Here is a 56,020-nt window from a genome sequence, read left to right as displayed (position 1 = left end):
GCAATGCCGACGAACAAGGCAATCCACGGCGAGACGCCGAATCGCGTCGTCAAATAGGCCGTCGCGTAGGCGCCGACGCCGACGAACGCCGCCTGGCCGAAGCTCGTCATGCCGCCTACGCCTGTGAGCAATACGAGCCCCAGCGCGACGATCGAATACAGGCCGATGTAGTTGAGCAGCGTGATCCAGTACTCCGGCACGTGCAGCGGATGCGGCAACACGGGCAGCGCGAACAGGACGACGAGAAAGCACCAAAACGGCTTGGTGCGGGAGAGTCGATGCTTCATCGTAAAAACTGACTCCGGTTTTAAACCCGCGCTTGAAGGCGGTGTGCCGAAACCCCGGCGCGAGGGCCGGTGCTAGGGGGGTGCCCGCTCATTGCTCCTCCTCCTCGACGTGTCCCGTGGCCAAACTGCGCCAAAGCAGCACGGGAATGATGAGCGTGAAGACGATCACTTCCTTGTAAGCGCTCGCCCAGAACGACGAATACGACTCGAGCAACCCCACCAACAGCGAGCCCGCGGCTGCGAGCGGGTAACTGACGAGTCCGCCGATGATCGCGCCGACGAAGCCCTTCAAGCCGATCAAAAAGCCGGAGTCGTAATAGATGGTCGTCAGCGGTGCGACGAGGATGCCGGACAGCGCCCCGAGCCCCGCCGCCAAGGTGAACGCGAGCCGGCCCGCCTGCGCCGTGCCGATGCCCACCAGCCGCGCGCCCAGGCGGTTCACCGACGTCGCCCGCAATGCCTTGCCGGAAATCGAGCGGTCGAAGTAGAAATAGAGCGCCGCGATCAACACGAGCGCGGTCGCTATCACCCATATGCTTTGACCCGAAATCGACACGCCGCCGAGGCTCAACGATGCGTCCGAAAACGGCGTCGTGCGTGAGCCTTCCGCGCCGAACATCAAGAGTCCAAGACCCACCATGGCGAAATGCACGGCGACGGCGACGATCAACAGCAATAGCGTCGTGGCTTCAGCGATCGGCTCGAACGCCAACCGGTAGACGAATGGCCCGATCGGCACGACGATCGCGAGCGTCAAGGCGAGTTGCGCGGCCATCGGCAGGCTCTCGCCGTAGAAGTGCCGAGCAATCGCATAGACGGCAATTGGGCCGAGCAGATAACGGCTCGCGAGCCCCGCCATCAGCCGCGGCGCGTGCCGGCGGCGCTCCGGATGCCGCACGAGCCCCGCGGCCTCGACGAGGAAGCACGCGGCGCCCAGCACCGGCAGCAAAATGGCGGTGGGCGGAAACTTCTGGGCTTGCAACATCGCAAGCGTCAATGCACCGTATGAAACGAACTCCCCTTGCGGGATAAAGATGACGCGCGTGACGGAGAACACCAACACGAGCGCCAGTGCGAGCAGCGCGTAGACGGCGCCGGTGGTGATCCCGTCTTGCGCGAGAATCGCCGCAATCGATAAATCCATGCTGTTCGAGCCCCGTACTACGATCTGACGAACCGGCCAAAGAGAAAGCGAACCGCCGGACCGCGCGAGCGACCCCGCGCGCGGCCCGAGCGGCGAAGCCGAGCGTTATTCGCCAAGCAGCTTCCACTTGCCGTCGGTGATCTGCACCATCACGCGCCCGCGTTGATCGAGGCCATTGTGGTTGGCCGCCGACGTGTTCATGATCCCGTGCGAAATCGGCAGCTCCTTGATGTTCTCGAGCGCATCGCGCAATGCCGCGCGAAACGCCTCGGTACCGGGTTGAGCCTTCTTCAACGCCTCGGGAATCGCCCGCTGCAACATCTGCCCGGCGTCCCACGCGTGGCCTCCGAACGTAGCGACCGTGCCTGCGCCATAGGCCTTCTCATAGGCTTGCTTATAGGCCAGCGCGGATCGCTTGACGGGGTTGCTGTCCGGCAACTGATCGGCAACGAGAATCGGGCCCGCCGGCAGGATCTCGCCCTCGCAATCCTTGCCGCACACTCGCAGGAAGTCGTTGTTGGCCACCCCATGCGTCTGATAAATCTTCCCCTTGTAACCGCGCTCCTTGAGCTCCTTGGCGGGCAGCGCGGCCGGCGTACCCGAACCCGCGATCAGCACGGCATCGGGATTCGCGCTCATCAATTTGAGCACCTGCCCCGTGACCGACGCGTCGGTCCGGTTGAATTTCTCGCTGGCGACGACTTTCAGGTGATCACCGGTCGCGGCCTTGGCGAACTCCCCATTCCAGCTCTCGCCATAGGCATCGGCAAACCCGATGAAACCGACCGTTTTCACGCCGTGCTTGGACATGTAATCGGCAATTGCATTGGCCATCAGGCTATCGTTCTGCGGCGTCTTGAAAGCCCATTTGCGCTTCTCGTCCATCGGTTCGACGATCTTGGCCGATGCGGCCAGAGAAATCATCGGCGTTTTGCCGGCCGAGACAGGATCGAGCATCGCCAGCGAGTTCGGCGTCACCGAGGAACCGAGGATTACGTCGACGTGATCTTCGTCAATCAGCTTATGCACGTCCTGCACGGCTTTGCCCGTATCGGTGCCGTCGTCGAGCACGATGTATTGCACGCTCTTGCCGCCGATCTCCTTGGGCAATAGCGCCACCGTATTCTTCTCGGGAATGCCGAGCGATGCGGCAGGCCCCGTCGTCGACAGCACGACCCCGATCTTCACCTGCGCGAAGGCCGCCGTCACGGCGCACATCATTGCAACCGCTACACCGCCATGTACCCATTGCTTCATCGTCATTTAGTGATCTCCAGAGGCGTTACGCGAGAAAGCGCGTTGTCGTGGCCGACGCTGCGGCCGGCTGAAAGTAATTATTCTCGAAAATGGATTCGCGAGGCGTGCAGACGCACACCGATCGGCTGAAAGCGATCGCGTTCGTTCGGATGAAACGGTGAAATGAAAATGCTGCGAATAATCGCGCACGCGCAAAGCCGCGGTAAAAGCGCGACGCGCCGGTGCACGCGCCAAATCCAGCGCCCGCGCAACGACGCGCCTGCCGGACCGGAACTGCGATGAGGCAAACGAACCAATCGGTCTGAATGAATATGAATCGGCACGAATCGAACGCGCAAATAAAAAGCGCTGTTGGATTCCCTCCAACAGCGCTTTCGTCCGGGCACTGAGTGCCTCGATTGTCTCCTCGTTCTCCACCTGCAAATTCGGTGCATCAGAACTGAGACGAAGATTAAACAACCCCGTCTCCTGCGACAACCTAGCACTTTCCCTAGTGGTGCATAGCAGCACGCAATTCGCGCATTCATGCATCGGCACATATCGCGCGTGAGTCGCCCCGGGGCACGCATCTAAGCGGAATCGGCCCAGGGCGGGCTCGGGTGCGCACGCCGCCCCCTCGGCGTCCGCGCGCGAGCCCCATGGCGCGGCGCAGCGCAACTGCCCCGCGGGAGCCGTCATCCCCCGCGTAGCGGCCGCACGCGCGCGACGATTTCGCCGACGATGCCGCGCCTGAACGTGAGCACGCAAGCAATGAAGACGATGCCGATGACGATCGTCGTCGAATCTCCGAGCGAGTTGAACCACGCGACGTGCGTCAACGCCGCGAGCGCGCCGCCGATGTCCCCCAAGCGATCTTCGAGCGTGACGACGAGCGCAGCGCCGAGCAGCGGGCCGAACAGCGTGCCCATGCCGCCCACGAGCGTCATCAGGATCACGAGGCCCGACATCGTCCAATAAGCGTCGCCAAGCGTCTCGAAGCCCAGCACGAGCACCTTCAACGATCCGGCCAACCCGGCGATCCCGGCCGACAACACGAAGCCGAGCAGCTTGAAGCGATCGGTGTCGTAGCCGAGCGAGACGGCGCGCGGCTCGTTCTCGCGAATCGCCGTCAGCACCTGGCCGAACGGCGAATGGACGATGCGCACGATCAGCATGAAGGCGAGCACCACGGCGACGAGCAACACGTAATACAGCACCAGATCCGACGATAGGCTCAAGAGGCCAAACAACTTGCCGCGCGGCACGCCTTGAAGGCCGTCCTCACCGCCCGTGAAGGGCGCCTGCAGATAGACGAAATAGACGAGCTGCGCGAGCGCGAGCGTGACCATCGCGAAGTAGATGCCTTGCCGCCGAATCGCGAAGAAACCGACGACGAGGCCGAGCAAGGTCGCCGCGGCCGTGCCGGCAAGCACGCCGAGCTCGGGCGTGAGCCCCATCGACTCGATCGTGTAGCCGGTGAGATAGCCCGCCGTGGCGAGAAACATTGCATGGCCGAACGAGAGCAGCCCCGTGTAGCCGATCAACAAGTTGAACGCGGCGGCGAACAGCGCGAAGCACAGCACCTTCATCACGAACACGGGATAGGCGCCGAGCCACGGGGCTGCGACGAGCCCCACGAGCAAGAGGGCGTAAAGCGCTTTTCTTTGCATTACCGCTCCTTGCCGAAAAGACCCGCGGGACGCACGAGCAACACGATCGCCATGATGACGAAGACGACGGTCGCCGATGCTTGCGGATAGAACACGCGCGTGAAGCCTTCCACGACGCCGAGCATGAGGCCCGTGAGGATCGAGCCCATGATCGAGCCCATGCCGCCAATCACGACCACCGCGAACACGGTGATGATCATCGACTGGCCCATGAGCGGCGAGACCTGGATGACCGGCGCGGCCAACACGCCCGCAAAGGCGGCCAAGGCAACACCGAAGCCGTAGGTCAGCGTGATCATGAGCGGCACGTTCACGCCGAATGCCTCCACGATCTTCGGATTCTCCGTGCCTGCGCGCAAGTAGGCTCCGAGCCGTGTCTTCTCGATCACGAACCAAGTGGCGAAGCAGACGACGAGCGAGGCGACGACCACCCACGCCCGGTAGTTCGGCAGATACATGAAGCCGAGGTTGGTTGCGCCCGCAAGCAGATCGGGCACGTCGTACGGCTGGCCCGACGACCCGTAGATCGAACGGAACACGCCCTCGATGACGAGCGTGAGACCGAAGGTCAACAGCAGGCCATATAGATGATCGAGCCGATAGAGCCAGCGCAGCATCGATCGTTCGATCACCATGCCGAACAGGCCCACCACGAGCGGCGCGAGCACGAGCATCGCCCAGTAGGGCACGCCCAAATAGTTCAAGCCCATCCATGCGAGCATGGCGCCAAGCATGAACAACGCGCCGTGCGCGAAGTTGATCACGTTGAGCATGCCGAAGATCACCGCCAGGCCCAGGCTCAGGATCGCGTAGAACGATCCGTTCACGAGCCCGAGCAAGAGCTGGCTCAGCATGGCCTGCAACGGAATGCCGAAGATATCCATTGAACCTGCCGTCGAAAAGAGAAAGACGCGCGCGGGGTAGCCGCGCGCGCCGCTACTGCGTACCGCGCGAGTCCTAGCTCAAGCCTGTTACTTCCACAGATCGCACTGCGTGTCCTGCTTGGACGTGAACGCTTGATCGCCGGGGATCGTCGCCTTGAGCGTGTAGTAATCCCACGGCTTCTTCGATTCGGCCGGGCTCTTCACTTGGAACAGGTACATGTCGTGGATCATGCTGCCGTCCGCGCGCACGTAGCCCTTCGCGTAGAAGTCGTCGACCTTCTGCTTGTGCAGTTGCGCCATGACCTTGTCCGTATCGGTCGAGCCCACCGCCTTGACTGCGTTCAGATAATCCATCGTCGCCGAGTAGTCGGCCGCTTGCAGGCTCGAGGGCATCTTGCCGGTCTTCTTGTAGTACTTCTCGGCCCATGCGCGCGACTTCGCGTTTTGATCCCAGTACCAGCTGTCCGTGAGCAACAAGCCCTGCGCCGTCGGCAAGCCGACGCTGTGCACGTCGTCGATGAACATCAGCAGCGCGGCGATCTTCATCGATTTCGAAATGCCGAATTCCTTAGCTGCCTTCAACGAATTGACGGTGTCGCCGCCCGCATTGGCAAGACCCAGCACTTGCGCCTTCGACGATTGCGCCTGCAACAGGAACGAGGAGAAGTCCGACGCGGAGAGCGGGTGCAGCGCACGGCCGAGCACCTTGCCGCCGTTTTCTTCGACGACCTTCGTCGTATTGGCGTCGAGCGACTTGCCGAAGGCGTAGTCGGCCGTGAGGAAGTACCACGTCTTCAAGCCCTGCTTCACGATCGCCGTGCCCGTGCCCTTGGCCAGCGCCGTCGTGTCGTACGCGTAGTGAATCGTGTACGGCGTGCACTGCTTGTTGGTCAAGGCATCGGTGCCCGCGCCGATCGAGATGTACGGCCGCTTCTTCTCCTTGATGACGTCGTTCATCGCCAGGCCCGTCGCCGAGTTCGTGCCGCCGATGAGCAAATCGAGGCCCTCGGTGTCGATCCATTTGCGTGCGGTCGAAGCAGCGATGTCGGCCTTGTTCTGGTGATCTTGCTTCAACAACCGGATCGGCAGTCCGTTGACCTTGCCGCCGAAATCGTCGATCGCCATTTGAATGGCGGTCGCCCCGCCGTTGCCGTCGATATCGGCATAAAGACCCGACAGGTCGGTGATGAAGCCGATCGTGACTTGATTCTCGGCGGCTGCGGCCTGCTGCGCCGCCATCGCGGCGGCAAGGGCGGTTGCGGTGATGGCGAGAGTGCGAACAGCGCTTGCGAGCAACTTGGTCCTCATTGGTATCTCCTTCTTCGCTTATGGTTGTGCGTGCAACTGTTTTCCCAGCATGCGGTACGCCGAAGCGGCCCGCACAGCATATGCTTCGCGCTTCACACGCCCAGCAGATCGTGCAGCACCGGCATCTTGCTTTCTAATTCGCTTGCGACGAAATGCTCGACGATGCGGCCGTGCTCCATGACATAGAAGCGATCGGCCAGCGGCGCCGCAAAGCGGAAATTTTGTTCGACCATGACGATCGTGTAGCCGCGCGACTTCAATGCGAGGATCATGCGCGCCAGCGCTTGCACGATCACCGGCGCGAGACCTTCGGAGATCTCGTCGAGCAGCAGCAAGTTCGCTCCCGTGCGCAAGATGCGCGCCACGGCCAGCATCTGTTGTTCGCCGCCCGAAAGCCGCGTGCCCTGACTCATGCGGCGCTCTTTCAGGTTCGGGAACATCTCGTAGATCTCGTCGATCGACATGGCGTTGCCGCTTGCCCCCACCATCGGCGGCAGCAGCAGGTTCTCTTCGCACGACAGGCTAGAGAAGATCGCGCGCTCTTCTGGGCAATAGCCGACGCCGCAATGCGCAATCTTATGGGTGGGAAGTTGAATCGTCTCGCGCTCGCCGATCAGCACCGATCCCGTGCGCCGGCCCGTGAGGCCCATGATCGCGCGCAGCGTCGTCGTGCGTCCCGCGCCATTGCGGCCGAGCAAGGTCACGACTTCGCCTCGGCCCACCCTCAAATCGACGCCGTGCAGGATGTGCGATTCGCCGTACCATGCCTGCAAGCCGGTGATGGTCAATGCGGCCGGGCCGTCCGCGACCGCATGCTCTGCGCCGCTCGCTTCGATGTTTTCGCGCTCGGCGTGGTTCATCCGTGGGCTCCGGTCAACGCCGCATCCGCACTGCCCATATAGGCCTGCATCACGAGCGCGTTCTTCGATACTTCGGCGTAGCTGCCTTCGGCCAGCACTTCGCCGCGTTGCAGGACGGTGATCGTATCGGAGATGCCCGCGATCACGTTCATGTTGTGCTCGACCATCAGGATCGTGCGGCCCGCCGATACCTTCTTGATCAGCGCGGTCACGCGGTCGACGTCTTCGTGGCCCATGCCTTGAGTCGGCTCGTCGAGCAGCATCAGCTCGGGCTCCATCGCCAACGTCGTCGCAATTTCCAGCGCGCGCTTGCGGCCGTACGACAGCTCGACCGTGCGCGTATCGGCGAAATCGGTCAAGCCCACTTGCTCGAGCAATGCGCGCGCACGATCGTCGAGCCGATTGAGCGTGCGTTCGCTGCGCCAGAAGTGATAAGCCGTGCCGAGCGAGCGCTGCAAGCCGATGCGCACGTTCTGCAAGACGGTCAAGTGAGGAAAGACGGCCGAGATCTGAAACGAGCGGATGATGCCGCGCCGCGCGATTTGTGCGGGACGCTCGCGCGTGATGTCGACGTTGTTGAAGACGATCTGCCCGGCGCTCGGCTCGAGAAACTTCGTCAACAGATTGAAGCAAGTCGTCTTGCCCGCGCCGTTGGGCCCGATCAACGCATGGATCGAGCCGCGACGCACTCGCAGGTTCACACCGTTCACGGCCGTGAAGCCCTTGAACTCTTTGGTCAGCCCGCGCGTTTCTAAAATCGTGTCGCCGAGAATCATGTCCCCTTCCATGCGAAGTCAGGCAAAACACTGCATCGGCACGCGCCTGGTTTAGCGCGTTGCATCGTAGTGCCTTGGCCGATGCGCCCCACGGTTATCGGAGCGCACGCCGGTTTTGGCATGGTGCATCATTGCGGAGAGGTCGGCCCCGCCCCATGCGGCATCGCGCATTGTCTCCCCATTGATGCAGCGCAATCATTGGGATTTGCACTAGTGCTTAATTGTCTCGTCAAGCAACGCCAAGGCGCGCGTGTTGCTCAACATGTGCATCGTTTGTGCTTCGCATTGATCCACGCGCTCGTCACATCGCTGTCACGATCGGGGAGGCAGCGTTCGCGCGTGCCAACCGCGCCCGCTCGCGACGATCGGCGCGGATCATGTCGCTCCCGCGCTCGGCAATCATCAGCGTGGGCGAATTCGTGTTGCCCGAGGTGATCGTCGGCATGACCGACGCGTCGACCACCCGCAAGCCCGCCACGCCCAGCACGCGCAACCGCGTATCGACCACGGCGCCGGGATCGTTGCTCGTACCCATGCGGCATGTTCCCACCGGATGAAAAATCGTCGTGCCGATGTCGCCGGCCGCGCGCGCCAACTCTTCCTCTGTTTGATACTGCGGCCCGGGCAGAATCTCTTCCGGGAAATAGCGCGCGAGCGCGCTCGCTTGCACGATCCGGCGCGTGAGCCTCAGCGCGTTGGCGGCGACATGGCGATCGTAGTCGGTAGACAGGTAATTGGGCGCGATCGCCGGCGCAGCAAACGGGTCGGCCGATGCGATGTGAATGCTGCCGCGCGAAGTCGGCCGTAAATGACAAGCCGATGCCGTGAAGGCGTTGAAGCGATGCAATGGCTCGCCGAAGCGATCGAGCGACAGCGGCTGCACGTGATATTCGATGTCGGGCCGCGTGATCGACGCATCGTTCTCGGCCGACTTGGCGAACGCGCCCAATTGCGACGGCGACATCGACATCGGCCCGCTGCGCCACAACGCGTACTGCATCGCGATCAGCATCTTGCCCCACCAATGCGCCGACATCGTGTTGAGCGTGCGCACGCCGCGCACCCGATACGCCATCCGCAATTGCAAGTGATCTTGCAAGTTCTCGCCGACGCCGCGCAAGTCATGCACGACCTGGATGCCCAGCCGCTGCAGACGCGCACCGTTGCCGATACCGGAGAGCTCGAGCAGTTGCGGCGAATTGACGGCGCCCGCCGCCAACACGACTTCGATGCGGGCCTGAGCGACGAACTCGCGCTCCCCCGTCGCGCCGCCCCGGTAGGCCACGCCCGTGCAGCGCTTGCCATCGAACGTCAGCCGCCGCACTTGCGCGCCGGTCACCACCGTCAAGTTCGGTCGCTCGAGCGCGGGCCGCAGGAACGCCTTCGACGCATTCCAGCGAATGCCGCGTTTCTGATTGACTTCGAAATAGCCCACCCCGCTATTGTCGCCGCGGTTGAAATCGTCCGTTGCGGGGATACCGGCCTCTTGCGCGGCTTGCCTGAACGCTTCGAGCACCTTCCATTTCAAGCGCTGCTTCTCGACGCGCCACGGCCCGCCCGCGCCATGCCAGGCATTGGCCCCGCCATGGTGGTCTTCGCTGCGTTTGAACACCGGCAACACTTCGTCCCAGGACCATGCCGGATCCCCCGTCACGCGCGCCCACTCGTCGTAGTCCTCGCGCTGGCCGCGCATGTAGATCATGCCGTTGATCGACGAGCTGCCGCCGAGGACTCTGCCGCGCGGATAAGACAGCGCGCGGCCATTCAGCCCGCGCTCTTGTTCCGTCCGATAAAGCCAATCGGTACGCGGGTTGCCGATGCAATACAAATAACCGACCGGCACGTGAATCCAGGCGTAGTCGTCCTTGCCGCCCGCCTCGATCAACAGCACGCTCACGTCGGCATCTTCGCTCAGCCGGTTCGCGAGCACGCACCCGGCCGTTCCCGCGCCCACGATCACATAGTCGAACTGGCCTTCGAACATCGTTTCGCTTTTCATGGCAGCCTCGGCGAGCACTATTTCGAAAGGAAGCGTACCCGCCAACGCGCCGGCAAATCCAATGAGTTCTCGTGAACTGCGATATAAGGCGCGCTAATATCACGTTCATGGACCTCACTCTGCTTCGCGCCTTCGTCACGGTGGCGCGTCTCGGCAATCTCACGCGCGCGGCCGCTCAGCTTCATCTGACGCAGCCGGCGGTCAGCCTCCAAGTGAAGAACTTGCAGGAAGCGCTCGGTGTGACGCTCTTCTCGCGCACCTCGCACGGCTTGACGCTGACACGCGATGGCCAAGCGCTGCTGCCGCATGCCGAGCGCGCACTGGCTGCCGCGGGCGACGTCGAGCGGGCGGCCTCGGCGCTGCGCCAGGAAGTGCGAGGCCGCTTGCGCATCGGCACGATCCTCGATCCGCAGTTCTTGCGGTTGGGGGGCTTTCTGAAGCAACTCGTGGAAACTTATCCTCAGCTCGAAACGGCGCTGCGTCATGGCATGTCGGGATGGGTGCTCGAGCAAGTGCGCGCGCGAGAACTCGACGTGGGGTATTACATCGGCCGGCCCGCCGACGATGGCACGACCGAAGGTCTCTTTCACGCGGCGATGCTCACGCGCTTCCAATATCGCGTGCTTGCGCCCGCGGGATGGAAAGAGCGTGTGGGGCGCTCCGCCGATTGGCGCGCACTTGCCGCGCTGCCGTGGATCTGGACGCCTCCGGCCTCGGCCCACAACAGGCTGCTCACACGCGTGTTTGCGCAGGCGGGCGTCGAGCCGGTGAAGGTGGCCGAAGTCGACCAGGAAACGTCGATGCTCGATCTCGTGAAATCGGGCGTGGGCCTTTCGCTCGCCCGCGATGCGATCGCAATTGCCGAAGCGCACACGCATGCGCTGACGATCGTCGAAGACGTGACGGTGCCCACCGAACTCACGTTCGTCGCATTGGCCGCGCGCATGGAAGAGCCCGCGATCGCCGCGGCGTTCAAGCTCATCGAAGCGCAATGGGCCGTGTAAGCGCGAACGCCGCGATTTGCGCGACGCACGGTAGCGCTTTTTGTTAGATTAGCGCTTCGCGCCCCGCTCCTCGAACCGGTGCGCGTTTCTTTCTTCGCTTCGCATTTCTCGTTCTCGTTTCGCGCTTCTCGTTGTCCGCACGCGATTGCCGGTGCGTCCTCCCCTTGGCCGCATCGATCCGTTCGCCGATCGGTCCGATCAATCCGATCAATCCGACCGGTCGGCGCCCCGCCCGTCTTACCCTACGTTTGCATAGGAGCCCGACATGGCACGCAACATCGAACTCAAAGCGCGCGCCCGCGCATTCGACGAGCTGCGCGAGCGCGCCGCCTCGCTCGCCGACGACGCCCCGCTCATCTTTCGCCAGCAAGATTTCTTTTACGACGTGCCGCGAGGCCGGTTGAAGCTGCGGCAGTTCGACGACGGCACACCCTCCGAATTGATCTTCTATCAACGCGACGATAAGGAGGGGCCGAAAGCGTCGTACTACACGCGCAGCCCGGTGACGAACCCGGAAGCGATGCATGCCTTGCTGGCCACTGCGCTGACGACGCGCGGCATCGTCACGAAGGAGCGCCACGTCTATCTCGCCGGGCGCACGCGCATTCACTTGGATCGCGTCGACGGCCTGGGCGATTTCGTCGAACTCGAAGTCGTGCTTCAGCCGGAAGACGACGAAGCGGGCGGCACCGCCGAAGCGCACGCAGTGTTCGCCAAGCTTGGCGTGCCGCAGACCGATCTCGTGGCGCTCGCCTATGTCGACCTGCTCAACGAGTTGGGAGCGCGTGCCGCCTGAGGGCTGAGCGCGCCCAGCCCGGCGCGCTATCGGCTCAAGCGGACGCCGCGCCCGGCGACAGATGCGCGAGCGGTAGCGCGCCGTTGCGCTTGAATGTCGTCAAGACGATATTCGAGCGCACGCTGTCCACGCCCGGCACGCGCATGAGCTTCTTCATGACGAACGACGAAAACGCGCTCAGATCGGGCGCGACGATGCGCAGAAGATAGTCGGCGTCGCCCACCACCGCGTGACATTCCAACACCTCGGGCAACGTGTCGATTTGCTGCTGGAACTGTTCGACGATCGAATCGCCATGGTGCTTGAGCCGCAAACTGGTAAACGCCGTGACGCCGAGCCCGAGCTTTTCGGGGCGCAGCACGACGCGATAACCGTCGATCACGCCGAGCGCTTCGAGCCGCTGCACGCGACGGCCTATTTGCGATGCAGAGAGCGGGACGCGCTCACCGAGTTGCTGATGGGTTGCTCGGCCGAAGCGCTGTAAGACTTCCAGCAAAGCTAAGTCGAAGTGATCGAGGTCGAGCATGATTTTTTTCCGCGTCGGTACACTTATGTACGCGCGATTATCGCACTGCATCACTCATTTATGCACTTTCAATGCATCCACACACATCGCACCCTTCTCGAAGGCAATGCCCCTATGACGCCGCTGAGGGCCTCAGCGTCCTCGGCGCGATTGTGAAAGAATGGCCCGATGGGCATCGGCCGTGCGATACGACGCGGTTCGGCGTTGCCGGTCAGCCCGGCTCATGGATGAAAGGAGGTGACGCAATGATCCACAAATTGACTTCCGAGGAACGTGCGACAGCGCTCGCTAGTCTGCCGGGCTGGCAGGCCGTCGCCGGCCGCGACGCGATCCACCGCCAATTCAAGTTCGCCGATTTCAACGAGGCTTTCGGTTTCATGACACGCGTCGCACTCAAGGCGCAGGAGATGAACCATCATCCGGAATGGTTCAACGTCTATCACACCGTCGACATCACGCTGAGCACGCACGAAGCGAACGGCGTGACCGAGCGCGACGTCGAATTGGCCAGGTTCATCGATGGCGCCGCGCGCGCCATCCACAGCGGCTAACGCCCGCCGCAGCCCGCGCGCGGACCCTCATCCTTGGATGGCGCGCCGGTATTGTTCCCAGGCATCGCGAGCGACCGGGTCCAACCCGTCTGCCGGCACGCTGGCCTGACGCTGTACAATCATTAGCGCATACGGCTTGGAGAGCGCGCTAGCCTCCTTGCACAAGCTGAGCTCGTCGCCGCTCGCAGGCGAGCGGGTGCGCCAAAAGTTGATCGCGGCTTCTAGTTCGTTGATCGTGATCTCGGACATGGTTCGTGATGTTGGCCTGGGGCGCCTGACTGAGCTTTTTCTTGCAGCGGCAAGCTCGCTGTGTGGCCAAGAAGGCATCGCCGGTCGGCGTTGCTAGACATGCGTAACTCATTGTACTTGAGCGAATTCCATGCGACTCCTCCTCATCGAAGACGACCGCCCCATCGCGCGCGGCATCCAAAGCAGCCTCGAACAAGCCGGGTTCACCGTCGACATGGTTCACGACGGCATCTTCGCTGAACAGGCGCTCACGCAAAACCGGCACGAACTCGTGATCCTCGATCTGGGCTTGCCCGGCGTCGACGGCATGACGCTGCTCTCGCGCTTCAGGCAAGCGAACCGCCACACGCCCGTGATCGTGCTGACCGCGCGCGACGAACTGAATGACCGCGTGCAAGGCCTGAACGCCGGCGCCGACGACTACATGCTCAAGCCGTTCGAGCCCGCCGAGCTCGAGGCTCGCATCCGCGCCGTCATGCGGCGCAGCGGGCCGCACAGCGATACGCCGCGGCCCGAAGTTTCGCTGGGCGGCGTACGTTTGTCCGGCGTCGATCGCCGCATTTTCAACGACGACAAACCGCTCGAACTTTCGCCGCGCGAATTCGCCGTGCTCGAAATGCTGTTGCTGCGCCACGGCCGCGTCGTGAGCAAGGCGCAGTTGCAGGATCATCTGACGCACTTCGGCGGCGACCTCGGCGATACGGCCATCGAAGTGTACGTGCATCGCGTGCGCAAAAAGCTGGAAAATTGCCGCGTGGAAATCGTGACCGTGCGCGGTTTCGGTTATCTGCTACAAGAAATCCGTCCCGCGTCGTAACGAGCGCGCTCGCGCGCGGCCAGCGCCCGCCAATAGCGGCCGCGCGCAGTCTGACTGCCAGCCGCAGGCGCGGCGCGCGAGCCTCTTGTCCCATACCTTCGATCGATCGCCATGCCGCCAGTCGCTGCGACCAGCCTGCGCCGTTCGCTTTTGCGACGGCTTGCCGCGCCGCTGTCGATGCTGGCGTTGATGAGCGGCCTCATCGCCTACTGGCTCGCCTGGCAATACACGCAGCACGTCATCGACCGCTCGCTGTCCGATCTGGCAACGGCGATCTCGAAGCAAGTTCAACTGGCCGGGCCGAACGCCCGTTCGACCGTCCCGCCGCTCGCGCAGGCGATGTTCTCCGATCCCAGTGACAATCTGATCTACCGGATCAGCGACGGCGAGCATGAGATCGCCGGCGAGCCGGCGCTGCCGCTGTTCGGCACGCGCGTGAGCGAGCAGCGCGCGGCCTTCGTATTCGAAGCGCAGTACGCGGGCAAACATGTGCGCGTGGCGCAGGTACGCGTGCTGCAGGACATCGGCGACCCGATCATCGTCGAAGTGGCTCAGCCTCTACAGCATCGCTATCGCATCGCGGCCGAGTTTCTCGTCGCCATCATGATGCCGCTGCTGCTCTTGCTGCTCGCAGGCTGGGGCATCGTCTGGCGAGTGGTCAATCAGCAGCTCAATCCGTTGACCGTGCTTGCCGATTCGCTGAACAAGCAGACGCATATGTCGCTCGAGCCCGTCGACGAAACCTACGTCCCGGTCGAAATCCAGCCGTTGACGAGCGCAATGAACGCACTGCTCGTGCGGTTGAAGAGCGCTTTGGAAGCGCAAAGAAAATTCATTGCCGACGCCGCGCATCAACTGCGCACGCCGCTGACCGCGGTCAAGCTCCACGCGGAGCAAGCGGTCACCGCACGCGATCCGAGCCAGACGCTCGTTGCCGTGCGGGAAGTGCGCGCGGCAGCCGATCGCGCGGTACGCCTGTCCAACCAATTGCTCTCGCTCGCTCGCGCCGAGCCCGGTGAACAAACGGCGCGCTTCACAGAACTGGACATCGCCGTGCTCGCGTTCGAAACGGGCGCGGAATGGGTGCCGCGCGCGTTGGCCGCGCACGTCGATCTAGGCTTTCAGCGCTTGGACGATCCCACAAACGACAAACCGCTGCTCGTGCGCGGCAATGCGGTGTTGCTGCGTGAAGTGATCGCCAATCTGCTCGATAACGCGCTCAAGTACCTGCCGTCGGCGCGCGTCGCGGGCGCCAATGTGACCGTGAGCGTGAACGAAGCGAGCGACGAGCAGGGCGTACGGTTTGCGGAAATCGCGGTGGAAGATAACGGCTCCGGCGTGCCGGCGGCCTTGCAAGCCGATTTGTTCAAGCGGTTCTTTCGCGGCGACCGGCACGATACGGCCGATACCAGCGTGGATGCAGGCGCAGGCCTAGGCCTTGCCATCGTCCACGACATCATGAGCTTGCACGGCGGCAGCGTGCGCTACGAGGACGCGACGGGTGGCGGCGCGCGATTCGTATTGCGCGTCCCGCTGACCACCAACACGGACGTAGAACGAACGGCGAGTGCCGGCGCCCATGCGCCCCTCGGCTAGCTCGAGCGCCTTTCTTTCTTCTTTTTCTTCGGGCTGTCCTTGGGCGCGAGCATCGTTCCCCGGCACTTGCGTGCGCCGCAGTGGCACGCATATTCCTTCTTGAGCTTCTTGGTCTGGCGCGCATCGATGACGAGGCCGTAGTCGTAAAACAACTCCTCATCGGCCGGGATATCGCGCAACGCGTGAATGAAAACGCGGCCGTCGACCTCTTCGGCCTCGCAATTGGGCGCGCACGAATGGTTGATCCAGCGCGCGCTGTTGCCGCCGATTTTGCCATCGATGACGCGCCCGTCCTCGAGCGCGAAGTAGAACGTGTGATTGGGCTCGGCGGGATTGTGGGGGTGCCGCCGCAATGCTTCCTTCCACGAGATGCGCTCACCCTTGTATTCCAGCAGACGCTCACCCGCCTTGAGCGGCACGGCAGCAAAGACGCCTTTGCCATGCACGCCGGACTGGCGCACGACCAACTTGCGTGAACTCATCGATCAATCCTCAGAAAAGCCTGGATGCCGCCAGCGCGGCATTGCGTTCGAAAATTTCGCAATCTTAACTCCGCGCCGGCGCGAGCGCGTCGAGCCATTCGCCGAACGCCGCGTACGCCGCTCGCTCCAACGCTGGGCTCAAGCGCTCCGTATCGGCGCGCAATTGCTTAGCGTCGATCCCAGGCGTCGACTCGATCTCGTTCGCATGACCGATCAACCACCGCTCGAAGCGGTCGCCTCGGATTTCAGGATGACACTGCAACCCGAGTACGTTCGCCCCCCAGGAAAACGCTTGATTCTCGCAAACGTTCGTTGACGCGAGCCGCACCGCATCGGCCGGCAAATCGAAGGTATCGCCGTGCCAGTGCAGCATCGACGTGTGCGCGCCGTCGAAATGACGCATCGGCGAATTGCGCCCTGCCTCGGTCAAGGTGAGACCGGACCAGCCGATTTCCTTGCGCCCCAAGGCATGGACGCGCGCGCCGAGGACACGGGCAATCAATTGCGCGCCAAGGCAAATGCCAAGCGTCGGTAGACCGGCCGCAATCCTTTTTTCGAGCAATGCGAGCAGGGGCTTGAGCGTCGGATACGACGCATCGTCGAAGGCGCAGATGGGACCACCCAGAATGACGGTGAGCGCCGGGGCCTCGGGGTTCGGCGCCTCGACACGGGCGAGACCGACGTCGAGATAGCGCACGAACCACGCGCGCTCGCCTAACACTTGCTCTAGGCTACCGAGATCCTCGAAATGGACATGACGCACGGCGAGCACTTCGCGATTCATCGAATCCTCATGGCAAGAGGACGGCCCGGCGGCTAACGCGCGGCGTTGGGCGCCGTACGAGGCGCAATGCGGCGTAGCAGGCGCATCGACGCCTCGCGACTACGGTCAACTGCAGGCCAACCGCCGCCGGGACCGAAATATGGGTGGAGTGGACTACGTCGCGCTTTGCGCGAAGATCTTCCAGGTCTTCTTCTGAGTCAACGAATCGGCCTGCTCATGCACCGGGCAATCGAGCCGAAGATCCACGTCGCTGATCGCAATATCGAGTGCGTTGCAGCGATGCGCGGCCTTCTTCGGGTTTTTGCTCGCTTCGAAATGCTTGCAGGTGACGCACATGCGATGTTCGGGCATGGTGCCTTGCACCTGCAACTGCCGAATCATCTTGATCATCGTGCGATAGAAGATGGCCTGCTCGTCGTGGCGCAGCGTGCTGATCGCGCCCACGAGGAATTCGGGCCATTGCTGCGCACGCTTGGCAGCCGTGCGACCGCGCGGGGTGAGTTTGACGGCCAAAGCGCGGCCGTCCTCCGTCGCACGACGCTTTTCGATGAGCCCTTTCGCTTCGAGCGTGCTGACGGCGTCGCTCGTCGTAGCAGCGGTGAGCGCCGTCTCGCGAGCGATCTCGCCCAAGCGCAACGGATTTTTCCGCTGCATGAGCAACACGAGGATCTCGCCTTGCGTCGGCGTGAGCCCAGCGCTTTCAGCCCATTCCCACGCCTGGCTGCGCATTGCCGTGCCCAAGCGCAGCAAGCTGTGGGTCACGCGCCCGGTCGCTTGCTCTCCGTGTACACCTTCGCTCATAGTCTTTGTTCGCTATTTCGCAATTGACAGCATGCCGCTGCTGATTTGGTTGCCTGCTCGCGCCTTGCCTTGCGCCGCGGCAGCCCCCCGTGGGATGACCCGCCATCTGTAGAGCGTGCCGATTCTACTATTTCACGCGTACGCCGCCCGTGAGCGCCGAGCGGCGTCGCGACGAACGAGCGCCCCACGCGATATCGCCTTCGACACGACAGCCGCGCCATTTTAAGCGACGAAAGAGAATAGTACAGCTAAGTTATTCAGGCGTATCTGTGGATAAGTCATGTATAACCGCGCGTGACGAATGTGCGTCATTTCTGGATAACGTCGGATGTCATTCGAACGCCATCCGAGTTACCCAAAGCTCATGCGAGTTCCGCACGCGCGAGCCACGCGGTTATCGTTGCCCTAGACCCTTGATGCGTAGGCCTATTTCCCGGTTTTCCACAGATTGGGCCCGACATTGTTAACTATTACTACGAATGTATACGTTGTAAACGTAAAAAACCTAAACCCCCCGCCACCGCAAGCATTGTTGGCGAACCGCTTCGTGCAACGATTTTTCTTTTGCGACGATCTCTCGCAGCCAGGTTGCATCGTTGACTTGTCCCTGCGCGATGTTGGCGATTTCGCGCAATGCCATCGAGGACTGCAGCGCATCGCCATGCGGCTCGATCACGCGCAGCGTCTCCAGGATGTCCTCGAATATCGTGCGGCGCTCGCCTGTCTGCGGGTTGATGCAGGTGCCGGCGAGCCCAAAACGGCAGGCTTCGAACCGATTGAACGTGTAGACGAGGTAATCGTCCTCTTGCGGCTGGAACGGCCGGTCGACGAGCAAATGGCGCGCGAGGGTTTGGATGTAGCAGGCGATCGCCGCGGCACGGTCGACCGACAAGGGCGTATCCATGACCCGCACCTCGATGGTGCCGTAGCCCGGCTTGGGGCGGATATCCCAGTAGAAATCTTTCATGCTGTTGACGACGCCGGTTGCAACCATCTTCGAAAAATATTCCTCGAAGCCGGACCAGGTCAGCACGAACGGCGCGCGCCCCGACAGCGGAAATGCGAATACCGAGTTCAGCCGCGCCGAGTGAAACCCCGTGTCGACGCCTTGCACGTACGGCGAGGAAGCCGAAAGCGCAATGAAATGCGGAATGAATCGCGACATGGCATGCAACAGGAACAGCGCGCTGTCGGGATCGGGACAGCCGATATGCACGTGCTGGCCGAATACGGTGAACTGTTTGGCGAGATAGCCGTAGAGCTCGGACAGATACTGAAAGCGCGGCGCGTCGAAAATTTGGCGCTCGCTCCATTGCTGGAAGGCGTGCGTGCCCCCTCCGGCGAGGCCAACGTTCAGATGATCGGCCGCCGCCACGAGCGTGTCGCGCAACGTGCGCAGTTGCGCGAGCGCTTCCTCATGCGAATTGCAGATCCCCGTCGACAGCTCGATCATGCTTTCGGTGATCTCGGGCGTGATGTTGCCGGGGACCTTCTGGTCTTTGACGAGCCGCATCAAGTCGGACGCGGCTTTGGTCAGATCGTAGTCGTGCGTGTTGACGACTTGGATCTCGAGCTCGACGCCGAACGTGAAGGGTTTGGAATTGATGAACTGTTCAAGTGCCATGGTGTCTTCCGAGTTCGAAAGCCGTTGTTAGGTGCGCCGCTCCCCGACTAGGGCGAGCCCGCGATAGACGAGCAACGGCCCGACGATCTGCAGTACGACGATCGAGCACATCACGACCGCGCGCAGCGTCGGATCGAAGTTAGGATAGAGCGCATAGGTGTCGTCGACCAACAGGTAGGCGAGCGCCGACATGGGCGAGAGCGAAATGCCGAGCGCCACGCCCTGCTTCAAGCCAATGCCGCTCGGTTTGGCAAACGCGAGCACGCCGACGAGCTTGGCGACAAAGCGCGCCACGATGAGTCCCAGCGCCGCAACGCCGCCGAGCGCGATGTCGCGCCATTCGAACGCCGTCATGGTGAGCACGAACAAGATCACGGTGAGCAGCCACCCGGCCGTGCCGAAATGCTCTGGCCACAATTGCGGTTTGGCCTCGAGGTTTTTGACGATGATGCCGGCCGCGAGCAGGCTCAGGATCGTCGACAGGTTGAACAAATGCGCGATCGCGATCGCGAGCAACACGAGGCCGAAGAGCGCCACGAACGAATGCTCGTCCTGGACTTGCATCGAGCGATAAAAGAACGTGCAGGCGCGCGCGAGCACGTAAGCGAGCACGAGCGACCCGACGAGCAGGTACAGCGGCTGCACGATCGTCGCAAACACGTTGCCGTAGACCTCTTGATGCAGCCACCCCGAGGCGATTTTTTCGATCACGACGGCGTACATGCTGTTGAGCGCCGTGAGCGTGATCAGACGCTGGGTGACCTGGCCTTCCGCGCGCAACTCGGTTTTGAGCTGAATCACCATCGCGGGCGAAGTCGACATGGCAATCGCCGCGATCACGGTCGACACCGCCGCGCTCATGTGAGTGAACGACAGTGCGACCAGAACGAGCGCGAAGGTGAGCGTCGCCTCGGCAAGACTCGACGCGACGAGCCATGGGTTGCGCCGAATCCATCGCAGATCGAGCCGCCCGCCCAATTCGAACAGCAGCAACCCGAGGGCGACGTCGAGCAGCAACCGCGAGGTGCTACCCGTGCCTGCATTGATCGCCTGGAAACCGGCGGACCCGGCGATCAGCCCGATCACGGCGTAGCAGGTGACGCGAGGCAGACGCCAGGCGCGGTAGCAAAGCTCGCCCAAGAGGCCAGCGACGAGCAACGCAAGGCCGGCCCAGAAGACGGCATCGGGCACGAACGGCCAGTGCGGGAGAAAGGAAAACGCCGATTTCATCTGATAGCTGCTCCTTTACGGACAGGCCGGTCTGGGCGATTTGCCCATGACGGCTCTTTCTCGTGGCTTGATTGCTCGCGTTACGACGATCTGCCGCAACGCGGACGCATTGAGTGGGGCGTCGCCGACCGGGCTGCTGCCGGCATGACGACCCGGTGCGCCCGTTTCGACACACGGCGCGAGAAGCGCTGGGATGGAGCGTGGCTCGTGCCCAGCACGGTGAAATTGGGTGGAGCGACGCCCGCAGCCTGCCGCAGCAAGCGAGAAGCGCGAACATTACCCCCGTCCGCGCCGCGTATTCGCGCCGCGAAGCCATGCAACGGGTGCAAGAGGAACACGGATTGTGCCATAGCTTGCCTCCAAGTCGCCCGATCCGTCATCGAATTGCGTTGATCTCGGTACAAACTACTTAGAATTTCGTATTGCGGAGAAAAAATGTCCGAATTTGGGCGGCTGCTGCGCGCAGACGCGCAGGTTCCGACGGCAGTCTCGAGTTCCCCACGGCATGCGGGGCGTTGGACCGCATATCCGGCGATGCGTGCCGTGCTAGTTTGGGTTTACTTGTTTACGTATGTATACGTAGTAGTAGTTAACAAGGCCCTTCCAAAACTGTGTACAACGCCCATTTCTTTCGCTGGATCAAATGCTTAGCGATGGCATAACCGCATGTGGATCGTGTGCGGGCGTGACTTGCTTCGAAGCATAACTTTTGGGGCGTTCCGGCCGGCAGTCGATTTGTCCCAGATACGTCCACACCGATTACACACGATTCCCACGGCTCAATCACCTGGTTATCCACAGAGCGCGGTGGATAACGCAAGAGGCGCGCGGATCGTCTACCGGCTCTACCGCCCGGTCATGCTTCGCCAGCAACCACGATGCCCTGGCGCAATGCCCGCAATAGGTAGCGGGCGGGATCCAAGGCTTCGGCAAGATCGCGCTCCAGCGGCCAGGGCTCGCCTTCGAGCTGCGAAGCGATGAGTTCGGCCCCGAGCGATGCCCATACGAGGCCCCGGGAGCCGAAAGCGAAAGACCCGTAAAGACCGCCGGCGCGCGGCAAATCCCGCGGCCACGCGCCGCTCAGCGTGGAGGCTTGCCGCGCGCTGGCCGCTTCGTCGGCGAGCGCACCGATCATAGGGAGCCGGTCGGGGGTGACGCACCGAAATGCCACGCGGCCGGCGAGGTTGCCGAGGGCAAGCTCGCGCGCCGCGATTGCGGGGTCCAGACCGGGCAGCAGCCCAGCGAGACGCGTGAGGTTTTCCGCATGGCTTTCGGCTCTTAGATCGTCGCCGGCGTCGTCGATATCATAGGTGGCGCCCGTCAGTAAGGCGTGCGTGAGCGGAACCGCGTAGCCTTCGCCGATGATCGGCAGTCGCAGGGCTGGCGCCGCTGGCAGGGGCAGGCACGTCAATTGACCGCGCACGATGCGCGTTGGCGCGTGGCGCAACCCGGCGAGGCGCGTAGCGTCGTGCGCATTCGCGAAGATGACGATGCTCGCGCGCGCGATGCAGGCGTCCTGCTCGTCGAACACGGCCCAAGCGTTGTCCTGGCGCTCGATACGCTGCGCTTGAACACCCGCGCGCCAACTGAGCGCCTCACTCGCTTCGTTGCACAGCGCCGAGCATAGCGCGGCCGGGTCGAGCGAGCCGCCTTCGGGATAGAGCCAGCCGCCACGCGCAACCGGCGCGCCCGCCGCGTCGCGTGCTTGAGCAGCGGACATGGCTTGCACCAGCTCCGGCGGATAACCTCGCTCGGCGATCGCAGCGCCGAGCGCCCTGGCATGCTCGTCGTCGTCCGCGATTTGCAGCAATCCGCCACGGCTGCGCGCGAAGGCGTGGCCGGCTCGCTCGAGTGCGCGCCATCGTGCGAGCGCATAGAGAAAACCGGTGCGCGTGATTTGCGAGGCCAAGCTGTCGTCGCGCGAAAGCAGCGGATGGAACACGCCTGCGGGGTTGCCGGACGCCTCGCATCCGGCACGCGCGCGCCGCTCGACGAGCGTGACGTGCCAGCCGCGCGCAGCCAGACGTTCGACGAGTGCGCAGCCCGCGAGGCCCGCCCCCACGACGATCGCGTGCCGTTCGACCGCCGCGAACGGTTGCGGTGGTTCGTGACGCCGTAACCGCCAGCGCGGTGCGAAACGGCCGATCAGCATAGTGCGTTTGCTCGCAAAACCATCGGCGCGTGTGCAGTCGAATCCCGCATCGGCCAACGCGCGCCGCACGTGCCCCGCACAGGTGTAGGTGGCAAGCGTTGCGTCCTCGCCCGCTAGCCGCGCCAACGCCTTGAAAACCGGCGGCGACCATAGATCGGGGTTCTTGGCTGGGGAAAAGCCGTCGAGATAGAACGCGTCGGCACGTAGCCAAAGCTTGGGCAACAGCGCAAGCGCATCGCCGAACGCGAGGGTTAGCGTGACCCGGGACGATTCGAATTCCAGACGGTGCAAGCCGGGCGTGAGCACCGGCCAGGCATCGGCCAATTGCGCGGCGAGCGGCGCTAGCGTTGCGTGCGCAACCATCCTTGCATGCAATGCGCGTAGATCGCCCGCTCGAAACGGATGTTTTTCGATCGAAACGAAGGCCAATCTTTCGCAGCGGTTCGGATCCTCGCGCCAAGCGGCCCATGTCGCCAAGAAGTTGACGCCAATGCCGAACCCCGTTTCGACGATGGTGAACAGACGCCGCGCACGCCAGCGTTGCGGCAGATCGTTTCCGCGTAGAAACACATGCTGGGCTTGGGCGAGCGCACCGGCGGCGCTGTGATAGATGTCGTCGTAGGCCGGCGAGAACGGCGTGCCGTCATCGAGAAAGGCCGGGGTGGCGGGGATCAGCTTGGAACTCATCGGCACGCGGAAAGTGTGGGAAAACGAGGCGTATGGGGATAAGCGGGCGTAAGGGGCAACCCTAATCGCTCTGCCAGAACTGCGCCAAACGGCCGCAAACCCAAGCTGGGCGCGGCTCTGGGGGCGTTGGCAAAATCCAACGACAATGCCCCGGAATCTCGCGAGCCCCTTGGCAGCAGGGGTTCGCGAGTACGACAATGCTCAAACCCAGCGCCGACAAGGCTTGCCAGCGCTAAATTCTTTGGAAGCCTTGCCGTTATTGGGTTTGCGCTGAGCTATCATAGCAAGCGCCGCGCGGCCGTACGGCCAGGGGGTTTAGCGCGACCGAGCGGCGCACGCTTCGCCACAGCTACTCGACGGCACAGCTTGCGTACGTATAATTCGGCGCGTTTTGCGCTGTCCGTGTCACTTCAATCTGATAAAGAGGAACGTTAATGAACAAACAGGAACTGATCGACGCCGTCGCAGGTCAGACGGGCGCCAGCAAGGCTCAAACCGGCGAAACGCTCGATACGCTGCTCGAAGTGATCAAGAAGGCAGTGTCCAAGGGCGACGCGGTGCAGCTCATCGGCTTCGGTAGCTTCGGCTCCGGCAAGCGCGCGGCACGTACGGGCCGCAACCCCAAGACGGGCGAGACCATCAAGATTCCCGCAGCCAAGACCGTCAAATTCACGGCCGGCAAGGCATTCAAGGATGCTGTGAACAAGCGTTAAGCCGATATCGGGTTGACGTCTTGTCGACACCCGCCTCAGGCGGGTTTTTTTTCCGTCGAGAAAGACAGAGCAAACGCGAAGGGCGCCGGGCTTGCTCGCGGCTTGCGCAGCGGGCAAGCCTGCGCCCGTTTGCTTGAGCGATCAGTGGACGATTTGCCCTTCGTCGTCGCCGTCGTGATCGTCGGCATCGAGGTCCCACGCGGGGAAAGGATCGGCCATACGCTGCCAGCCTTGCGGTCCGAGCGCGTATTCCTCGTCCGTCAATAGGCAAGCATCGAACTTTTCGCGCCAACGCTGCGCATCGAGCGCAACGCCGATGAGCACGAGCTCTTGGCGGCGGTCGCCGATCGAGGCGTCTTCGGGCGCGCCATACCAATCGGCCGCGATTTCGGCCGCGAGCTCGTCGTCCTGCGGCCATTCGTCACGCGGCTGCGCGGCCCACCACATGCCCGCCGGCCCGTGGCGGCAAACGCCTCCGGCCTGAGACAGCGAACCCGCCACGTCGTTGCGGGTTGCGAGCCAGAAAAAGCCCTTGCTGCGCAGCACCCCTTGCCATTCCTCGTGAAGCAAGCGCCACAGACGCTCGGCGTTGAACGGCCGGCGCGCACGATAGACGAAGCTGCCGATGCCGTATTGGTCGGCCTCGCTGACGTGCGAATGGCCCGTCTCCCCATGCACATGGTCGTGATGCTGCGCGTGATCATGGTCATGGTCATGCTCATGCTCGAGCGACGCCAGCCAGCCAGGCGCGCTCGCGGCGGCCTCGAAATCGAACCGCCCGGTGTTGAGCACGTCGTGCAACGGGACGGCGCCGAAGCGGCTGACGATCTGGACCGCACGCGGGTTCAGCCGCGCCAAGATGCGGGAGAGCCGTTCGAGCGCGTCGGCATCGACGAGATCCGCTTTGTTCACGACGAGCACATCGCAAAATTCGATCTGCTCGATCAACAATTCGACGATGGTGCGGTCGTCCTCTTCGCTCGCCGCGAGGCCGCGTTCCGCAAGCGCGTCGGCCGATGCGTAATCGCGTAGAAAATTGAATGCGTCGACCACGGTGACCATCGTGTCGAGCCGCGCAACATCGGCGAGCGCGTGGCCTTCGTCGTCGCTGAACGCGAAGGTTTCGGCGATCGGCATCGGCTCGGCGATCCCGGTGGACTCGATCAAGATGGCATCGAAGCGATTTTCTTTTGCGAGCCGGTCGATTTCGGCCAGCAAATCCTCGCGCAGCGTGCAGCAGATGCACCCGTTCGAAAGTTCGACGAGCCGCTCTTCGACGCGCGAGAGGGAAGCAGCGTCCTTCACGAGCGCGGCATCGATATTGACCGCCGCGAGATCGTTGACGATCACCGCGACGCGCAGGCCTGCGCGGTTGGCGAGAATATGGTTGAGCAGCGTGGTCTTGCCCGCGCCGAGAAAGCCCGACAGCACGGTGACGGGCACAGGCGAATGGTTCATTGGAGTCGACATCGGTGGAGCGAGGGCGCAAAACGCCGCCGCGTGAAAGGCGTAGGGAGCATTTTGCACCAAACGCCGACGCCCCACCTTGATCGAGGCGGGGTCGGCTCACCGCAACGACGTTCGGCCAGGCTCGCTGCGAGCGATGGCCGGGGCGCTCAACGCTGCGCTTGGAGCAGCTTCCACTGCTCGAGAATGCTGACGATACGATGCGCGTAACGGTCGCGCAAGGACGGTGTTTCGGAGTGATATGCGCCGACGGCAGCCCACGTGTTGCCGTATTTGTTCATCTTCTGCCGCAGGTGCCAGGCGGCGACGTAGACGCTTTTGCATGGCTCCATGAGCGTGTCGGACGAAATGCCGTACTGGGCCAGCGTGGGCAGATGGATCGAATTGATCTGCATGAGCCCGTAGTCGGTCGATCCATTCGCATTCTTATGCGTGGCGTCGGGCCGGTTGTGCGACTCTTGCCAAGCAATGGCGCGCAGAATCAGCGGATTGACCTTCTGGTAGCGCGCCGCATCGTCGAAGCAGTCCGCGCGTGCGTTCGCGCACGCGAGCCACGCGAGCGATGCCGTCAGAATCAGAACTGTCCGTTTCATGGTTCGAAACCCTTCGACGAGGTGGATCGCCGTTCGCGGTGCGCCTGCTCGGCGCGGCCCGGTGGCGGCACGCCTCACGCAAGCCGGCTGGGGAAAACCCGAACTTGCCGTGAGATTTGGTCGAAATCTATCGCTCGTATGATACCGGGTGCCGCTCGCGTGCATAGTAGGCCGGCCGACATAGCCGAGTCCTTGGCGCGCAAACGCGGATCGACGATCGCCGCGAAGCGAGGCGCCACGGGTCGAACGACGGTCAACTGAGAAACTTCTGACGTAAAAGCGAACGCACTCTCGGCCCCCGATGATTATTCAGACACAAAAAACTGCTAATGTTCGTTTTCTCGAACGGCGGGCGAGCATCGGACACCAATACAGACGAGGGCCGAGCGATGATCGCGAAGCATGACCGCCGAGGGCAGGCACTTTCGCATTGAACCTTTATTCCATGACAAGAAATCGTATGGCACTGCGTCGCATCGCTACCGCGCTTTTGATCGCCGGGCTCATGACCGCACAGGCCGCATATGCCGAAGTGACGTTGAACTTCGTGAATGCGGACATCGATCAGGTGGCCAAAGCGATCGGCGCGGCGACGAACAAGACGATCATCGTCGATCCGCGCGTCAAGGGCCAACTGAACCTCGTATCGGAAAATCCGGTGCCCGAGCAGCAGGCGCTCAAGACCCTCGAAGCGGCGCTGCGAATGCAAGGTTTCGCCATCGTCCAAGATAACGGCGTGCTGAAGGTGGTGCCCGAGGCCGATGCCAAACTGCAGGGTGCGCCCACCTACCTCGGCAACGTTCCTAAAGCGCACGGCGATCAGATCATCACGCAGGTGTTCGAGCTGCACAACGAATCGGCCAACAACCTGCTGCCCGTGCTGCGGCCGCTCATCTCGCCGAACAATACGATCGCGGCCTACCCTGCCAACAACACGCTCGTCGTGACCGATTACGCCGACAACGTGCGGCGGATCGCAACCATCATCGCCGGCGTGGACAATGCAGCGGGACAGCAGATCGTGGTCGTGCCGCTCAAGAATGCGAACGCGCTCGACATCGAGCCGCAACTGACGAAGCTGCTCGATCCCGGTACGATCGGCAGCACCGACGCCACGCTGAAGGTGTCCGTGCAAGCCGATCCGCGCACGAACTCGCTGATGCTGCGCGCGTCGAACAAGGCGCGCCTCGCCTCGGCCAAAAAGCTCATCGAGCAGCTCGATGCACCGAGCTCGCAGCCGGGCAACATGCATGTGGTTCATGTGCGCAACGCCAATGCCGTGACGCTCGCCAAGACGTTGCGCGGGATGCTCGGCAAGGGCGGCGGCGCGGGCAACAGCGCCGAGTCGAGCAACGCGAACTCGTTCAGCCAAGGAGCTTCGGGAGGCGGCCTCGGTTCGACGGGCACGTCCGGCGTTCCCCCGCTACCCTCCTCGTACAGCGGCAGTTCGCTGAGCAGCGGCAGCTCGATGTCGGGCTCGAGCGGCAGCGGGCTGAGCGGAAGTGGCGGTGGTAGCGGCAACAACGACTTCAGCACCGAGAAGCAAGGCCAGAGCGGCGATGAAAACCAGCCCGGCGGCATGATTCAAGCCGATGCGGCCACGAACTCCCTGATCATCACGGCGGCCGATCCGGTCTACCGCAATCTGCGCGCTGTGATCGACCAGCTCGATCAACGGCGTGCGCAGGTCTATATCGAAGCGCTCATCGTCGAGCTGAACTCCACGCGAGCCGGCAATCTGGGGATCCAGTGGCAGGTGGCGAGCGGCAACGTGTTGGCTGGCACCAATCTATCGAGCAGCGCCGGCAGCGCGGGCAGTTCGAACATCCTGAACGTCGCCGCAGGCCTGGCTGCGGGCGGCGCCGCAGGGGTGGGGACGCTGCCCAATACCCTCACGCAAGGCCTGAACGTTGGCTGGCTGCACAATATGTTCGGCGTGCAGGGCCTAGGCGGGCTGCTGCAGTACTTCGCGGGCGCGAGCGACGCGAACGTGCTGTCCACGCCAAACCTGATCACGCTCGACAACGAAGAAGCGAAGATCGTCGTCGGCCAGAACGTCCCGATCGCGACCGGCTCGTACTCGAACCTGACGAGCGGCACCACGGCCAACGCGTTCAACACCTACGATCGCCGCGACGTCGGCCTGACGTTGCACGTGAAGCCGCAGATCACGGCCGGCGGGATCCTCAAGCTTCAGCTCTATACGGAAGATTCGTCGGTCGTCAGCGGGACGACGAATACGTCGACGAACCCGGCGGGTCCGACGTTCAATTTGCGCTCGATCCATTCGACGGTTCTCGCGGACAACGGCGAAATCATCGTGCTCGGCGGCTTGATGCAGGACAACTACCAGGTATCGAACAGCAAAGTGCCGCTGCTCGGCGATATCCCATGGATCGGCCAGTTGTTCCGTTCTGAGACGAAGCAGCGCCAAAAAACGAATTTGATGGTGTTTCTGCGCCCCGTCATCATCGGCGACAGCGACACGGCGCAGCAGATCACTCAGAACCGGTACGACTACGTGCAAGGCGTCACGGACGGATACCGCTCCGACAACAACGTGATGCGTGACAAGGATTTCCCGGTGGTTCCGCCTATGCCGCTCGGCCCGAGCCAGGGCGCGGCGCCGGCGTCGAACCTATTCGATCTGCGGCAGATGACGCACCAACCCGGGACGCAACCGCCGTCGCCCGCTCCGCAGGAACCGGTGCCGCCGCAGGTTCCCGCCGTGCAGTCGCAGGCCGTGCCGCTGCAACCGCCGGCGCAGCAGGCCGTACCACAGCAGGCCGTACCACAGCAGGCTACACCGCAGCAGGCCGTGCCGCTGCAACCGTCGCAGCAGCAGGCCACACCGCAGCAGGCCACACCCCAGCAGCAGCCGGTCGCGCCCGGAGCGTCGCAGTGAGCGGCGTGCTCCCTTCTTCCACTGACCGCGCGCCGGGAGAGCGCCAAGCGCCCTCGCCGTTTGCTGCGCGGCTCGTGCCCTACGGCTTCGCGCGCAGCGGGCAGATTCTCGTTGCGCACCAGCGCGCGGAAGGGCTTGAAGTTTGGATCAGCGATCGCACGAGCGACGCGGCGTTGGCCGAGATTGCACGCAATTTCGGCGCGCTCACGGCGGTGCGCCTGCCCGCCGAAGAACTCACGCAAGCGATCAACCAAGCCTACGAGCGCAACGACGGCAGCGCGGCTCAAGTCGTCGGCGAAGTGGAAGGCGAAGTCGATCTGTCGCGGCTCATGCAAGACATTCCCGAAGTCGAGGACTTGCTCGAATCGGAAGACGACGCGCCGATCATCCGCATGATCAACGCGCTGCTGACCCAAGCGGCGCGCGAGCACGCATCCGATATTCACATCGAGCCGTTCGAGAATGCCTCGGTGGTGCGCTTTCGCGTCGACGGCACGCTGCGCGACGTCGTGCGGCCGAAAAAAGCGCTGCATGGCGCGCTGATTTCGCGCATCAAGATCATGGCGCAGCTCGACATCGCCGAAAAGCGCCTGCCTCAAGACGGCCGCATCACGCTGCGCGTCGGCGGCCGCGCCGTGGACGTGCGGGTATCGACGCTGCCGACCGGGCACGGCGAACGCGCGGTGTTGCGTTTGCTCGAAAAGGACGCGCAGCACTTGAATCTCGAAGCGCTCGGCATGGGTCCCGATACGCTCGCGCGGTTCGACCGGCTGATTTCGAGGCCGCACGGCATCGTGCTCGTGACGGGGCCGACGGGCTCGGGTAAAACGACGACGCTCTATGCGTCGCTCGCGCGTCTGGAAACGGCGACGACCAACATCATGACGGTCGAGGATCCGATTGAATACGACCTGCCCGGCATCGGCCAGACGCAGGTCAACGAGCGGATCGGCATGACGTTCGCGCGCGCGTTGCGCTCGATCCTGCGGCAGGACCCGGACATCATCATGATCGGTGAGATCCGCGACTTGGAAACCGCGCAGATCGCCGTGCAAGCCTCGCTCACGGGCCACTTGGTGCTTGCGACGCTGCACACGAACGATGCGGCCTCGGCGGTGACGCGCCTCACGGACATGGGCGTCGAACCGTACCTGCTCGCCTCCTCGCTGCTCGGCGTGCTCGCACAGCGGCTCGTGCGGCGGCTGTGTCCCGTGTGTAAGGAAGAGCGCGTCGAAGACGGCCGTTCGCAGTGGCATCCGGTCGGGTGCGACAAATGCGCGAAATCGGGCTATTCGGGGCGGCGCGGCGTGTACGAGCTGCTCGTTATCGACGATGCGATCCGCGCAATGGTCCACCACAATGCGGCGGACGCCGAGATTCTCGCGGCGGGCCGCGCGCAAGGCATGCGCACGCTGCGCGAGGATGCCGAGCGGTGGTTGACCTCGGGCCTCACCTCGCTCGAAGAGGTGATACGCGTGACGGGCGGGGTCTAACCGATGCCGGCCTTTCGCTTCGAAGCGATTGACTCGGGAGGGCGCGCGCAAAAAGGTGTGCTCGATGCGGACAGTGCGCGCTCGGCGCGAGCCCAGTTGCGCACGCAAGGACTTACGCCGCTCGTCGTCGAGCCCGCCGGCAGCGCTGCCCGTGGCGCGCGCAGCCGGCGCCTGGCGCTTGGCCGCAAACTATCGGCGCGGGAACAGGCCATTCTCACGCGCCAGCTCGCGAGTTTGCTCACGGCTGGCTTGCCGCTCGACGAGGCGCTTTCCGTTTTGACCGATCAAGCCGAGCGCGACTACATTCGGGAGCTCGTAGCCGCCATTCGCGCCGAGGTGTTGGGTGGCCATTCACTGGCCAACGCGCTGGAGCAGCATCCGCGCGATTTTCCCGATATCTATCGGGCGCTCGTTGCGGCCGGCGAGCATACGGGCAAGCTTGGCCTCGTGCTCTCGCGCTTGGCCGATTACATCGAGCAACGCAATGCGCTCACGCAAAAGATCGTCCTGGCGTTCACCTACCCGGCCATCGTCACGCTGATCGCATTGGGCATCGTCACGTTCTTGCTCAGCTATGTCGTCCCGCAAGTCGTCAACGTGTTCGCGAGCACGAAGCAGCAGTTGCCGATCCTGACGGTGATGATGATGGCGCTGTCCGGATTCGTCCGCCATTGGTGGTGGGCGATTCTGCTGGGCGTGGGGTTGGTGTTCTATGGGGCGCGTGCGATTTTGTTGCAGGCGGGGCCGCGGCTCGCCTTCGACCGGTGGCTGCTAACGGCGCCGCTGGCGGGTAAGCTCGTGCGCGGCTACAACACGGTTCGCTTTGCGAGCACGCTCGCGATCTTGACGGCAGCCGGCGTGCCGATCCTGCGCGCGCTGCAGGCAGCCGGCGAGACGCTGAACAATCGGGCGATGCACGGCAATGTCGAGGACGCGATCGTACGCGTGCGCGAAGGTACGTCGCTGTCTCGCGCGCTCGGCAATACGAAAACGTTTCCGCCCGTGCTCGTGCATTTGATTCGCTCGGGCGAGGCGACAGGCGATGTGACGACGATGCTCGACCGCGCGTCGGAGGGCGAAGCGCGCGAACTCGAACGACGCACGATGTTCCTGACGAGCTTGCTCGAGCCGCTGCTGATTTTGGCGATGGGGGGCATCGTGCTCGTGATCGTGCTTGCGGTGATGCTGCCGATCATCGATCTGAACAACATGGTGCAGTAGTGCGCGGGGAATCCGGCTGAATGCGTAGCGTGAGCGCCGCAGCCGGAAGAAGCTCAGCGCACGTAAATGGTCGGGCCGCCCGCATTCGGCGCCAACGGAATTTCGGAATGGACGCCGTTGTGATCGATGACGATGGAACGGGCTCGGACTTCGGAGAGCGTGGTGCCATCGGTGATCTTGCTGCCGAGCGCGATGGCTCGAGCCGGTTCGTCGCCCACCCCGACGATCGCCGCGGCGCCTTCGCGCAGCGAGAGGATGCCGACGAGCTTGATGTTGCGGTTGGCCTCGTGCGTGAGCTTGCCGCCGAAGAGTGCGGCTGCATCTTCGGGGGACGCGCTCGGCGCGACGGCGGCCGCTTGCGGGGGCGGCGCGGGATGCGCGGTGAGCACGACGATCCAATAGGTGAGCGTCGCGCAGAAAGCCGCAAACAGCGCGAACGACAGCAGGCGGATTTGGAGAGTGTTCATGCGCGCCATTGTACGAGCTATTCGCGGGTTTGCACGGTTGTCGAACCCTGACGAAAAGCCCCATTACAATCGGCGGCGCGATGCGAAGCGCGCGCGATGCGCTTCGTCGACAATTTAACGAACGAGGTAGGCAATGATGCAAATGTGGAACCAACGTCGCACCGAAGCCGCAACGCTGCGCGCACGCCGCCAGCGTGGCTTTACGCTGATCGAGATCATGGTCGTGATCGCCATTCTCGGCATTCTCGCCGCGCTGATCGTGCCCAAGATCATGAGCCGGCCCGACGAGGCCCGGCGCGTGGCGGCCAAGCAGGACATCGGCACGATGATGCAGGCGCTCAAGCTCTATCGTCTCGATAATGGCCGCTATCCGACGCAGGAACAGGGGCTGCGGGCGTTGATCGAAAAGCCGAGCACCGATCCGATTCCGAACAACTGGAAGGACGGCGGCTATCTCGAACGTCTGCCGAACGATCCTTGGGGCAACGCCTATCAATACCTGAACCCGGGCGTCCATGGCGAGATCGATGTATTCAGCTACGGCGCGGACGGCAAGCCCGGCGGCGACGGCAACGATGCCGATGTCGGCTCGTGGCAGTAAGCGCAGCACTACCGTGACCGGAGCAATGGCGCGCCTCGCCCCGACGCACTGCCCTCGCCGGCCGTCATGCGGATGAACGGCGGTACGCGCTTACGCTGCGGGCTCGTAGAGCCCGTCGGCGCACCGGGCTTTGCACGACGCGCGCGCGGCTTTACGCTGCTCGAGATGATGGTCGTTCTAGTCATCGCCGGGCTGCTGGTGTCGCTCGCATCGGTGTCGCTCACGCGCAATCCGCGCACGGATTTGAACGAAGAGGCGCAGCGTCTTGCTTTGCTGTTCGAATCGGCGTCCGATGAAGCGCAAGTGCGCGCGCGCCCGATCGCCTGGCAACCGGTGACGGGCGGCTATCGATTCGACGTGCGCACCGAAGATGGCTGGCGTCCGCTGTTGCGCGACGATCTATTGCGCCAGCGCGGTTGGGAGGGCGGCGTGACCGATGTGACGATCGACTATCCGGGCTCCGATCTTCATCCGGAACGCGTCGTTTTCGGCGTCGAGAGCATCGGGCAAGCGGTGACGGTCACGCTGTATTCGGCGGTAGGTCGCGCGACCATCGTCGGGACCGGCAACGGCCGCTATGAGGTGCGTTGAGATGCGCTTGCCTACTCCACGAACCGCCGTACGAACTGCCGCGCACGCGCGCGGCTTCACGATGATCGAAGTGCTCGTCGCGCTCGCGATCATTGCGGTCGCGCTGGCTGCATCGCTGCGTGCGGTCGGCATGTTGGCGAACGACGAAGCCGACCTGCACCGGCGGCTGCTCGCGGGATGGAGCGCCGATAACGCGCTGACCGAACTGCATTTGTCGCGCGTCTGGCCCGAGATCGGCACGCAGACGTTCGACTGCTCGCAAGGCAATTTGCCGCTCACTTGCACCGAGCGTATCAGCGCCACGCCCAACCCGATTTTTCGGCGCGTGGAGGTGTCGGTGACGACGCCGGGGCAGTCGGGCAGCCTCGCGCAACTCGTGACGGTCGTCGCCAATGAGTCCAATCGTGCGCTCTGACGCGAGGCGCCCCGGGCGGCGCGAGCGCGGCTTCACGCTGATCGAGCTCATGGTCGCGATCGCGATTCTCGCCGTCATCGCGGTGCTTTCTTGGCGCGGCCTCGATCAAATCATGCGCGGCCGGCAGGCGATCTCGAGCGCGATGGAAGACGAGCGCGTGTTCGTTCAACTGTTCGATCAGTTGCGCGTGGACGCACGCCAAGCGGCCACCGACGATGAAGTCGGCCAACCCGCCGTCTCGGTCTCCGGAGACGGGCTGCAGATCGTGCGGACATTTGGCCTTGCCGGCGAGGCGCCGCGCCTTCAAGTCGTGCGCTATCAAGTGGCGAACGGGCGCGTCACGCGTTATGCATCGCCGCCTGTGGCGACGGTCGGTCAGTTGCGCCGAACCCTGGCGGCATCGAGCGGCAGCGGCGATTGGAGCGCCGTGCCGCTCATTTCCGGCGTGGGCAAGATTACGGCGCGGCTCTATGTGCCGCGCGTCGGCTGGACGACGCAAATGGGCGATGTGACCGCCGAAATCGCGCGTAACAACAACAACCTGAAAGTGCCGCAGTTCGGCAACGCGCCGTTGCCGCGCGCGGTGACCGGCCTCGAGGTCGCGATCGGCGCGCCGTCGCTGCACGTGCCGGTGCGACGCATGTTCCTCGTCGGAGAATGACGATGCGCGACCGCCTCTTCCAGCTCTTGCGTTCGCGGCGCGCATGCCGCCTGCATCGCTCGCCGCGGCGCCAGCGTGGCGCGGCCATCATCAGCGCGTTGCTCGTGGTGACGCTTTCGGCGATCCTCGTCGCGGGCGTGCTTTGGCGTCAACAAGTGCAGATTCGCCGCATTCAGAATCAGCGCCTGCTCGCGCAAGCGCAATGGGTGGCGCGCGGCGCCGTCGATTGGACGCGCTTGATTCTGCGTTCGGAGGCCGACACCGCGCCCACGGTGACTTACCTGGGCGGCGTGTGGGCGGTGCCGATCGCGAAAACGCGGCTGTCCGATTTCCTCGGCAAGTCCGGCGACGCACAGGCCGCCGAGGGGGCGCAGACCTACCTCTCGGGATCGATCGAGGATGCGCAAGCGAAATTCAATCTGCGCAACCTCGTCTCGATCCCGGCGCCCGGGGCGTTGCAGATCAATCAGCAGGAGACCGCCGCGTTCGCTCGACTGCTCGCGCTGCTCGGGCTGAACGGCGGTCTTGCGAAGACGGCCGCGCTGCAAGTGCGGGCCTCGCTGATGCTGTCGGCCACGCGTTTTCAAACGCCGCTCAGCAACCGCCTGGGTTCGGCGGGTGAAGGCGCGCAACCGGCGGCGCAACCGCAGGCGGGCGGCACGGTCGGGGGCGAGAACGTCACGGACGCCGCCGGTCTTGAAGACGACAACAACCAGAACGCCGATACGGCGCCATTGCAGTTCACGAGCGTCGATTCGCTGTTGAACGTGCCTGGCTTCACACCGGAAATCGTGGCCCGCCTGCGTCCGTTCGTGACCGCCCTGCCGACGCAAACCTCGGTCAATATGAACACGGCGCCGGCGGAAGTCGTGGCGGCGATGGTGCCGGGCATGTCGCTTTCGAGCGCTCAGTCGTTAGTGTCGCGACGCGAAAGCGTGTACTTTCTCAATACGGCCCAGGTGCAGCTTGCCTTGCAGGGCGCCGGCGCCCTGCTCCCCGGCACCGATATCAGCAAGATACCCATGGACGTGACGACGAGCTATTTTCTCGTTCATGGACGGGTGCAACACGAACGTGCGGAAGTCGATCGCACGACACTCATATATCGCGACCCGCTGACGCACGCGACGCGCGTCGTGCGGGTGCGCGATCAGCTTTGACGCAGTCTCGAACCAGGAGAGAACGGGCCTTGAGCACGTTGATCGTCTTACTGCCGCCGCGAGATCCGGCGGTGCCGTCACAAGAATGGCAACTCCCCGAGATGCCGTTCGTGCTGCTCGACAAGAGTGGCCGCAAGGAACGCGCGGGGCTCGCGCGGCTCGCATTTCTGCCGCGCGCGTCGACGACTGTGCTGATCGTTGCCGCCCGCGACTTGTTGATGCTCGCGGCGACGCTGCCTCCGGTGAAGGGGCAGCGCTTGAAACAGGCCCTGCCCAATGTGGTCGAGGACTATCTGATTCAGGACGCGCAGACCTGCCATGTCGCGCTCGATCCGCGCCCGCTCGCCGGCACGCAGCGCATGCTGGCCGTGATCGATCGCGGGTGGTTTCGCTTCATCGTCGAGGCCTTCAATGCGGCGGGTCACCGGAGCCTGCGCGCCGTGCCCGTCACACGGTGCTTGCCCGCGCCGCTCGTGCGCGCGCCCGAGCTCGAAGCGGCGCTGATCGAAGAGGATGCGGTTGCGGGCGGCGATGTAGGCGGGCAGGCGTCGCAACGCGAGCCGCTCGTGGCGGCCGTCCTTGGCACCGTAGCGCAGACTGCGCCGGCGATTCTGGCCGATGCGGCGTTGGCGGCGAGCGCCGAGCCCACGCTGGTGGACGACGCCGAGCCACGCGTGGAATTGGCGCTCGCGCGCGGTGCCCACGGAGAAGGGTTGGCCGTGCCGCTCTCGGCTCTCGGCACGACGCTTGCGGCGCTCGCAGGCGGCGCGGACGTCACGGTGTACGAACTCACTGAACTGCCGGGCGGCGAACCGACGCTTGCAGGGGAAGCTACGCCCGCGCATGGGGTGCACGTGGGCGTTGCGCCGCTGGCGTTCGATACGCTGGCCCGCAATGCGCTCGCTTGCGATTTCGACTTATGCCAATTCGAGTTCGAATCGCGGCCGTGGCGGCTCGATCGTGCGACGCTACGCCGATTGCGTTTGCCGATCGCGCTCGCGGCAGCTGCGCTCTTTGTCGCCGTGATCGGTGCAAACGTGCAGTGGATGATGCTCACCCGTGAACGCGACGCGCTCACCGCGCAGATGACGGAGCTGCTGTTGAATGCGTTCCCGAAGACGACGGTCGTACTCGATCCGGCCACACAAATGAGGACGCAACTCGAGCACTTGCGCGCGGCGGCCGGCGAGCTTTCCCCCGACGATTTTCTGTCGCTGGCGGCGCGTCTCGATCGTTCGCTCGGCGCCGTCCCGGTGAACGGAATCGCCTCGCTCGACTATCACGACCGGCGTCTCGAGGTGATGTTCAAGCCTGACGTGAAGCCTGACCCCGCGTTCACGCAGAGGCTGGCGCAAAACGCGCTCACGGGCGAGATCGACACGAACACGGGCAAATGGGTCATTCGAAACGGGAGCGGCCAATGAACTTCGGCGCATTGAGCGAAGTGTGGGCCGGCTTCTGGGAGCCGCGCACCGCGCGGGAAAAACTGCTGCTGACATGGGGCGGCGTGGCCGTCGGCATCGTCATCGCCTATTCGGTTCTGTGGGCGCCGGCGCAACAGGGGCGCACGCATTTGCGCGCAACCCTGCCGGCGATGCAACGGCAGATCGCGCAGATGACGGCACAGGCCGACGAGGCGCGCTCGCTCGCGCCGGCGGCGCAAGGCGTCACGCCGACGGGCGGCGCGCTGCGCGATGCGATCGCGTCCTCGCTGACGCAAGCGGGCATCGCGACGACGCAGGTGCGCCTAACGGGCGAGGCCGTGCAAATCGAAGCGAAGAACGCATCGTTCCCGGCGTGGACGATGTGGCTCGACGATGTGCGCAAACAGTTCAAAGTGCATGTGACCGAAATGCATGCGACGGCGCTCAAGGCCGATGGGCAGGTCGATCTCACGGCGACGCTGCAGCCGGCGACGGCGCCTGCGAGGTCGCCGCGATGAGCGCGTGGTCGCTTGGCAACCGGGCGCGAGGCTGGGCCGCGCGAGGTGGCGTATGAGTCTCGGGTGGCGGCGCTTGCTCGCCGCTTTGCCGTGGCTCGTCATCGCCCTCGTCTCATGCGGTGTCACGCTTCTGGTCATGATGCCGGCGGCGTGGATCACGCCGCAATTTGCGAAGGCGTCGCAGGGACACGTCAATCTGATCGATCCCTCGGGCTCCGTCTGGAACGGCTCTGCCACGCTCGTGCTGGCGGCCGGTAGAGACGCCGGCGCGGGCACGTTGCTGCCGGGGCGGGTGCGGTGGCAAACGGCCTTTTGGCCGCTGCTCACGGGCCATTTGGACATGCGCATGCAGCACGTCCCCGCTATGCCCGAAGCGATCGAGGTGGCTGCCGGGGCGCGCTCGGCGACGGTGTCCGCCGGGGAAATCGCGGTGCCGGCCGCGCTGCTCGCCGGGTTGGGCGCGCCGTTCAACACGCTCGATTTGCGTGGCTCGGTGCGCGTCGCGTGGACGCCGTGGCGGGTGCTCGGCACGCGCGCATACGGGCAACTCGTGGTCACGTTGACGGACATGACCTCGCGCGTGTCGCCCGTCAAACCGCTGGGCTCGTACCGCGTGGTGTTTCAATCGCAAGGCGACGATTCGACGATCGATCTATCGACGTTGAATGGCCCGCTGATGCTGAGCGGGCACGGCATAGTCTCTGCCAACTCCACGTCGTTTCACGGACAAGCGAGCGCCCAGCCGCAGGCGCGCGACAATCTGGCTGGGCTGTTGAACGTGCTCGGCCACCCCAACGGAGACGGCACGATCGCGCTCGATTACTCGCGCTAGTGCGCCGCAGTCGATGCGGCGGGCTGGGCCGAGACTGCCGCCGCGCCGGTTTCCCGGTCCATTTGCGCAAGCTCCCATCCGCCGCCCAGCGCCTTCACCAGCCCGACCGAAGAAACCATCCGTTCTCCGGCGAGGGTCGCTAGCTTTTGCTCGGCGAGAAATGCCGTGGTCTGCGCGGTCAGCACATTGACGTAGCCCACGGTGCCGGCCTTGTATTCGTTCGTGACGATCGCAAGCGCCTGCTTGGCCGAATCGACGGCCTCTCGTTGGACGACGATCTCCTGCGCGAGAATGCGTTGCGACGCCAGGGCATCCTCGACTTCTTGAAACGCGCCCAGCACGGTCTGCCGATAGACCGCCACTTGCTGGTCATAGGCGGCGCGCGCGGCCTGCGTCTGTGCGCGCCGCAGCCCGCCGTCGAACAGGGTTGCGGCCAATTGCGGGCCGACCGTCCAGAAGCGCGAGGGCAGCGTAAAGAGCTGCGACAGCACCGAACTTTGGAAGCCGCCCTGAGCGGAGAGCGTCAGCGACGGGAAGTAGGCCGACATCGCCACCCCGATTTGCTCGTTGGCCTGCGCCGCGCGACGCTCGGCTGCCGCGATGTCGGGCCGCCGCTCGAGCAGGGCCGACGGCACATCGATGGGCACGGCGGGCGGTTCGGCATCGAGCGGGATGGCAGGTAGCGAGAAAGTCGATGCGCTTTGGCCCACCAGCACGGCAATGGCATGCTCGTCCTGCGCACGCGCGACGCCGTTGTCGATGGCCGCTGCTTGCGCGGATCGCAACTGCGTTTGCGCCTGAATCACGTCCGAGCGCGCAGCGACCCCTTGCGCGTACTGGTTTTGCGTGAGTTTGAGCGATTGCGCATAGGCGGCCACGGTATCGTCGAGCAGCTTTTGCGTCGCATCGAGGGTGCGCAATTGAAAGTAGGTTTGCGCGAGCGTCGCTTGCGCGGACAGGCGCGCATTGGCGAGATCGGCGGCCGCTCCTTCCTGCCCGGCTTGCTGCGCCCCAACGGTGCGGCTCACTTTGCCCCAGAGGTCCGGCTCCCACGTCGCATCGAGCGTGGTGTCGAAGCTGTTGCTCACGCGAGAAACCGAATTGGTCGTGCCCACGGCGTTCGTGCCCGAGAGCCGTTGGCCCGAGCGCGAAGCACTCGCCGATAGGCCGAGCGACGGAAAATACGCCGCGCGTGCTTCGCCCACGAGCGCGCGCGCTTGCCGGTAGGCCGCCGCAAACTGCGCGATCGTTTGATTGTTCGCGTTCAGTTGCTCGATCAACGCGGCGAGCCGGGCGTCGCCGTAGATGGACCACCAGGGTCCCCGGTCGGCCCGATCGGCGGGCTCGGCCACCTTCCAGCCAGCCGGCGTTTCCTTGTAGGCGGCAGGCGCGCTCGTGCTGGGCCGTTGGTAATCGGGGCCGACGGCGCATCCTGCGAGTGCGGCGGCGGCCGCCGCGATGGCGAGCGCGGTCGCGAAACGGACCGGCAGCGTCTGACGGAAAAAGGAGCGAGGGCGACGAAGCGGCATGCGCAGAGCAGGAGTCCCGAGTGATGCGCCCGATGGTAACGCACGGCAGCAACGCACTGGTTACGGCAAGTTACCGCCGTGATGCCCCCGCCGGCCGCTCCACCTAGATACAAGCCTCAACCATCATTGCATAGAAAAATATTGACATAGCAATCAATTTTGGCCATATTGGCGCCGAACGCAAAACACCGAGCGGGCAGGCGCGCGGCCGCGCCCCGTTCAATGATAAGGAGAATGCGCATGGCGAACGCAGCTTCCGCGGCGGCCGAACCGATGGCGGGTCCTGCGCCGTTGCAGGGCGGCACATTGGCGCTGCTGACGATCGGTTTGGCCTTCGGCACCTTCATGGAGGTGCTCGACACCTCGATCGCGAACGTCGCCGTCCCGACCATCTCGGGCAGCCTTGGCGTGGCCACGAGCGATGGCACGTGGGTGATCTCGTCGTACTCGGTCGCTGCGGCGATCGCGGTGCCGCTGACGGGATGGCTCGCGCGGCGCGTGGGCGAGGTGCGGTTGTTCACGATGTCGGTGCTCGCTTTCACGATGGCTTCGGCGCTGTGCGGCCTCGCCGGGAATTTTCCGACTCTGATCGCTTTTCGGCTGTTGCAAGGGCTCGTGTCGGGGCCGATGGTGCCGCTCTCGCAGACCATCCTCATGCGCAGCTACCCCGCGCAAAAGCGCGGGTTGGCGCTGGGCCTGTGGGCGATGACGGTGATCGTCGCGCCCATCTTCGGTCCCGTGATGGGCGGTTGGATTACGGACAACTACACATGGCCGTGGATCTTCTATATCAACCTGCCGATCGGCCTCATCTCGGCTTCGTCCGCCTACTTCCTGTTGCGCGGGCGCGAAACGCAGACGACCAAGCAACGGATCGATGCCGTCGGGCTCGGGTTGCTCGTGATTGGCGTCTCTTGCCTGCAGATGATGCTCGATCTGGGCAAGGACCGTGACTGGTTCAACTCGACCTTCATCGTCTCCCTCGCGCTGATCGCCGTGGTGGCGTTGGCCTTTCTGCTGGCTTGGGAGGTGACGGAGAAGACGCCTGTCATCGATCTGACGCTGTTCAAAGACCGCAATTTCGCCCTGGGCGCGCTGATCATTTTTCTGGGCTACATGACTTTCTTCGGGTCGGTCGTCATCTTTCCGCTGTGGTTGCAGACGGTGATGGGCTACACGGCAGGCCTGGCCGGATTGGCGACGGCGCCCGTCGGGCTGCTGGCGCTCGTTCTGTCGCCGATCATCGGGCGCAATCTGCATCGGCTCGATCTGCGCATGGTCGCAAGCTTTGCCTTCACCGTATTTGCCATCGTGTCCGTGTGGAATGGAACGTTTACGCTCGATGTGCCGTTCAATCACGTCATCTTGCCGCGGATCGTGCAGGGCATCGGCGTGGCGTGCTTCTTCGTGCCGATGACGACGATCACGTTGTCGAGCATCCCCGACGAGCGCCTGGCCAGCGCCTCGGGGTTGTCGAACTTCTTACGCACGCTTGCGGGCGCCATCGGCACCGCGATCAGCACGACGTACTGGGAAAACGATGCGATCTACCATCACGCGGTGCTGGCCGAATCGGTCAGCCGCTATTCGGCTAGCACGACCGCCTATCAAAGCGCGCTCGGCACGCTCGGCCTGACGGGCGACAGCGTCAGCGCTCAATTGAACGCGCTCGTCACCCAGCAGGGATACATGATGGCGACGAACGACTTCTTCCGGATTTCATGCGCGGCGTTCGTGCTGTTGGCCGTCCTTGTGTGGGTGACCAAGCCCAAGCGCGGCAGCGGCCCCGCGATGGCTCACTGACGCGGCGCCGGCGTCCCGGGCTACTGTGGATCTTGCGGGGCTGACAGTTGCGGGTGCGCGCCGGCATCCGTCCCCGATCTGACGAATTGCTTGAAGCTCGCGGCCGCCTGCCAGGGGTCGGGCTTGCAGCCGGCGAGCGGGCGATCGCAGTGGGCGGCAAAGCCGATCGTCGAGGTGCCGTCCGCGTTGCGCGCGCGCGTGACTTGGTAAGCCGGCGCGCCGCTGCCCCCGGCCGGACCGGCGGTTTGGATCACGTCCGAGCTGTTTGTTTGCAAGGGATAGTGCGCGTTCTGCACGATCCATTGCCGCGCCCGTTGCCACCAGAGCGGGCATTGATCGGCACGGCACACGAGCGGTGCGGTCGCCATCTGCATCGTTTCCGGCTTGACCTGGTTCGTTGCTGCGCAACCGGCCGCTAGTATGCAAGCGATCGCCGATCCTATGATCCTCATCCCACCCCCCTTCTTTGCGTCATGGCGTTGGCGGTTCGACGCGGATCGCGCGCACTCGTTCGTTCGGCGTTCGCCGCTCGAAGGTCAGACGCTGAAGCGTTCCAGGGTGTAGCTGCGATAGTCGTGGACGAAATCGTCGAACGACGCGCTGGCGTCGCGCCGTTCGAGCTCGGCTTGCTCGGCGAGCGAGCGCTCGGCCAGCCGGTCGAATGCGGCGACAACTTCGCGCTCGAGCGGCCGCGCCCGAAAGTGCTCGGCATGCGCTTCGCTTTGCGCAAGTCCAAACGCGAGGAAGCTCTGTCCGCGCTCGCGCATCGTGCGCAGCACGCGCGCCGAAGGCGTCGCGTCCGGGTCGGCCACCTTCGCGCGCTGCGCCTTGACGGCTGCGGCATAGTCGTTGCCGCCGCGCGCCGCATCGAGTGCGTGCGCGGCCGCTTCGATCCGATCCAGCAGCTCGCCGGCCCAATCGCGCAGCGACACCGCGCGCCCTTCGCGCATGAGCGCGAGGCCAGGCTTGCGCCCTTCCAGCGTGACGCTGCCGAAATTGGCGTTGGCTTCGGCATAGGCGGGCGGCGGCAAGGCGGGGCTTTCATCGAGCGCGCAGACGAGCAGATACGCATCGAGAAAGCGAGCCGTCTCGACGCTGATGCCGCACGGTTCGAACGGGTCGATATCGAGGCAGCGCGCTTCCACGTACTGGATGCCCCGCGAGGCCAGCGCATGGAGCGGGCGCTCGCCCGGATCGGTCACGCGCTTGGGGCGAATCGTCGAATAGAACTCGTTCTCGATTTGCAGGACGTTCGTGTTGATCTGCACCCAGTGGCCGTCGCGGTGCGTGCCGAGCGCCTCGTACGGCGGATACGGTTCGCTCACCGCCCGCGCGAGCGCTTCCAAATACCCGGGGAGCGAGTCGTAGTCCGGTTGCAACGCAGCTTGGGCCGTCGTGTTCGAGTAGCCGAGATCGCTCATGCGCAGGCTCGTGGCGTAGGGGCGATAGAGCGTCGTTTCGTCGAAGGTTTCGAGCGAGTGCGGCCGACCGCGCAAGAACGCGCGATCGAGCGCGGGCGAGGCGCCGAACAAGTACATCAGCAGCCAGCTCGTGCGCCGAAAATTGCGGATCAGTGCGAGGTAGCACGCCGATTGATAGTCGACGGCGCCGGCGCCGCTCGGGCGTTGCGCGTGCAACAGAGGCCAAGCTTCCTCGCTTAGCGAGTAGTTGTAGTGAATGCCGGCGATGCATTGCATCGTGCGGCCGTAGCGCAGCGCGAGCCCATGGCGATAGACGTGCTTGAGGCGGCCGATGTTCGATACGCCGTATTGCGCGATCGGGATTTCGTCGTCGGCGGGCAACCGGCCCGGCATCGAGTCGTTCCAGAGCAGTTCGTCGTCGAGCTGCGCATAGACGTAGCGATGCAGTTCGTCGAGCCGCGCAATCACTTGTTCGGGAGTGGCCTCGGCCGGCGTGATGAGCTCGAGCAGCGCTTCGGAGTAGTCCGTGGTCAGCGAAGGGTGCGTCAGCGCCGAGCCTAGCGCGCGCGGATGCGCGGTCATCGCGAGCGCCCCGTCGCGCATGACGCGCAAGCTTTCCTTCTCGATTCCGCGCAGGCTGCGGGCGAGCACGTCCCGCGCGGCCGGCGACGTCAACACCGATAGGCGCTGGGCAAATGCATCGGACTGAAGTGGCGTTTGGATATCTGACATCGAAGCCGATCGGGCGAGCGCGCTCAGAGTTTCGCGCGGCGCCGCGATGCAATCATTTTTGAGTAGCGGGCACTTTAACACCGTGCCGCGAACCTCGCTTGAAGCCAGGCCCAGCAAGGGCTCGGACCGCCGCAAGGGCGATTGGAGCGCTCCCGGACCGCCCGGGCGCGGCCCTGATCGGCTGGCGAGGACCGCTGTGCCTAACCGCCCCGGTTCGCCCCGGCGCGATCGGCGATTTCGTTCCAAAGATGCATCGCCGCGTAGGCGCGCCAGGGGCGCCAAGCTTCGGTGCGCGCGCGTTGAAGCGGGGCGCGCGCGAGGGCGGGATCGCGCGCCGCGATCGCTTGCATCAGCACGAGATCGGTGGCGGGAAAGGCATCGACGTCGCGCCAGGCGCGCATCGCGATGTATTCGACGGTCCAAGGACCGATGCCGGGCAGTGCGAGCAGCGTCGCGCGCGCATCGGCCAGCGTGGCCGCCGATACGCGCCCCGCATGAATCGCATCGATCGGCGCTTCGCCGCTCGCCACGGCCCGTGCAAGTCCCTGCAGGGCCGCCACGCGCTTGCCGGGCATGCCGATCTGCGCGAGATCGGCAGCGGCGAGCGCGGCGGGGGTCGGGAAGCGCCAAGCGGTGCCCGGATGCGGATGGTCGTCGATGCGCTCGCCCGCGCGTGCGACGATGCGGCCGATCAGCGTCGTCGCGGCTTTGACGCTGACCTGCTGGCCGACGATCGCGCGCACGACCAGCTCGAACGCGGACCACGCCCCGGGCAGGCGCAGCCCCGGCGCCGCGGCGACGAGCGGCGCGAGCCACGGGTCGCGGCCAAGATGCGCGCCGATGGCGGCGGGGTCCGCATCGACGTCGAACATGGTCGCCACGTGCGGCGCAAGCGCTTGCGCGTGGCGGCTGGCGGGTCCTTCCACGGTCGCGACGAGGCGGCGCCTGCGCGGATGGCGTGCGACGACGAGCGTGCCGCTCGCGCCGTCCCAAGCGATGGCGCGGCGGTACGTGCCCTCTTCCACGGCCTCGACGCCCGGTGTTGCGCGTCTCGCGAAAAAGCGTAGGACGCGCGCCCAGTCATAAGGCGCTTTGAACGCCAGCTCGAAGCTAACGGCCGGCGCAGTGCTCAAGCTGCGTCGTCCAAATCGCGCGTGACGGCGGCAGGCGCGACGCCCGAGTGCGCCGCCTCGGCTTCTAGCAAGGCCGCCTTGCGCGCGATGCCCCACCGATAGCCGGCGAGCGCCCCGCCTTTTTGCAGGACGCGATGGCAGGGAATGGCGAGGGCGAGTTCGTTCGATGCGCACGCGCTCGCTACGGCGCGCACCGCATTGGGCACGCCCAGTGAGGCGGCGACTTCGGTGTAGCTGCGCGTCTGCCCGTAAGGGATGCGCCGCAGCGCATCCCAGACGCGCTGGCGAAAGGCGGTCGCGCTGACATCGAGCGGAAGGTCGAACGTTTCGCGCTGCCCGCGCAGATAGGCATCGATCTGCTCGATGAAGGGCGCGATGCGCTCGCGCCCTTCGACGAGCTTGGCGTTGGCGAACGCGTGCCGCAACGCGTGGCCGAGCTGGACCGGGTCGTCGCCGAAGGCGATGCGGCAAATCCCTTTGTCCGTCGCCGCGACCAGCACGTGGCCGAGCGCCGTGGCGGCGCTGGCGTAGTAGACCGTGAGGCCCGCGCCCTTTTTCCGGTAGGCGGAAGGCGCCATCCCCAATTCGCCCGGGACGCTATCGTAGAGCCGCGACGGCGAATTGAAGCCCGCATCGAGCGCGGCGCGCGTGACGCCCTGCCCGCGCTGGAGCGCGTCGCGCAGCGCGGCGCCGCGGCGGGCGGCCTGATATTCGCGCGGCGAGACGCCGACGACGCGTTTGAACAGCCGCTGCAGATGAAACGGGCTGACGTGGACGGCCGCGGAGAGCTGCGCGAGGGTCATGCGCGCTTGCGGGTCGGCATCGAGCGCCGCACAGACGCGCTCGACGATCGCCATGTCGCGCGGCAAGCCGTCGGGATGGCATCGTTTGCAGGGGCGAAAGCCCGCCGCCTGGGCCTCGGCGGCCGTGGCGAAAAACGCGACATTTTCCCGCCGCGGCAGGCGCGAGGCGCACGAGGGCCGGCAGAAGACGCCCGTCGTGGCGACGGCGTAGAAAAATGCGCCGTCGGCGTGCGCGTCGCGCGCGACGACCGCATCCCAGCGCTCGTGATCCGTTCTGTAGGCGGTATCCATGATGTTTCCCGACGTTGGCGAAGTAGACGATGCCCACTGTATGCGTCAGTGCCAAGCCCTGCGCGCCGAATATTGCGGTGTCATTCGCCTGCCTCGTTCGATCCCCAATTTCTGGTGATTCCGGTGGGGGAGGCAGTGAAATCCCCCATAGAATCTTTTGTCATTTTCCGAAACAAAAAGATATTGCATCGCACCATCGAGGTGTGTATAGTTGGAACTGTCTCCTCCATGTCTCCTCCTGATATGGATTCACCCGCTCCCTGTGAGCGGGTTTTTTTTTGCCCTTGCCGCGCTGGAGCCCCGCCCAGAGCGGGTCCCGAGAGCGTGCGCCTCTCGCTCCATGGTCCGTGCACCGGCGCGGGATGCCGCGCTTGCCGTACACTGGCCGAATCCGCGGCCTGCCGCCGGCCGCATCTGTCCCATGCCTCGATTGTGAGGGGAACGTCGATGAAACCGATCATTCGCGAAATCGACCACGTCGTGATTCGAGCGGCCGACCCGGCCGCGATGGCGCGCTTTTACTGCGAGGCGCTCGGCTGCACGATCGAAAAAGCGCAACCCGAAATCGGACTGACCCAGCTGCGCGCAGGGCGCTCGATGATCGATTTGCTTGCGCCCGGCTCGACGATCGATCGCAGTGACAGCGGCATACCCGGTCAAGGGCGAAATATGGACCACCTATGCCTGCGAATCGAACATTTCGACGCGCAGCGGCTCAGCGCACATTTGACTGCCCACGGGGCTCGGCTGGGCCCTGTGGGGCGCCGTTACGGGGCCGACGGTTTCGGGCCATCGCTCTATCTGTTCGACCCAGAGGGCAACATGGTGGAGCTGAAAGGACCGCCGGAAGCGGCGCTTGCGACTTCGCTTTGATCGCTGCGAAGCCGGATGAGAGATGCTGCTGCGCGCTCTTTCGTCGCGCGTGAGCCGGTGCGACTGCTGCGTTCGCTCGCGCTGACGATCGGGCGAAGGCCAACACGCCGCGCAAGCCGACAACGAGCGCAAGATCGCTCAGGCCGCGCTGCGTGCCTTGAGCACGGTCCACTGCAGCTCGACCGGGTCGGCGTTGGCGGTCGTGAGCCAGCCTGCGCCATCTTGCACCGTCAACTGCAGCCGCATGGTTCTTTCGGCTAACCGTGCGAGCGCCTCGCCCGCCCCTTCCGCGAGCGACCAGACCTCGACGTTGCGCAGCCGTTCGACCTTGCCGCGCAATCCGTCCCACCAAAGCTGCGAGGTGCGGCCGCCATAGGCAATGACATAGACCTGTTCCGCTCGTCCGCTGGCCTTTGCGAGTCGACGCTCGTCGGGCTGCCCCACTTCGATCCAGGTTCGAATCGCGCCCGTCAGGTCTTTTTCCCACAGATCGGGCTCGTCGGTGTCGGACAAGCCTTTGGCCAGTTCGAGCCGCTCGCTCGCGAAGAAGGCAAAGGCGGCGAGCCGGACCATCATTCGCTCATCGGTTTCGGACGGGTGACGAGCGATAGTCAAGGCGTGGTCGCCGTAGTAATGCCGATCCATGTCGGCAATTTGAAGCTCGGCTTTGTAGATCGTCGATTTGAGGGCCATGCAGCGTCGAAAGAACTCGTTTGCGCGAATCGGTCGCGGATCGGGTGCGGGGCGCGTTCAATCGCGCACCGACCACAGGCGGGCATGATAGCGAAAACGAGTGCCGCAATGACGAACGGCCCGGTTGCGACCGGGCCGGAATCGAAAATCGACGCACGAGCGCGAGCGTGCCGAGCGCGCTCGCGGGGAACGCTGGCAACGCGAACGCGCAGCCGCACGACGGCGCACTCGCGCCGCGGGCCGCTGCGGTTCAGCCGTGCCGCACCAGCAGCGTTACGCTACTGCTTGATGAATTCCGCGTGAGTCCAAAGGCCTTCCGTATCCTGGTTGCCGGCGTTGACGAATTCCACGTCCCGCCCGACGACGCGCACGACGCGAAAGTCCGCATTTTCAGGGGCCGATAAGCATTGGAAACCGGAGAAGAACTCCTGCATTTTCTGCTGTTCGCCCGCCTGGGCGTGCTGGTAGGCCGAATCGAGCTTATCCTTCGATAAGCATCCGTAGGCGCCTTGCCTGAATTGGAAAGTCTGCTGAGGCTTCAGGACATTGTCCTGCGCTTGGGCGACCGTGGCCGCTGCGGCCAATCCAACGAGCATCAAAAGCATGCCGGCTTGTTTCTTCATATACGCCTCCATGCGGGTTTTCACTGTGGTTAGCTATGTATTTAAAGGCAATCCAAAACCCGCGTGTTTCAGCGTAGAGCATGCGTGCCAAAGCACAAGCACATCTTGTGTGCGTTTGCAAAAGCGACGGATTGTCGCACCAGCGCCGCACCCCTTCGCCATGCGCCTTGGCTTGGCCGGGAGCTGGCTTCGGCGGAAGTCTGCGCGGATGCATCGTCTCGAGAAGCGCACCGGATAAGGCCCTGTGCGCAGCAACGCCGTTGCGCATAAAAAAATTAAGCGGCTCAATAAAACACAAAAAGCATTTGCGGCACCGCACATAAAGATCCCAAAAAGCGTGCGCGACAAATGCGGAATAAGGGATTAGTTACGGGACAAAAAGGATGCCGGGACGACGGCCCCCGGAAAATGCCGTGCGCACTGCTCGCCGCGGCCCGGGCCATGCTAACTGCAATGGTGTGCAATGCATTGCCCAAGCACGGGTCGCCGGGCGCACGCGCCGCTCGTTGACGGTCTGCGCTATCGTTATGGCCGCCACGTTACCGCTAGCTCGATGCTGCAAAACCGGCGGTGCCCGCCAATGCGCGCGAGACAACGCCCGGCTCGCAAGCCGCTGCACGAGGCGCGCGACATGCGCATAGAATGGATTTCACGTTTTCCGGCGCAGGAGGCTCATCGTGATCGAGCGAGTGATTTTGGGCGCATTTCTCGTGCTGCCGCTGTTGATCGTGGCGTTCCTTTTCTCCGATGAACTGTGGCAGGACCACTTGCGACAGACGCGCGGCGCGGCGCCTCGTCGCGTCGATTGGCGCCATCCGCTGCGCAGCTTGCTGCATCGTCATTGATTGGCCCGTACGGGTCAGCGCTCGTCATGACGGAGCATGCCTGCACTGCGCGAACCTGCAGGCGGCATGCGTGCAATCGCACAACGCCGCGCGATGCGCTGGCGCCGGTTCGACGCGCCGCATTCTCATTCTTCAATCGAAAACCCGACCGAAAGCCGATCCTCTCGCCGGGGACGACGATACGGTTTGCCCGAGTGCTCCCAAAAAAGGGGACATTGATGCCGATCAAATGCCCGGTTTCCAAGGCCGGTTACGGTGCTCGGTTCCGCCTTTTCAATTATCATATTAAAAAGTTGGCCGCCGCTGAAGCGAACCAACTATCTCGTCATTAGAAACGTTTTCATCCGATAAAACACTTAAGGTTTATCCCGCATGTGCCGTTCACGCCCCCTGTGACCGTCGGGTTTCCCCGATGGAGTTAATGGATGGTGAGAGACGTCCTTTATCAAAGGTAGCGAAATGAACTTATCCCACATGAAAGTGGCGACCCGCCTTGCGATCGGCTTTACGCTGGTTTCCGGCCTACTTGTCCTGGTTACCGTTTTTGCGCTGATGCGCATGGCCTCGTTGGAAGGGGCAATGATCAATATCACCGACGTGAACTCGGTGGAAGCGAACCTGGCGAACCGAATCGACGAAACGATCTCCAATCGCGCACTGGCCTTGCGCAATTTGCTCTTGCTGCAAGCGGACCAGCAAGACCAGATCCAAATCGAGACGAAGCGCTTCGACGACGAAACGGCGGTTTACGCTCAAAGCACTGCCAAACTCGCGACCATGTTTACGCTGCGGGGTACGAGCGAGGAGGAGAAAGCCTTGCTGGCGGGGATGCGCGAGCAGGGGGAACTTGCCTTGCCGATGATGCAAAAAGCCAGAGAACTCGCGATGTCGGGCCAACGCGATGCCGCCTATCATTTGCTTCGCTTCGAATTGCGGCCGATTCAAGCGAAATGGTGGGGCTACGTGCGCAAGCTGCGCACGCTCGAACATCAACAGAACGGTGAGCTAACCGCCAGCGCGAAGGAGTCGTATGCGGCGAGCCGGCTCGGCATCATGGCCCTCGCGCTGTGTGCGCTCGTCATGAGCGTGATCGCTTCGTTCGCGATCACGCGCGGCATCCTCAAGCAACTCGGCGGCGAGCCTGCCGCTGCCGCCGACGCCGCGGACCGCGTTGCGTCGGGCGACTTGACGGTGAACGTCGTCGTCAAGAGCGGTGACAACGCGAGCCTCATGCATTCGATGAAGACGATGCGCGAAAGCCTCGTCGGCATCGTGAGCCAAGTCCACGTCAGCACGGGTGCGATTGCCTCGGCGGCGGGGCAAATCGCAAGCGGGAACCTCGATCTGTCTTCGCGTACCGAAGAGCAAGCCGCTTCGCTCGAGCAAACCGCCGCTTCCATGGAAGAGCTGACGGCCACGGTCAAACGCAATTCGGAGCACGCGCGCCAGGCAAACGAACTCGCGGCGTCGGCTTCGACGGTGTCCGAGCGGGCAGGCAATGTCGTTTCCCAGGTTGTGCAGACCATGGGCTCGATCAATCAAGCCTCGCAAAAGATCGTCGAGATCATCAGTGTGATCGACGGCATCGCATTCCAAACCAACATTCTCGCGTTGAACGCGGCCGTCGAGGCGGCCCGCGCCGGCGAGCAAGGACGCGGCTTCGCCGTCGTTGCCTCCGAAGTGCGTTCGCTCGCACAGCGCTCGGCCACGGCGGCAAAAGAGATCAAGGCATTGATCGGCGGTTCGGTCGAGCAGGTGGAACAGGGCAACCGGCTCGTCGACGAGGCCGGCACGACGATGAACGAAGTGCTCGATAGCGTCAAGCGCGTGACGCTCATCATGACCGAGATCATGAACGCTAGCGAAGAGCAAGCGACCGGCATCGAGCAAATCAATCTCGCGCTCACGCAGATGGACCAAGTAACGCAGCAAAACGCGGCGCTCGTCGAGGAAGCGGCGGCCGCTGCCGAATCGATGCGCGAGCAGGCCGAGACGCTCGTCACCGCGGTCAGCGTGTTCAAGCTGCGCCACGGTGCGCCCTCGGACGTGTCGCCGCGTGCGGGCGCGCAGCCCACTTCGCAGCGGCTCGCGCCGCCCTCGCGCCGCGCCATGCTCTCATACGAGCCGGCCTGACCGCAGCGCTTCGATTCCATAGTCGGCGCGAAGGTTTCAGCCGCCGCGCCGAAGTCGGATCGGTGGGCAGCCATCGAGAAGCGAAAGGGCGTCTATGACCACGCAAGCGTCGGCCGCTTGCGCGTGACGACGACAGTGCGATGGACACGAGAGTAAGGATGCTCCCATGAACAGTAACGGACCGGCCCGTGCCGGCTCCCATGTGCCTTCCCGCGAAACCGAATCGGCAAACGCCGGGCAAACGAGCGAGCGCCCCCCAGATGCCAACATCTTCTGGCATGCGGGCAGCGTGGCCGAGCATGCGCGCGAGTTGCAATTCGGCCATTCCCCCGTGACCTTCTGGCTGACAGGGTTGAGCGGCGCGGGCAAGTCGACGATCGCCTTCGATCTCGAGCGCTTGCTTCGGCGTGAGGCTCGCCCCTGCGCGGTGCTCGACGGCGACAACCTGCGTTGCGGCTTGAACCGCGACCTCGGCTTTTCCGAAGCGGATCGCCGCGAGAACGTGCGGCGTGCAGCCGAGGTGGCCCGCTTGATGAACGACGTTGGCCTCATCGTCGTCACCTCCTTCGTTTCGCCGCTGCGCCAGGATCGCGCCGCCGCGCGCGAGATCGTGGGCGCGGCGCGGTTCGTCGAGGTGCATGTGAGCACGCCGCTTCAAGTGTGCGAATCGCGCGATCCGAAAGGGCTTTACCGCAAGGCGCGCCGCGGCGAACTTGCGGATTTCACGGGCGTAAACGCGCCTTACGAGCCGCCGCTCGCGCCGGCCTGCTCGCTCGATACGGCGAAGTTGCCCGAAGGCGGCGCTGCGGCCCTATTGCTCGACTACTTGCTGCAGCGTGACCGGGAGCGCAACGATGGTGCAATGCGCTGAGCCCTTATCGCGGGCAACGCCGGCGCTGGCCTACGACGTATTCAACGGCGACGCCGACGGCCTGTGCGCGTTGCATCAGCTGCGACTCGCGCAGCCCCGCGATGCCATCTGCATCACGGGCGTCAAGCGAGACATCGCGCTACTGCGGCACGTGCCGTGCGAACCGGGCGTCGACGTGACCGTGCTCGACATTTCGCTCGACGCGAACCTCGATGCTTTGACGCGCTTGCTCGATGCCGGGGCACGCGTGGCGTATTACGATCATCACGGCGCCAAGCGCGCATTCGCGCATGCTGGGTTGACCCTCTCGTGGGACGAGTCGCCGCATGTCTGCACGAGCGTGATCGTGGACCGCGTGCTCGGCGGCCGTTATCGGCCGTGGGCGATCGCCGCCGCGTTCGGCGACAACCTCGAGGCGACGGCTCACAGGCTCGCGGCCGCTCGCGGCATGGCCGAACACGAGATCGCGGCGCTCGCCACACTGGGTCGTTTGCTCAACTACAACGCATATGGCGAATCGCTCGACGACTTGCACATGCCGCCGCAGACGCTCTATCGGGAGTTGCATCAGTTTGCCGATCCGCTCGAATTCGTGGCGAGCGCCCGATGCTTTGCGCAGCTCGAACATGGCTACTGGCAGGACCTTTCCCATGCGGATGCGCTGACGCCTTACTGGACCAGCGATGGCTGTGCGGTATACGTCTTGCCGGACGCACCGTGGGCGCGACGCATTTCGGGCACCTTCGCCAATCTGCTGGCCGCACAAGCGCGCGATCAATCGTTCGCGGTCCTGAACGAACGGGCCGACGGCTCGTGCTGCGTCAGCGTGCGCTCGGCCAAGCCCGATTTGCTTCCGGCGAACACGCTGTGCGAGCGCTTCGATAGCGGCGGAGGACGACGCGCTGCGGCTGGCATCAACGCTTTGCCGAACGCCGCGATCGACGTTTTCGTCGAAGCCTTTTCAAACTATTTCGCGGCGACCTTTCTCTGTCCCGTGGATTTCAAATAAGAACCCGAGGAAGACCGACTATGAACCGAGAGACCCATTCCCCCGCAAGCGGCGTCCGACCGCGGCCGGTATTGATGATCCCATTGCGGCGTTGCGGCAGTCATGCGCTGCGGCTTCGATTGAACTTCAATCCTGCCTTCTATTCCCCCTACCCGCTGCATATCGTCGACTTCATGCCGATCGTCCCCCTCTACGGCGATCTCGACGACGATCGCGCGTATTTTCGTCTCGTGAGCGACGTGATCGGCCTGCAGGCGGCGAGCATGGTGAAGTGGCCCGGCCTCGTGTTCGACCCGGTGGATGTGTTCGAAGCGATCCGCAACGCACCGCGCAGCGTGCACCGTGTCGTATGGGAGTTGCTGCTGCGCGCGGGCGAGCAGAGCGGCGCGCGCGTGGTCATGGATAAATCGCTCGACAGCGTGCATTACGCCGACGAGATGATGCGGCTCTTTCCGGACATGCTGTTTCTGAACGTCGTACGCGATCCGCGCGCGCAGGTCGCCTCGATGAATAAAGCCATCATTCACGATTTCGACACGCGGCTCAATGCGCGGACGTGGGTCGAAGCTCATCGCGCAGCCGATCGCGTCCAAGCGCGATACCCGCAGCGCACGCTCACGATCCGCTATGAGGATTTCCTGGCGGACGAAGAAGCCGTGCTCAAGCGTATTTGCGCGTTCTTCGACATCGAATTTCTGCCGCGGATGCTCGATGTCGCGCACTCGGCGGAGGCGCGACAGATCTCGCGCATGTCCGCGCTGTGGTCGTCCAATTGCTTCGCGCCGATCGCAGCCAACATCGATAAGTACAAAAAGGTTTTGTCGATGGATGAAATCGCCACGATCGAAACGCTGACGAGCGAATACATGCAACGCTACGGCTACGAGCGCTTGACCGATGAACACGCGCCGGTCGATGCGGGCGCTTTGGAGGCGGCGCTTGCCGCGTCCGATATCGGCCGCGACGAGGCTTGGCGCGAACTGGAGCGCGCGAACTTTCGCGACTTCGCCTTGCGGCGGCATCGCGCCGAGTATTTGGCGTCGGTGCGAGCGCGAATGGAGCGATGCGCCGCCGAGCAGGCGATACGCGGCGCTGCCGCGCCGGCGAAGCTCGACGAACTGACCGAGCAGTTCGAGGTCACGGACTGACCGGGCGTCGGCGCTCTTCCAATACAACGAAAGCCGCCGCATCGGACGCCGTGCGCAATGCACGCGCGGCGCCGGTCGGTCGGGCCTTGCAACCTGAGAGAACTTTGACCATGTCGGTCGCGATGACTTTGCAGACGCAAATCGCGCTCGCCTGCCTGTCGGGCTTGTCGATCGGCTTCACGCTGGGCTTTGTCGGCGGCGGCGCCGGCACGCTTTCGGTGCCGCTGTTGCTCTACTTCGTGAAGGTCGGCGATGCGCACGTCGCCATTGGGACGACCGCCGCCGCGGTTGCCGCGACGGCGCTCGTCAACCTCGTTTCATACGCACGCGCTGGGCTCGTGCGGTGGCGCGCGGGGGCGGTGTTCGCCGCCGCCGGCATGGCCGGGGCGTTTGGCGGCTCGCGCTGGTCGCTGCACGTCGACGGCGGCGCGTTGATGCTGCTGCTCGCCGCGATCGTCGCCGTCGTCTCCATGCTCATGTTTTCGCCGGTGCAGGCGAGCGGCCACGTGGCGCCCGCCAGCGCGACGCCGGGCCGGGGCTTCGCCACCGCGGGAGCGGGGATGGCCGTCGGCGGTGTGGCCGGTTTTTTCGGCATCAGCGGCGGCTTTTTGTCGGTGCCCGCGCTGCATTTCATCGCACGCGTGCCGATGCTCGAAGCGGTGGCCTCCTCGCTCGTATCGGTAGTCGCATTCGGCTCCATGACGGCGGCCAACTATGCGCTCGCCGGTAAGGTCGACGTGCCGCTTGCCGTGGCATTGGTCGCGGGCGGCATCGCGGGCGGTTGCGCGGGAAGGCGCGCCGCGAAAGCGATTTCCGTCAAACGTCACGCGCTGCGGCGCTTTTCCGCGGCATTGCTGCTGCTCACCGCAGCCTACATCACGTACCGGAGCCTGGGTTAGCCGCGTCGATATCGGCGGCCGCGAACACCATGCCCCTTTCCCAGTCATCAATGAAAACCGAAGAGAACATCATGTGCCTTCTTCTCGATCCTGCCGATGCCGACGCCCGCTTGCTTGCGCATCCGCGCATGGACCACCTCGACTGGCTCGAGGCCGAATCGATCCACATCCTGCGCGAGCTCGTGGCCGAATGCAGCAAGCCGGCGTTGCTGTTCTCGGGCGGCAAGGATTCGGTGGTGGTGCTGCATCTGGCGCTCAAGGCGTTTGGCCTGGGCGCGAACCGCAAGACGTCGCTGCCGTTTCCGCTGGTGCACATCGACACGGGGCACAACTATCCGGAGGTGATCGACTTTCGCGATCGCCGCGCCGAGCAGATCGGCGCGCAATTGGTGGTGGGCCACGTGGAGGATTCGATCAAGCGCGGCACGGTGCGGCTGCGCCGCGAGACCGACTCGCGCAATGCCGCGCAAGCGGTGACGCTGCTCGAGACGATCGAGGCGCATGGCTTCACGGCGATGATCGGCGGCGCGCGCCGCGACGAAGAGAAGGCGCGCGCCAAGGAGCGCATCTTCTCGTTTCGCGACGAGTTCGGCCAGTGGGACCCCAAAGCGCAGCGGCCCGAGTTGTGGAGCATCTACAACGCGCGCCTGCACAAGGGCGAGCACCTGCGCGTGTTCCCGATCTCGAACT

53 protein-coding genes (1 of these 53 cut by a window edge) are annotated in these 56,020 nt (G+C 64.2%); 26 read left to right on the top strand and 27 right to left on the bottom strand.

Annotation, left to right across the window (positions count from 1 at the left end):
• The 9 genes from MMB74_RS22345 to MMB74_RS22305 all read right to left on the bottom strand — a co-directional run.
• Positions 1–287 carry the start of a branched-chain amino acid ABC transporter ATP-binding protein/permease gene (locus MMB74_RS22345; RefSeq protein ID WP_277430845.1) on the bottom strand. Its footprint begins 1,501 nt before the window's first position, so only the first 287 of its 1,788 coding nucleotides appear in the window; its start codon is at positions 285–287; its stop codon lies off the left edge, out of view.
• 88 nt (positions 288–375) lie between these two features.
• On the bottom strand, positions 376–1,431 hold the full coding sequence (locus tag MMB74_RS22340; RefSeq protein ID WP_277430844.1) for a branched-chain amino acid ABC transporter permease: 1,056 nt from the start codon (positions 1,429–1,431) through the stop codon (positions 376–378).
• Between the two features lie 105 nt (positions 1,432–1,536).
• Positions 1,537–2,694, bottom strand: coding sequence for an ABC transporter substrate-binding protein (locus MMB74_RS22335; protein WP_277430843.1), 1,158 nt, complete (start codon positions 2,692–2,694; stop codon positions 1,537–1,539).
• Positions 2,695–3,362: 668 nt separating this feature from the next.
• Positions 3,363–4,337, bottom strand: a complete 975-nt coding sequence (locus MMB74_RS22330) for a branched-chain amino acid ABC transporter permease (RefSeq protein ID WP_277430842.1) — start codon at positions 4,335–4,337, stop codon at positions 3,363–3,365.
• Positions 4,337–5,221, bottom strand: coding sequence for a branched-chain amino acid ABC transporter permease (locus MMB74_RS22325; protein ID WP_277430841.1), 885 nt, complete (start codon positions 5,219–5,221; stop codon positions 4,337–4,339). Before MMB74_RS22325 ends, MMB74_RS22330 begins: the two co-directional genes overlap by 1 nt.
• 87 nt (positions 5,222–5,308) lie before the next feature.
• Positions 5,309–6,529 carry an ABC transporter substrate-binding protein gene (locus MMB74_RS22320; protein WP_277430840.1) on the bottom strand — a complete coding sequence of 407 codons (1,221 nt, stop codon included), beginning with the start codon at positions 6,527–6,529 and terminating at the stop codon, positions 5,309–5,311.
• Positions 6,530–6,621: 92 nt separating this feature from the next.
• The gene (locus MMB74_RS22315; protein WP_277430839.1) at positions 6,622–7,389 is read right to left on the bottom strand and encodes an ABC transporter ATP-binding protein; all 768 of its coding nucleotides are present in this window, start codon (positions 7,387–7,389) and stop codon (positions 6,622–6,624) included.
• Positions 7,386–8,165 carry an ABC transporter ATP-binding protein gene (locus MMB74_RS22310; RefSeq protein WP_277430838.1) on the bottom strand — a complete coding sequence of 260 codons (780 nt, stop codon included), beginning with the start codon at positions 8,163–8,165 and terminating at the stop codon, positions 7,386–7,388. The genes MMB74_RS22315 and MMB74_RS22310 overlap by 4 nt, the downstream gene beginning before the upstream one ends.
• Positions 8,166–8,466: 301 nt before the next feature.
• The gene (locus tag MMB74_RS22305; RefSeq protein ID WP_277430837.1) at positions 8,467–10,164 is read right to left on the bottom strand and encodes a GMC family oxidoreductase N-terminal domain-containing protein; all 1,698 of its coding nucleotides are present in this window, start codon (positions 10,162–10,164) and stop codon (positions 8,467–8,469) included.
• A gap of 107 nt (positions 10,165–10,271) precedes the next feature.
• Here MMB74_RS22305 and MMB74_RS22300 point away from each other — a divergent pair, with 107 nt between their 5' ends.
• Together MMB74_RS22300 and MMB74_RS22295 are read left to right on the top strand one after the other, a co-directional pair.
• Positions 10,272–11,168, top strand: coding sequence for a LysR family transcriptional regulator (locus MMB74_RS22300; RefSeq protein WP_277430836.1), 897 nt, complete (start codon positions 10,272–10,274; stop codon positions 11,166–11,168).
• A gap of 265 nt (positions 11,169–11,433) precedes the next feature.
• Positions 11,434–11,964: a class IV adenylate cyclase gene (locus MMB74_RS22295; RefSeq protein ID WP_277430835.1), complete on the top strand. Its 531-nt coding sequence runs from the start codon at positions 11,434–11,436 to the stop codon at positions 11,962–11,964.
• Between the two features lie 34 nt (positions 11,965–11,998).
• Here MMB74_RS22295 and MMB74_RS22290 read toward each other — a convergent pair whose 3' ends face one another.
• On the bottom strand, positions 11,999–12,490 hold the full coding sequence (locus MMB74_RS22290) for an Lrp/AsnC family transcriptional regulator (protein WP_277430834.1): 492 nt from the start codon (positions 12,488–12,490) through the stop codon (positions 11,999–12,001).
• Positions 12,491–12,735: 245 nt separating this feature from the next.
• Here MMB74_RS22290 and MMB74_RS22285 point away from each other — a divergent pair, with 245 nt between their 5' ends.
• Positions 12,736–13,041 (top strand): 4a-hydroxytetrahydrobiopterin dehydratase, encoded by a 306-nt coding sequence (locus tag MMB74_RS22285; RefSeq protein WP_277430833.1) that lies wholly within the window; start codon positions 12,736–12,738, stop codon positions 13,039–13,041.
• Between the two features lie 27 nt (positions 13,042–13,068).
• On the opposite strand, the gene MMB74_RS22280 is transcribed toward MMB74_RS22285, so the two are convergent.
• Positions 13,069–13,290, bottom strand: a complete 222-nt coding sequence (locus MMB74_RS22280; protein WP_277430832.1) for a DUF3717 domain-containing protein — start codon at positions 13,288–13,290, stop codon at positions 13,069–13,071.
• A gap of 130 nt (positions 13,291–13,420) precedes the next feature.
• On the opposite strand from MMB74_RS22280, the gene MMB74_RS22275 reads away from it, so the two are divergent.
• Positions 13,421–14,107 (top strand): response regulator transcription factor, encoded by a 687-nt coding sequence (locus tag MMB74_RS22275; RefSeq protein WP_277430831.1) that lies wholly within the window; start codon positions 13,421–13,423, stop codon positions 14,105–14,107.
• A gap of 111 nt (positions 14,108–14,218) precedes the next feature.
• Positions 14,219–15,703 (top strand): sensor histidine kinase, encoded by a 1,485-nt coding sequence (locus MMB74_RS22270; protein ID WP_277430830.1) that lies wholly within the window; start codon positions 14,219–14,221, stop codon positions 15,701–15,703.
• Here MMB74_RS22270 and MMB74_RS22265 read toward each other — a convergent pair.
• The 6 genes from MMB74_RS22265 to mnmC all read right to left on the bottom strand — a co-directional run bounded on the left by MMB74_RS22265 (position 15,700) and on the right by mnmC (position 23,463).
• On the bottom strand, positions 15,700–16,185 hold the full coding sequence (locus MMB74_RS22265) for an SET domain-containing protein-lysine N-methyltransferase (RefSeq protein ID WP_277430829.1): 486 nt from the start codon (positions 16,183–16,185) through the stop codon (positions 15,700–15,702). The two genes, MMB74_RS22270 and MMB74_RS22265, sit on opposite strands and share 4 nt — an antisense overlap.
• A 64-nt stretch (positions 16,186–16,249) precedes the next feature.
• Positions 16,250–16,969 (bottom strand): glutamine amidotransferase, encoded by a 720-nt coding sequence (locus tag MMB74_RS22260; protein WP_277430828.1) that lies wholly within the window; start codon positions 16,967–16,969, stop codon positions 16,250–16,252.
• 153 nt (positions 16,970–17,122) lie between these two features.
• Entirely contained in the window at positions 17,123–17,770 is a 648-nt protein-coding gene (locus MMB74_RS22255) for a MarR family transcriptional regulator (RefSeq protein ID WP_277430827.1), read from the bottom strand.
• 505 nt (positions 17,771–18,275) lie between these two features.
• Positions 18,276–19,394 (bottom strand): YbdK family carboxylate-amine ligase, encoded by a 1,119-nt coding sequence (locus MMB74_RS22250; RefSeq protein ID WP_277430826.1) that lies wholly within the window; start codon positions 19,392–19,394, stop codon positions 18,276–18,278.
• Between the two features lie 27 nt (positions 19,395–19,421).
• On the bottom strand, positions 19,422–20,624 hold the full coding sequence (locus MMB74_RS22245) for a cation:proton antiporter (RefSeq protein WP_277430825.1): 1,203 nt from the start codon (positions 20,622–20,624) through the stop codon (positions 19,422–19,424).
• 856 nt (positions 20,625–21,480) lie between these two features.
• Positions 21,481–23,463 (bottom strand): bifunctional tRNA (5-methylaminomethyl-2-thiouridine)(34)-methyltransferase MnmD/FAD-dependent 5-carboxymethylaminomethyl-2-thiouridine(34) oxidoreductase MnmC, encoded by a 1,983-nt coding sequence (gene mnmC, locus MMB74_RS22240; RefSeq protein WP_277430824.1) that lies wholly within the window; start codon positions 23,461–23,463, stop codon positions 21,481–21,483.
• Positions 23,464–23,897: 434 nt separating this feature from the next.
• Between mnmC and MMB74_RS22235 the strand changes: the two genes are divergently transcribed.
• Positions 23,898–24,176, top strand: coding sequence for an HU family DNA-binding protein (locus MMB74_RS22235; RefSeq protein ID WP_074262967.1), 279 nt, complete (start codon positions 23,898–23,900; stop codon positions 24,174–24,176).
• Between the two features lie 141 nt (positions 24,177–24,317).
• On the opposite strand, the gene MMB74_RS22230 is transcribed toward MMB74_RS22235, so the two are convergent.
• A complete protein-coding gene (locus MMB74_RS22230; protein ID WP_277430823.1) occupies positions 24,318–25,634 on the bottom strand; it encodes a GTP-binding protein in 1,317 nt (438 codons plus the stop codon).
• A gap of 158 nt (positions 25,635–25,792) precedes the next feature.
• Positions 25,793–26,236 (bottom strand): lytic transglycosylase domain-containing protein, encoded by a 444-nt coding sequence (locus tag MMB74_RS22225; protein ID WP_277430822.1) that lies wholly within the window; start codon positions 26,234–26,236, stop codon positions 25,793–25,795.
• Between the two features lie 445 nt (positions 26,237–26,681).
• Here MMB74_RS22225 and gspD point away from each other — a divergent pair, with 445 nt between their 5' ends.
• From gspD to gspF, 3 genes are read left to right on the top strand one after another with little or no spacing between them, the layout of a single operon-like run.
• Entirely contained in the window at positions 26,682–29,141 is a 2,460-nt protein-coding gene (gspD, locus tag MMB74_RS22220; protein WP_277430821.1) for a type II secretion system secretin GspD, read from the top strand.
• Positions 29,138–30,634 (top strand): type II secretion system ATPase GspE, encoded by a 1,497-nt coding sequence (gene gspE / locus MMB74_RS22215; RefSeq protein WP_277430820.1) that lies wholly within the window; start codon positions 29,138–29,140, stop codon positions 30,632–30,634. The genes gspD and gspE overlap by 4 nt, the downstream gene beginning before the upstream one ends.
• Positions 30,635–30,637: 3 nt before the next feature.
• A complete protein-coding gene (gspF, locus tag MMB74_RS22210) occupies positions 30,638–31,855 on the top strand; it encodes a type II secretion system inner membrane protein GspF (protein WP_277430819.1) in 1,218 nt (405 codons plus the stop codon).
• A 53-nt stretch (positions 31,856–31,908) separates the two neighbouring features.
• Here the strand turns inward: gspF and MMB74_RS22205 are convergent, their stop codons facing one another.
• Positions 31,909–32,322 carry a general secretion pathway protein GspC gene (locus MMB74_RS22205; RefSeq protein ID WP_277430818.1) on the bottom strand — a complete coding sequence of 138 codons (414 nt, stop codon included), beginning with the start codon at positions 32,320–32,322 and terminating at the stop codon, positions 31,909–31,911.
• Between the two features lie 136 nt (positions 32,323–32,458).
• Here MMB74_RS22205 and gspG point away from each other — a divergent pair, with 136 nt between their 5' ends.
• The 8 genes from gspG (at position 32,459) to MMB74_RS22165 (ending at position 38,524) form a co-directional block, all read left to right on the top strand.
• Complete coding sequence (gene gspG, locus MMB74_RS22200) at positions 32,459–32,923, top strand: type II secretion system major pseudopilin GspG (RefSeq protein WP_277430908.1); 465 nt, start codon at positions 32,459–32,461, stop codon at positions 32,921–32,923.
• Between the two features lie 72 nt (positions 32,924–32,995).
• Entirely contained in the window at positions 32,996–33,514 is a 519-nt protein-coding gene (locus tag MMB74_RS22195) for a GspH/FimT family pseudopilin (RefSeq protein WP_277430817.1), read from the top strand.
• Between the two features lies 1 nt (position 33,515).
• Positions 33,516–33,929 (top strand): type II secretion system minor pseudopilin GspI, encoded by a 414-nt coding sequence (gspI, locus tag MMB74_RS22190; protein ID WP_277430816.1) that lies wholly within the window; start codon positions 33,516–33,518, stop codon positions 33,927–33,929.
• Positions 33,907–34,590, top strand: coding sequence for a prepilin-type N-terminal cleavage/methylation domain-containing protein (locus tag MMB74_RS22185; protein ID WP_277430815.1), 684 nt, complete (start codon positions 33,907–33,909; stop codon positions 34,588–34,590). Before gspI ends, MMB74_RS22185 begins: the two co-directional genes overlap by 23 nt.
• Positions 34,591–34,592: 2 nt before the next feature.
• Positions 34,593–35,750: a type II secretion system minor pseudopilin GspK gene (gene gspK / locus MMB74_RS22180; protein ID WP_277430814.1), complete on the top strand. Its 1,158-nt coding sequence runs from the start codon at positions 34,593–34,595 to the stop codon at positions 35,748–35,750.
• 29 nt (positions 35,751–35,779) lie between these two features.
• A complete protein-coding gene (gene gspL, locus MMB74_RS22175) occupies positions 35,780–37,174 on the top strand; it encodes a type II secretion system protein GspL (protein WP_277430813.1) in 1,395 nt (464 codons plus the stop codon).
• Positions 37,171–37,692, top strand: coding sequence for a type II secretion system protein M (locus tag MMB74_RS22170; RefSeq protein ID WP_277430812.1), 522 nt, complete (start codon positions 37,171–37,173; stop codon positions 37,690–37,692). The genes gspL and MMB74_RS22170 overlap by 4 nt, the downstream gene beginning before the upstream one ends.
• 52 nt (positions 37,693–37,744) lie before the next feature.
• Positions 37,745–38,524 (top strand): type II secretion system protein N, encoded by a 780-nt coding sequence (locus MMB74_RS22165; RefSeq protein WP_277430811.1) that lies wholly within the window; start codon positions 37,745–37,747, stop codon positions 38,522–38,524.
• On the opposite strand, the gene MMB74_RS22160 is transcribed toward MMB74_RS22165, so the two are convergent.
• Positions 38,521–40,053: an efflux transporter outer membrane subunit gene (locus MMB74_RS22160; protein WP_277430810.1), complete on the bottom strand. Its 1,533-nt coding sequence runs from the start codon at positions 40,051–40,053 to the stop codon at positions 38,521–38,523. The two genes, MMB74_RS22165 and MMB74_RS22160, sit on opposite strands and share 4 nt — an antisense overlap.
• A 240-nt stretch (positions 40,054–40,293) precedes the next feature.
• On the opposite strand from MMB74_RS22160, the gene MMB74_RS22155 reads away from it, so the two are divergent.
• Positions 40,294–41,856, top strand: coding sequence for a DHA2 family efflux MFS transporter permease subunit (locus MMB74_RS22155; protein ID WP_277430809.1), 1,563 nt, complete (start codon positions 40,294–40,296; stop codon positions 41,854–41,856).
• A gap of 20 nt (positions 41,857–41,876) precedes the next feature.
• Here the strand turns inward: MMB74_RS22155 and MMB74_RS22150 are convergent, their stop codons facing one another.
• The 4 genes from MMB74_RS22150 to ada form a co-directional block, all read right to left on the bottom strand.
• Positions 41,877–42,308 carry a hypothetical protein gene (locus tag MMB74_RS22150; RefSeq protein ID WP_277430808.1) on the bottom strand — a complete coding sequence of 144 codons (432 nt, stop codon included), beginning with the start codon at positions 42,306–42,308 and terminating at the stop codon, positions 41,877–41,879.
• Positions 42,309–42,392: 84 nt separating this feature from the next.
• A complete protein-coding gene (gene gshA / locus MMB74_RS22145) occupies positions 42,393–44,009 on the bottom strand; it encodes a glutamate--cysteine ligase (protein ID WP_277430807.1) in 1,617 nt (538 codons plus the stop codon).
• Positions 44,010–44,209: 200 nt separating this feature from the next.
• Entirely contained in the window at positions 44,210–45,142 is a 933-nt protein-coding gene (locus MMB74_RS22140; RefSeq protein WP_277430806.1) for a DNA-3-methyladenine glycosylase, read from the bottom strand.
• Positions 45,139–46,236 (bottom strand): bifunctional DNA-binding transcriptional regulator/O6-methylguanine-DNA methyltransferase Ada, encoded by a 1,098-nt coding sequence (gene ada, locus MMB74_RS22135; RefSeq protein ID WP_277430805.1) that lies wholly within the window; start codon positions 46,234–46,236, stop codon positions 45,139–45,141. The genes MMB74_RS22140 and ada overlap by 4 nt, the downstream gene beginning before the upstream one ends.
• Positions 46,237–46,683: 447 nt before the next feature.
• On the opposite strand from ada, the gene MMB74_RS22130 reads away from it, so the two are divergent.
• The gene (locus tag MMB74_RS22130) at positions 46,684–47,109 is read left to right on the top strand and encodes a VOC family protein (protein WP_277430804.1); all 426 of its coding nucleotides are present in this window, start codon (positions 46,684–46,686) and stop codon (positions 47,107–47,109) included.
• A 138-nt stretch (positions 47,110–47,247) separates the two neighbouring features.
• Here MMB74_RS22130 and MMB74_RS22125 read toward each other — a convergent pair whose 3' ends face one another.
• Positions 47,248–47,802, bottom strand: coding sequence for a YaeQ family protein (locus MMB74_RS22125; protein ID WP_277430803.1), 555 nt, complete (start codon positions 47,800–47,802; stop codon positions 47,248–47,250).
• 278 nt (positions 47,803–48,080) lie between these two features.
• Positions 48,081–48,425, bottom strand: coding sequence for a hypothetical protein (locus tag MMB74_RS22120; RefSeq protein WP_277430802.1), 345 nt, complete (start codon positions 48,423–48,425; stop codon positions 48,081–48,083).
• A gap of 677 nt (positions 48,426–49,102) precedes the next feature.
• On the opposite strand from MMB74_RS22120, the gene MMB74_RS22115 reads away from it, so the two are divergent.
• The 7 genes from MMB74_RS22115 to cysD form a co-directional block, all read left to right on the top strand.
• Positions 49,103–49,270 carry a hypothetical protein gene (locus MMB74_RS22115; protein WP_277430801.1) on the top strand — a complete coding sequence of 56 codons (168 nt, stop codon included), beginning with the start codon at positions 49,103–49,105 and terminating at the stop codon, positions 49,268–49,270.
• Between the two features lie 459 nt (positions 49,271–49,729).
• Positions 49,730–51,403, top strand: coding sequence for a methyl-accepting chemotaxis protein (locus MMB74_RS22110; RefSeq protein WP_277430800.1), 1,674 nt, complete (start codon positions 49,730–49,732; stop codon positions 51,401–51,403).
• Positions 51,404–51,569: 166 nt separating this feature from the next.
• Complete coding sequence (cysC, locus tag MMB74_RS22105) at positions 51,570–52,274, top strand: adenylyl-sulfate kinase (protein ID WP_277430799.1); 705 nt, start codon at positions 51,570–51,572, stop codon at positions 52,272–52,274.
• Positions 52,258–53,283: a DHH family phosphoesterase gene (locus tag MMB74_RS22100; RefSeq protein WP_277430798.1), complete on the top strand. Its 1,026-nt coding sequence runs from the start codon at positions 52,258–52,260 to the stop codon at positions 53,281–53,283. The genes cysC and MMB74_RS22100 overlap by 17 nt, the downstream gene beginning before the upstream one ends.
• Positions 53,284–53,303: 20 nt before the next feature.
• A complete protein-coding gene (locus MMB74_RS22095; RefSeq protein WP_277430797.1) occupies positions 53,304–54,431 on the top strand; it encodes a sulfotransferase in 1,128 nt (375 codons plus the stop codon).
• A 110-nt stretch (positions 54,432–54,541) separates the two neighbouring features.
• Positions 54,542–55,330, top strand: a complete 789-nt coding sequence (locus tag MMB74_RS22090) for a sulfite exporter TauE/SafE family protein (protein ID WP_277430796.1) — start codon at positions 54,542–54,544, stop codon at positions 55,328–55,330.
• Between the two features lie 71 nt (positions 55,331–55,401).
• A partial coding sequence (gene cysD / locus MMB74_RS22085; protein ID WP_346780699.1) for a sulfate adenylyltransferase subunit CysD occupies positions 55,402–56,020 on the top strand: 619 nt, incomplete at its 3' end.

It is taken from the genome of Trinickia sp. Y13, from assembly GCF_029522115.1.
In the GTDB taxonomy this organism is placed as follows: domain Bacteria; phylum Pseudomonadota; class Gammaproteobacteria; order Burkholderiales; family Burkholderiaceae; genus Trinickia.
The sequence above is the reverse complement of the archived record's forward strand: the minus strand, read 5'-3'. Positions and strand labels throughout refer to the sequence as shown.

What these genes read in the sequence shown, in the direction of transcription:
- MMB74_RS22280 (WP_277430832.1), bottom strand. Translation starts at nt 13,290, where the DNA reads ATGTCCGAGATCACGATCAACGAACTAGAAGCCGCGATCAACTTTTGG.
- cysC (WP_277430799.1), top strand. Translation starts at nt 51,570, where the DNA reads ATGAACAGTAACGGACCGGCCCGTGCCGGCTCCCATGTGCCTTCCCGC.
- MMB74_RS22295 (WP_277430835.1), top strand. Translation starts at nt 11,434, where the DNA reads ATGGCACGCAACATCGAACTCAAAGCGCGCGCCCGCGCATTCGACGAG.
- MMB74_RS22330 (WP_277430842.1), bottom strand. Translation starts at nt 4,337, where the DNA reads ATGCAAAGAAAAGCGCTTTACGCCCTCTTGCTCGTGGGGCTCGTCGCA.
- MMB74_RS22235 (WP_074262967.1), top strand. Translation starts at nt 23,898, where the DNA reads ATGAACAAACAGGAACTGATCGACGCCGTCGCAGGTCAGACGGGCGCC.
- MMB74_RS22110 (WP_277430800.1), top strand. Translation starts at nt 49,730, where the DNA reads ATGAACTTATCCCACATGAAAGTGGCGACCCGCCTTGCGATCGGCTTT.
- gspI (WP_277430816.1), top strand. Translation starts at nt 33,516, where the DNA reads ATGCGCTTGCCTACTCCACGAACCGCCGTACGAACTGCCGCGCACGCG.
- gspF (WP_277430819.1), top strand. Translation starts at nt 30,638, where the DNA reads ATGCCGGCCTTTCGCTTCGAAGCGATTGACTCGGGAGGGCGCGCGCAA.
- MMB74_RS22315 (WP_277430839.1), bottom strand. Translation starts at nt 7,389, where the DNA reads ATGAACCACGCCGAGCGCGAAAACATCGAAGCGAGCGGCGCAGAGCAT.
- MMB74_RS22260 (WP_277430828.1), bottom strand. Translation starts at nt 16,969, where the DNA reads ATGAATCGCGAAGTGCTCGCCGTGCGTCATGTCCATTTCGAGGATCTC.
- MMB74_RS22090 (WP_277430796.1), top strand. Translation starts at nt 54,542, where the DNA reads ATGTCGGTCGCGATGACTTTGCAGACGCAAATCGCGCTCGCCTGCCTG.
- MMB74_RS22290 (WP_277430834.1), bottom strand. Translation starts at nt 12,490, where the DNA reads ATGCTCGACCTCGATCACTTCGACTTAGCTTTGCTGGAAGTCTTACAG.
- MMB74_RS22265 (WP_277430829.1), bottom strand. Translation starts at nt 16,185, where the DNA reads ATGAGTTCACGCAAGTTGGTCGTGCGCCAGTCCGGCGTGCATGGCAAA.
- MMB74_RS22245 (WP_277430825.1), bottom strand. Translation starts at nt 20,624, where the DNA reads ATGAAATCGGCGTTTTCCTTTCTCCCGCACTGGCCGTTCGTGCCCGAT.
- MMB74_RS22285 (WP_277430833.1), top strand. Translation starts at nt 12,736, where the DNA reads ATGATCCACAAATTGACTTCCGAGGAACGTGCGACAGCGCTCGCTAGT.
- ada (WP_277430805.1), bottom strand. Translation starts at nt 46,236, where the DNA reads ATGGATACCGCCTACAGAACGGATCACGAGCGCTGGGATGCGGTCGTC.
- MMB74_RS22095 (WP_277430797.1), top strand. Translation starts at nt 53,304, where the DNA reads ATGAACCGAGAGACCCATTCCCCCGCAAGCGGCGTCCGACCGCGGCCG.
- MMB74_RS22270 (WP_277430830.1), top strand. Translation starts at nt 14,219, where the DNA reads ATGCCGCCAGTCGCTGCGACCAGCCTGCGCCGTTCGCTTTTGCGACGG.
- gspG (WP_277430908.1), top strand. Translation starts at nt 32,459, where the DNA reads ATGCAAATGTGGAACCAACGTCGCACCGAAGCCGCAACGCTGCGCGCA.
- MMB74_RS22165 (WP_277430811.1), top strand. Translation starts at nt 37,745, where the DNA reads ATGAGTCTCGGGTGGCGGCGCTTGCTCGCCGCTTTGCCGTGGCTCGTC.
- MMB74_RS22305 (WP_277430837.1), bottom strand. Translation starts at nt 10,164, where the DNA reads ATGAAAAGCGAAACGATGTTCGAAGGCCAGTTCGACTATGTGATCGTG.
- MMB74_RS22325 (WP_277430841.1), bottom strand. Translation starts at nt 5,221, where the DNA reads ATGGATATCTTCGGCATTCCGTTGCAGGCCATGCTGAGCCAGCTCTTG.
- MMB74_RS22205 (WP_277430818.1), bottom strand. Translation starts at nt 32,322, where the DNA reads ATGAACACTCTCCAAATCCGCCTGCTGTCGTTCGCGCTGTTTGCGGCT.
- MMB74_RS22120 (WP_277430802.1), bottom strand. Translation starts at nt 48,425, where the DNA reads ATGAAGAAACAAGCCGGCATGCTTTTGATGCTCGTTGGATTGGCCGCA.
- gspK (WP_277430814.1), top strand. Translation starts at nt 34,593, where the DNA reads ATGCGCGACCGCCTCTTCCAGCTCTTGCGTTCGCGGCGCGCATGCCGC.
- MMB74_RS22130 (WP_277430804.1), top strand. Translation starts at nt 46,684, where the DNA reads ATGAAACCGATCATTCGCGAAATCGACCACGTCGTGATTCGAGCGGCC.
- MMB74_RS22300 (WP_277430836.1), top strand. Translation starts at nt 10,272, where the DNA reads ATGGACCTCACTCTGCTTCGCGCCTTCGTCACGGTGGCGCGTCTCGGC.
- MMB74_RS22320 (WP_277430840.1), bottom strand. Translation starts at nt 6,529, where the DNA reads ATGAGGACCAAGTTGCTCGCAAGCGCTGTTCGCACTCTCGCCATCACC.
- gspD (WP_277430821.1), top strand. Translation starts at nt 26,682, where the DNA reads ATGACAAGAAATCGTATGGCACTGCGTCGCATCGCTACCGCGCTTTTG.
- MMB74_RS22255 (WP_277430827.1), bottom strand. Translation starts at nt 17,770, where the DNA reads ATGAGCGAAGGTGTACACGGAGAGCAAGCGACCGGGCGCGTGACCCAC.
- MMB74_RS22155 (WP_277430809.1), top strand. Translation starts at nt 40,294, where the DNA reads ATGGCGAACGCAGCTTCCGCGGCGGCCGAACCGATGGCGGGTCCTGCG.
- MMB74_RS22125 (WP_277430803.1), bottom strand. Translation starts at nt 47,802, where the DNA reads ATGGCCCTCAAATCGACGATCTACAAAGCCGAGCTTCAAATTGCCGAC.
- MMB74_RS22340 (WP_277430844.1), bottom strand. Translation starts at nt 1,431, where the DNA reads ATGGATTTATCGATTGCGGCGATTCTCGCGCAAGACGGGATCACCACC.
- mnmC (WP_277430824.1), bottom strand. Translation starts at nt 23,463, where the DNA reads ATGAGTTCCAAGCTGATCCCCGCCACCCCGGCCTTTCTCGATGACGGC.
- MMB74_RS22335 (WP_277430843.1), bottom strand. Translation starts at nt 2,694, where the DNA reads ATGACGATGAAGCAATGGGTACATGGCGGTGTAGCGGTTGCAATGATG.
- MMB74_RS22185 (WP_277430815.1), top strand. Translation starts at nt 33,907, where the DNA reads ATGAGTCCAATCGTGCGCTCTGACGCGAGGCGCCCCGGGCGGCGCGAG.
- MMB74_RS22275 (WP_277430831.1), top strand. Translation starts at nt 13,421, where the DNA reads ATGCGACTCCTCCTCATCGAAGACGACCGCCCCATCGCGCGCGGCATC.
- MMB74_RS22195 (WP_277430817.1), top strand. Translation starts at nt 32,996, where the DNA reads ATGAACGGCGGTACGCGCTTACGCTGCGGGCTCGTAGAGCCCGTCGGC.
- MMB74_RS22160 (WP_277430810.1), bottom strand. Translation starts at nt 40,053, where the DNA reads ATGCCGCTTCGTCGCCCTCGCTCCTTTTTCCGTCAGACGCTGCCGGTC.
- MMB74_RS22170 (WP_277430812.1), top strand. Translation starts at nt 37,171, where the DNA reads ATGAACTTCGGCGCATTGAGCGAAGTGTGGGCCGGCTTCTGGGAGCCG.
- gshA (WP_277430807.1), bottom strand. Translation starts at nt 44,009, where the DNA reads ATGTCAGATATCCAAACGCCACTTCAGTCCGATGCATTTGCCCAGCGC.
- MMB74_RS22310 (WP_277430838.1), bottom strand. Translation starts at nt 8,165, where the DNA reads ATGATTCTCGGCGACACGATTTTAGAAACGCGCGGGCTGACCAAAGAG.
- MMB74_RS22150 (WP_277430808.1), bottom strand. Translation starts at nt 42,308, where the DNA reads ATGAGGATCATAGGATCGGCGATCGCTTGCATACTAGCGGCCGGTTGC.
- MMB74_RS22225 (WP_277430822.1), bottom strand. Translation starts at nt 26,236, where the DNA reads ATGAAACGGACAGTTCTGATTCTGACGGCATCGCTCGCGTGGCTCGCG.
- MMB74_RS22250 (WP_277430826.1), bottom strand. Translation starts at nt 19,394, where the DNA reads ATGGCACTTGAACAGTTCATCAATTCCAAACCCTTCACGTTCGGCGTC.
- MMB74_RS22230 (WP_277430823.1), bottom strand. Translation starts at nt 25,634, where the DNA reads ATGAACCATTCGCCTGTGCCCGTCACCGTGCTGTCGGGCTTTCTCGGC.
- MMB74_RS22100 (WP_277430798.1), top strand. Translation starts at nt 52,258, where the DNA reads ATGGTGCAATGCGCTGAGCCCTTATCGCGGGCAACGCCGGCGCTGGCC.